The sequence below is a fragment of the Vibrio sp. R15-SG3-ISO1A genome, from assembly GCF_059833955.1.
In genome coordinates this window covers 230687-287992 of sequence record NZ_JCBDGH010000030.1, presented here as the reverse complement: position 1 = coordinate 287992, position 57306 = coordinate 230687, and the positions used below count along the sequence as shown (strand labels likewise).

Below are 57306 nucleotides of genomic sequence, written 5' to 3'. Positions count from 1 at the left end.
GATGGTTCACTTCTGTCTAGGGCGATGTCTCGCTGATTATGCGTAATATCGCGTCACCGATAGAGTCACTCATAAGTTGAGTCGCCGCTTTGATAACAACCTATATGAAATGATACTTAATGAGTAGTCCGAGGAGTCAACTTTTGACAAGAAAACTGTGTAACAAGGGAAACAAAAATAGGCCTCGCTATGAGGCCTATTGAGATGTGAATGTCGATGTTCGACTGAGCACGCCGTTTATGCGGCGTATTTTGCCACTTCATGCGGATACACGCGCATGCCGCTGGTGGTGTTTTCGTAAACGGACAGGTCTTGTAAGTAAGACCACGCGTGACGGTCGGTTTTCGTTTGCGCCGCCAGGCGTTCGATGACGAGGTCGATGTCGCGACCTGCGTAGTCTCTATCGTGAACGAATAGATTTTTAATCACTGATAACATACCCAACTCCCTCGTTGTAGTTAAATTACATGGTTGTATGTAAATAACATAGTTCATTGTTTAAATGTGATCAACAACTAATTTTTAATGTCACGGAAGATTCATTTTATGTAATTTAATTTCACTTTAGTGGTGCGTGCTTGGGTGCATGCGCACCAGTTTGGGGAGCTAAAGCATGAGATACAAAGCCTACTAAGGCTAACTATGATGAATAGCACCGCAATTGAAGGCGCACATTGCTCGATAGGCGCGTTAATTGTGAGAAATCCTCGGCTTTATTCATTCTTTTTCTGTCCAGACAGGCAAGTATTGACTAGATTTATACGAGCGTGATTGCGTACATAAAGCGAATAATGAATGCAGAAAACAACAAAAAATCAGTGGCTATGGGTAGGGATCAGTGTGGTTTTCGTCGCACTGTTTATGTGGTTGGGCGCCAAAGGTAAGGATGACCAGCAAGGTGAATTGAATAGGATGAGGATTGCCGTCTCGACGACGCCACTCTCCACTCCCTTTATTGTGGCAAACGCGTTGGGGCTGTATGACAAACAGGGCTTATACGTTGAAATGATCCCATGCACCGGTGGGGTCGAGTGCGCGAAGTTACTGATGCAAGGCGAGGTCGATTTGGCGACCGCATCGGAATCGGTGGCCATGTTTAACGCTTTTGATCACCCTGAACTGGCACTGCTGGCCACCTTCGTCGAGTCAGACAATGACGTAAAACTGGTCTCACTCAGTTCGTCGGACATTCGTCAAGTGAGTCAGCTGCAAGGTAAACGCATTGGCGTGATTCAAGGCAGTGCGAGCGAGTTCTATTTGGATGCGGTCTTGCTGTCCCATGAGGCGAGCCATCTCGATATCAACAAGGTGTTTGTAGCATCTTCAGAGATTGTCACCGCGCTACTTGAAGGGCAGGTGGATGCCATTTCGGCTTGGGAGCCCATGATCTACCAGATTCACCAAGCAACCGGCGGTGAAATTAATCATCTCGGTTTAACCGGACTGTATCAATTGAGCTTTAATCTACTTTCTACTCAACCCTATTTGGCTCAAGCTAATGATGCACCTATGCAACTGATTCAATCGCTCGATCAGGCGATAGAGTGGATTCACCTCAACCCAGAGAACGCGCAGAAGCTAGCGGCGGAGTTTCTTGCGCTGCCGGCGGAACAAATCACGTGGTCGTGGGATGACTATGTGTTCAGATTGTCCCTAGGCAACGCTCTGCTGTCCAACCTGCAGATCCAGGCGCGTTGGGCGAAGCAAAATGGTTTGGTTGACAATGATATGCCAGATTTTCGTCAACTGCTCTACACCGAGCCGTTTGAGCAATGGTCGGAGCTGCGAGATTAATTATGCTGAAGTCGTTAACCAAGAAACTCTCGTTATTGTTTGGGACCACACTCGTACTGACCGTGTTGATTGTGGTGCTATTGCTAAACATTAACGCCCAGCAGCGTCAAACAAAAATCGAATTGGATCAGGTGGTCGAACTGCAACTGTCGGTGGATATGCTGAGAAGTCAGTTGTGGTTGTTCATGCAGTTTTATGATGAGCAGAGTTTGCATCACGTCATCAGCGCTCACTCAGACCTCGCGGCGCAGCTTAGCACTTTTGAAAACCGTGATCACCGGTTGGACAATATGCAAAGAATGAGTGACGGCCTTTCCGCTGTGATTGCGCAAGAGAGTCGGATCTATTCGGCGCAAGATTCGGCCTTACCGTTGGCGAGTGATTTGAGCAGTCGTGAGCTGTTTCAATCTCGCTACAGCATGATTGTACAAACCATGACTGAGGAGCTTGCGTATGTGCATCGCCAAGTTTTGGATAAGAGCGCCCGTGAACTCAAAGCCTTGATGTGGTTTGCCGCCGGGTGGATGATCATCGGCTCGGTTGTGGTGTGTTTGATCAGTTTGCACATATTCCTTCGCTATCGCATTGGGGCAACGGAAATCAAAAGGGCGATTGTGGCGGTATCCAAAGGGGAGTTGGACTCCAAGGTATCGCTGAAAAAAATGGATTCAGAATTTGAAACCATAGCGACCTTTTTCAATCGCATGACCAGCAACCTCAAAGAGACCACGGTGACCAAGCAAGAGTTACAACGTGAAGTGGAACGTCAAACTTTGCAGTTAAAAGAGAAACAGAAGCAGCTGACGTTCTTATCTGAGCATGACACGTTAACCAACCTAAAAAATCGCCGTGCCTTCAATGCCAAACTGGACGATGCCTTGCAACGAGCGCGTTTGCAGCACCACAAGCTCGCGTTGCTGTTTATTGATTTGGACAAATTCAAGCAGATCAATGACACCTTGGGTCATGACGCAGGCGACTGTATTTTGGTGACGGTGGCGCATCGATTGAGCCATTCGTTCCGTGACAGTGATTTTGTCGGCAGGCTGGGTGGCGATGAATTTGTCGTCTGTCTCGATTTACTCGATGATTTCTCCTGTCTCGACGCTCTTATTGATGAGCTGATGCATCACCTCAATCAACCTATTGTGTTCGAGGGCGAAGCGGTGAGATTAGACGTGAGTATCGGGGTGAGTTGTTTCCCAGACCATGCGCAAGACAGAACCAGTTTGATGCGTTTGGCGGACTTGGCGATGTACCAAGCGAAAGGCCACAGAGGCCCAACATGGCAACTGGCCTCCCACCACTTATCGATTCAGCCTATCGCTAAATAATGTTGATCGAGCAAGATGTGACCAATGGCGTGATCGTCTGTTATCGGTCATTCACCATTCAATGCGCGTCCCATCATAAGCGAGAAACTCACCGCTGAGCTGCTCATCGGCCTGTGACACTATCGCCAGCAATTGACGCGCGACACGCTCAGGGGAAAACAGTTTTTCTTCGGGGACATTGGATTGAAATGGCTTTGACAGTGCCGTGTCGGTTGTCCCAGGATGCAGCGCGAATACGCAACTGCTCGGCTTAATCCGTGACCACTCAATACTCAAGGTTTTGATGGTCATATTGAGCGCCGCCTTTGAGGCGCGGTAGCTATACCAGCCACCCAAACGGTTGTCACTGATACTGCCGACCCGAGCCGATAAGCTCGCAAATTTAGGCTGTTTGCTCTTCATCAGCAGCGGTTGCAAGTGTTTAGCGAGCAACACTGTCGCCAGTGCGTTGGTTTGCATTGAGCGAAGGAAAAACGCGCTGTCGAGCTGCGCAAGTCGCTTTTCTGGTTGATGCGTGTCGTCATGCAACAGGCCCACCGTATTGATGACCCAATCGAGTTGGCTCATGGTTTGGCTTAAGTTCTCAATCTGCGCCTCATCACACACATCCACCAAAAACCAGTTGAGCTTGGGATGCGAAAGCAACGGTTGACGTTGGCGAAACGTCGCATAAACGGTGTCGATAGTGTCATCTTCAATAAGCTGCTTGACCATAGCAAGGCCAATACCGCCAGAGCCACCCACGATTAAAACCTTCATCCTCTGCTTTACTCCTCTCAATGACGCTTGTGCCTGTTTAATCATAAGGCTTTGTACGGGTCAAAGCGGCACAGCGCTCACCGAGTTGCGTTCCACCTCTTTCAAAACACGGCGGGATGGGTTGGTACGCCCTAAATGCACTGAATTGGTGAACGCTGTGTAAACTTCCTTTAACACTTATGATGTGATCATTATCACGGACGATCTCGACATTTTTGCCAAACAACTTCATCTTATGCCCGTTTGATTCTGAGAATATTTTGAATCTAAAGGATAGGAAGCCGGATTATGGACAACGAACATAGCTTGCGAGAAAACTTACTCGCCCTCATTTTAGGTAGTGCCCTGGTCTCACTTGGGGTGATCTTCTTTAACAAGGTGGGGCTGCTCACGGGTGGCACCGCGGGATTGGCGATTTTCCTCACTAAAGTGAGTGATTTCAGTTTTGGTCAGGTGTTTTTCGCTCTCAACTTACCCTTCTATATTTTGTCGGTCACTCGTATGGGCTGGCGTTTTACCATCAACACGTTTATTGCGGTGACCATAGTGTCGTTTGCGGTCGACCATCTTCATCACTTGATTGAGATTGCCCGTATTGAACCCGTGTATGCGGCGTTACTGGGTGGTGGATTAATCGGCGTCGGTATGCTGGTGATATTCCGTCACAAAATGAGCTTAGGTGGCTTTAACATCTTGGCGCTGTTTCTTCAGGAACGCTTTGGTATTCGTGCCGGTAAAGTGCAAATGGGTCTCGACTGTACCATCGTGATTTTGTCGCTGTTTATCGTCGATATCCATCTGATTCTATTGTCGGTACTGGGCGCGATTGCGACTAACCTTATCTTGGCCATGAACCATAAACCGGGTCGGTATCAGCCGAAACCCACGGCGGCTTAATCTGACGTTAATGTTTCGAGTTTGTCACAGATGAAAAGGGCAGAGCCAAGGTGGTATTGACCACTGAGCTCTGCCTTTTTGTTCTCTGGCCTGTACTTTAGTCGCGTTCGAGCAACTGAGTCAGTGACTGGATGTGTGTGATGCCTTCAGGTACCGCATCGTTGTTTGGGTTGTACAAAACCGTATTGAGCCCAGCTTGCTGGGCAGGATAGATGTCTTTTTCCAGTGAATCTCCAACCATGATCAGATGGCTTGGCTCAACCTCCAGCGATTGTGCGATGGCGTCGTAAAACGCCACACTGGTTTTTTCTAACCCTAGGTTCGCCTTGCAGTAGTAGCCATTAAGATAGTTGTCTAACCCGACTCGCTGGAAGGCTTGTTCAATGTCTCTTTCTGAGGAGTGCTGAGCGCTGGTGGCCACGTAAACCGCATGCTCTTTTGCGAGTGCTTGTAACGTCTGCTCGGCGCCTTCTACCGTTTCGACTTTTTCCCATGTACTCATTTTCCCGCTTTGGTCGGGAAAATCGACCATTAAGGTATCTCCCCAATCAAAGAGATAGATTGGTTGCGTCATTGCCCGCTCTCCCATATTTGTTCGTTGGCACCCTCGGTGAATGGGAAGGTGTTGATTGGTCATTATTTTCAATCTATTACGAGAAATCCAGCGCTAATTGAAAATGGTTAACTATTGCTAATCGAAACGATAAAAAACTGGATTAGGCACCGGATAAAAATGCCCTTACAGTCGCCGCATAACCTAAGGTAGGTTAGTGAAAAATCCAGTTAATTGAGGTGGTTTAAATGTACGCAATCGGTGATGTGGTAGTAGCGACAAAAGGTAAGGACTTCGGCCCAATGACCGTTTACGGTTTAAGCAGTGGCGGTTTTTACGTGCACGTTAAAGCGGACGGATTGATGTTGACTTACCCAGCTAAAGATCTACAAATCGCTCAATCATCTAAAGCAGCGTAATTGCTCGGATGAGAGAATTCTAAGATAAGGCCAGAGCATGTTCTCTGGCCTTATTTTTTGTTAGATTTCCTCGTGTTTATGCACCAAGCCAAAATCCGCTAGGATGGCGTAGGCAGCCGGGATCATAAACAGCACCAGGAGTGTCGAGGCGAAGATACCGAACACAATCGAGATGACCAGCGGCTGGATAACCTGCGCTTGCAAACTGGTTTCCGTCAAGAGCGGAAGTAAGCCGGCGGCGGTGGTCATCGAGGTGAGAAAGACGGCGCGAAAACGCTCGCGACTCGCTTTGACCACGGAGTCGTGCACGCTGTCCCCTTCATCGACATGGTGGCGGATATACTGCACCAGTAAGATGGAATCGTTCACCACGATCCCCGCCAGCGATACAAAGCCCATCATACTCGGCATACTCAATGGGTGGCCAAGCAGCACGTGGCCCCACACCACACCGATAAACGCCAGTGGAATCGCCAGCATGACCACAAACGGCTCAAGATAGCTGCGGAACTGATAGCTTAAGATGGCGAACACGCCAAACAGCCCGAGCAAAAATCCTTTACCCATTGAGGCGCCGGTTTCCGCGGCGTCTTTCGCTTCGCCTTCAAAATCAAATCTCAGCCCCGGGTATTTAGCGACCAGTCTTGGCGCTTCTTGCTGCTGAAACTGACGAATGATGGCGGTGGAGTTGGCTTTGGTGTTGTCAGTATCACCAAACACACTGACGGTTCTTAGCCCATCAATACGTTGAATGCGCACGTAATTGCGTTGGAAATCCAAGGTTGCAATACTGGCAAGTGGGATCTGGCTGCCGTCTGCAAGAATGATAGGGAAGTTGGCCAACTGGCCAAGATCGCCAGCCTGCGTTTTGTCCAGCCTCACCTCGATAGAAATGTTCTCCACACCGACTTGAATTTCATCCGCCGTTTGACCAAAGAACGCCGCGCGGAGTTGCGAAGCGATCAGTTGCCCGTTCACCCCATAGCTCTCGGCGCCTGGGCGAAGCTTCACCAGCACCTCTTCTTTGCCCATGCGCATGTCATCTAAGACGCCATGTACGCCATCAAATTCATTGAGGTATTGTTGAATCTCGATGGAGGCGGCTTTGAGCTCTTCCAATGAATCGTGTTTGGCGCGAATTTCAATCGCGCGGCCACCCGGTCCCATTGTCGGCTGCTTAAATACCAAAGAAATGGGGTCGGCGAGCTCACCGACATCATCACGCCACGCAGCAATGAAGTCATCAATAAGGGTGTTGCGACTTTCCGCGCCAAGCAGATCGAGTCTCACCGTCGCAATGTGTGGGCCAGACTCATTGGCATCCGCGTTGGTATTAAACTGGCTAGTGATGTGCTCAACAAGCGGTCTGCCTTGCTCAAACTCCTGACTCCAGGTTTCATCGAGTTTGCGCGCTGAAGCAACAATGTGATCCACCACCTGTTCAGTTTGGCGCAGCGAAGAGCCCGGCGGTAAAATCACACGTGCCTCGGCGATATCACCATCCAGTTCAGGAAAGGGTTGGAACTTCAAAATGCCACTCACCAGTGTTGAGGCAGAGATCAACAGCATCGCCACCACCGCGCCTAAAAACGCGTAACGGTAGGCCACCACTTTGTCGACGGCGTTGACCAACGTGGTGTTGCGAAAATGCTCAAATCGATCGAGCAGTCGCTTCTTCCAACGATTGGGCGCTTTTTCGACTTTCTGCTTATGCAATGAGTGCGACAGGTGATTCGGCAAAATCAAAAACGCTTCCACCAAGCTGAGCGTTAAGACCAAAATCAGCACTTGCGGCACCGCTTTGAGCACTGCGCCCATCTCTCCTTGCAGGAACAGCAAGCTACCAAAGATACACACCGTAGTTAAGAAGGAGGAGATCACCCCAGGGAGCACTTTTTTGACGCCTTTGATCACCGCGTCATCGATCTCTTCGCCTCGATCTAAGTGGGCGGCAATAGACTCAGCGATAACGATGGCATCATCCATCATGATACCGATGGCCATCAATAAGCCGACCAAGGACATGATATTAATGGATAGCCCAAGTTGTGCCATCAAGAACAGGCCACCTAAAAAGGCCACCGGTAAGCCCGCGGCTACCCAAAATGAGTAGCGTAAGCTAAAGAAAAGCCACATGGTGGCAAACACCAACACGATCCCTTGCCAACCGTTGCGTACCATCATGGTTAGGCGGTCCCACAACACCGATGAGAGGTCATTGGTCATTTCAAGGGTGACGCCATCGGGCGCGTGCGCTTGTTGGTCGGTCACGAACGCAGCCACGCGCTCTTTAATGCGCAGTGCGTCGTCTTCTTTGTTTTTGCTCACTTTGAGCAGGGCGGATGGGTGACCATCAAACAGCACTTTTTGCTCATCGAGCTCAAAGCGATCGGTGATTTTAGCCACGTCTCGCAAGCGAATCAGAGAACCATTCGGCCCAGAGCCAACCACAATCGTTTCAAGTGCCTCTGGTGTGACGCGTCGCTCATCAAAGCGAATGAGAAAGTTTTTGTCAGGCGTTTCCACGTTGCCACTGGGCAGTTTGACGTTCTGCTTGCCGATTTGCGTCGCGATATCGCCAACACTCAGACCCAGTTGGCGAATGGCACTGGTGTCGAGTTCCACTCGGTATTGGTGATCAGAAAACCCGGCCACATCGACCAGCGACACACCATAGTCAAGTTTCAACGTTCGCTTAAGCTGTTCGGCGTAGGCTTTTAACTCTGGCCATGTAGTGTCTGCGGTGATAGCCACATCAACCACAGGCTCGTTCCAATCCAACTCTTGAACGATAGGGGATTCGATCTCCTGCGGAAAATCGTTGATGGCGTTGATTTGAGTTTGCACATCCACCAACATGCGGCCAATATCGGCTTTCTCGTCGAGTTTGAGCACTAAACGCGCTGAGCCTTCGACCGCCTCACAGCGTGTTTCAACGATATTGGCCAGACCATCCACCGCGTCTTCCATGCGCACACAAATGCTCTCTTCGACCTCTTGTGGCGACGCGCCGGGGTAGACGACGCCGGCCATGATATATGGCGGATCAAACTCAGGGAATGTCTCACGTTTGATGGTGGTGAGAGATGTCACGCCGAGCAGTAGCAAGGTGAGCATCAATAAGTTGGCCGCCGTTGGGTGCTTGGCGAAAAAACGAATCATGATTTCGGCTCCTGTGGCGAACGCGCATCTTTGAGCAGCATCCCTTCAATCGCAGGGAGGAGATCATTGAGAATCAGCGCTTGTCCTTGCTCCAAATCCCCCTCGATCACCACTTGGTTATCGCGGCGATAAAGTACTTCAACCGGCACCATGCGCAATTTGCTTTCTTTATCGAGCAGATAAATGGTATTGCCATGGAGGGCGCGTTCAGGGATAACCCAACTCGGGTTGGCTTGGCCTTCGACTTCAGCGCGCACAAACATGCCATTAACCAGTGGCGGCGTAGCGCCCGGCGCAAGTGCGCGATAGTCTTGCTCGATTTCGAGGATGACGCCCGCCGTCGCTTGATTAGGATCGACCGTTTCACTGATGCGCGCCACACGCGCAGGCCACGAGGCTTTTAGGTTTCCGCTGCTTAGCTGCACGTTAGCTTTAATATCCGTCATATTGGGTTGCGGAATGCCGGATTCGTCGCGGCCAAATTCACCTAGGCTTGCTGCGATAGTCAGCATGTCATGAATCGAGAGCTGCGCTTCCACTTCCATCACTTGTATGCCATGAGCGACCACCATGGTTTGCTGTAGATTGACCACTTGGTCTTGCTCGATATCAACGCTGGCGATGCGTAAGTCGTAAGGCAAGCGAATGATGGTTTTCTCGAGAGAACGCTTGGCCTCATCCACTTTGGAGGTCGCCACTTTCACTTGCGCCTCTGCAACGCGTTTTTCGTCAGGCATCAAGCCGATTTGGTTCTCGATGTCGAGCACCAGTTTACGTTGCGATAAGGTGCTTTGCTGCTGCTGGTCAACGTCGGATTGAGAGTTCAGCCCTTTTTGACGCAGGTTTTGTTGGCGCGCGAGTTCTTTGTTGGCAATGTCGAGTCGATTTGACTCAATCACTAACGTCTGTTTGAGGTTGGCTTCTTCTTGGTTGAGCTTAGCTAAAGAGGTGTGAGCAGAATTGAGATCAGCTTGGGCTTGAACCAATTTGAGTTCGTAGTCGAGCGGGTCAATACGCAGAATTTCCGTCCCCGCAGGTAGGACTTGTCCTTTTTCAAGATCCGGGTGTCGATAGACAATTTTCCCCGTAACTTCCGCGATGGCTTTCCACTCGACTTTCGGTGCAACCTTGCCAAAACCAATCGCCAGTGGCGCCATCGCTTTGAGTTCCAGTGTTTGGGTATCGACCAGTCTGGCACGCTCACCCGCGGGCTTTACGGGCAGTTGCGGCTTGGTCATGATCGCAAGGGCGAGGATAAGGATCCCGACCCCAAGCGCAGGGAAAAACAGCAGTTTCTTATTAATTTTCATCGTGTTCGCCTTGGGCTTGTAAAAAGCCATGTTTAAGAACGTCAATATTGTGTTCAAGCAATCGGTTTAAAAAAGATTCGCTCAGTTCAATGCCATGAATCGAGAGAAGAGAAGCGGGTGCGATAAACGGAAACACCATCAAGCTGATAAAGGAGACTCGACACAGCAGGGGATCCATACTCGGGCGAATAATGCCGTTGGCGGCCAGCTTCTCAAAAATCATTGACTGCATAGGCCGGCCCACGTCATCAAAGACTTTCTGCATGAGTTTTCGCTGGGTTTGCGACTCAGGCATATTCATCACTTGCCAAATGAGCTTGGGAAAGTGCGGCGTTTTGTGCATCTCTTGATAGTAAGTGCGCATAATGTCGATAAAACTTTGCTGAGAACCGACACTAAACATCTGTTGCAACTGATGTTTCATCGGCTCGAGTGTTTCTCTCAGCATGGTCTCAAACAGCCCCTCTTTGCTGCCGAAGTAGTAGCGAATCATCGCGGCGTTGACCCCCGCTTTTTGCGCAACCAAACGTGTCGAGACCTTGTCATACGGCATCGCCATGAACAGTTCGCGCGCATGGAGGATGAGCGCGTCTCGGGCATCAATGTTTTGCGTCGGTCGACCTGCGCGGCGTGGTCTCTCTTGCACGGGCTTCTCCAATCAACAATTAAACAATTGGATAATTATAGGGGGCAAACTGGCGCTTCGACATGAGAAAAATTATTCACCTGTTAATCAAGTGGATAATTATTGCGATGCTTCACAAAATTCGACGTCTCGAAAAAAAGATGAAAAAAAACCGTGCAGTGGGCAAACCGCACGGATCAAAGTATGAAATGAGATAGTTTGGAATGTTTGCCACACGTAGAGAGTGTTATTAAACGCCATTTAAAGCGATATTTTCAAAGTCATTACCCCAATAGTAATCACCATAAAAATACCGAAAGAATGGTGTCTCATTAACACCGTTTTTCGTCAATTAAACTCTTGATTCATCGGTGTGACCAACGGTGTCTAAAGTAACATTATTGTTATCTATAATTAAATGTTAAAAACGAAATTATACATTACAAATATGAAAGTGACGTGCCACATAATTACCCTTTCTGTTAACAATATGATGCCTAATTTAATTGTATGATTATCGATGGATGCTGAACAATATCAGAAACTTAGGTGAGCATAGGCTTGACAAGAAATCCACTGCGGAAATTCACGTGCTAAAGAGTACGAATGTGTGATCAATCACAGGTTATTAACCATTAATATTGTATGGTTAATAAAGGTGTAATGTCGCAAAGAATGGAGTGCGGTGTGATTGAGATAATCATTGATGGAGCTTATCGAATTGTCGAGACGGACAAAACGTTACTTGAGGTCGCGAGCGTCTGCGGCGTTGAGATCCCATCTTTGTGTGGTTTGAACCGTTCAAACGACAAAATCCCATGCGATTTGTGTGTGGTCGAAGTGGAAAGTGGCGGCATGAAACGTGCCTGTGAATTGAAGGTCTACTCTGGGCTCAATGTGGTGACGCAGTCTCCTGCGCTTTCAGAGCATCGCCGCCGGGCCTTAAATCGTATCATGGAAGATCACTACGCCGATTGTGAAGCGCCGTGTCAGACCGCGTGTCCCGCTGGGGTCGATATTCAGAGCTATCTCTACCATATTGCGCAAAATGATCATCAAAAAGCGGTCGAAGTGATTAAAAAAACGCTGCCGATGCCATTGTCGATTGGCCGCGTTTGTCCTGCATTTTGTGAAAGTGAGTGTCGCCGCTCGCTCGTCGATGAGCCGATCGCGATTCGCCAGCTCAAACGCCACGCAGCCGACGCTGATCAGCGTGCCTATCAGGCCTATGTACCGGAGAAAAAAGCCGACAAGCCACAACGTGTCGCGATTGTTGGCAGTGGGCCGGGCGGATTGACAGCGGGCTACTACCTATCGAATGAAGGCTATCAAGTGGACGTGTTCGAGGCAATGCCACAAGCCGGGGGCTGGCTGCGTTATGGCATTCCTGAGTATCGCTTACCCAAATCGATTCTTGATCAAGAAATAGATCTGCTGTGTCGCAACGGCATGACGATTCATACCAACAGCAAGTTAGGTGAGGCGAACACGCTCAGTGCGCTGAGTGAAGAGTATGACGCCGTTTGTCTTGCGGTTGGCGCGTCCAAAGCGGTCGAAATGCACTACCCGGGAAGCACGCTTGAGGGTTGCTATCTTGGAGTGGATTACCTCAAGGATTATGTCACCGAGCAGCGCTTTACCACCGGGAAAAAAGTGGCGGTGATCGGTGGGGGCAACACCGCAATAGATTGTGCGCGCACTGCGGTGCGAGCTGGCGCTGATACTACACTGATTTATCGTCGTACCCGCGATGAAATGCCTGCCGAAGATTATGAAATCGTGGAAGCGGAACACGAAGGGGTCAAGTTCCACTTTTTAACTAACCCAGTGGAAAACCATGCGGACGAGCAAGGGCGCGTGCATCAAGTCACCTTTGAGCGCATGGCGCTGGGGACACCCGATGCTTCAGGTCGCCGTCGTCCAGAGCCGACCGGCGAGTATTTCACACAAGCGTTTGATACCGTGATTGCGGCCGTGTCACAAACCCCAGATCTGGATTTCATGCGTCATGAAACACTGGATATTCCTATCACCCGATGGAATACCGCTGATGTGGATGAGACTACTATGCATCACGGTAGTGGTAACTTGTTCAGTATCGGTGATTTTCGCCGAGGCCCAGCCACTGCCATTGAAGCGGTAGCGGATGGACGAATTGCCGCGCAAGCCATCGATCGCTTTTTCAATGGCACCATGGCATCACTGCCTGTTAAACCGTTTAATGCGCGCAAAGAGCCGTCGTTAAACAAAGTCGACCCTGCTCAGTTTAAGCAGTTAGAGCAGGTGAAGCGGATGATCATGCCTGAGCTCAGCGCCGAGCAGCGTGAATGCTCGTTTGACGAAGTCGAGCTAGGCTTTGATAACGAGCAAGCCATAGCGGAAGCTGCGCGCTGCCTAGAATGTGGCTGCCAAGCCAACACCGATTGTGCGCTGCGTGACTACGCCACCACTTATCAGGCCGAGCAACACCACCCGCAATCGGTGAAGGTTCAATCCGCAGCCGATTGGCAAGCGGTGCGCGATGAGCGGCATAAATTCTGCGTCGATAGCAGCTCAGAGTTTATTGTTTTTGATGCCAACCGTTGCATCAGTTGCGGGCAATGCATACAAGCGTGTCGTGAGCAATCCGTTCATGGCGTTTTGAGCTTTATGATTGACGAAAAAGGCCACCCGAAACTTCGCCCCGATTTACGACCTAACTTTGGCCCCAATGGCACCTTAATGGGCGATTCCACCTGCGTACAGTGCGGTGCGTGCACGCAAGCGTGTCCGACTGGGGCGATGGTGGATAAGCGCAATAAAGCGCAAGGCCGGGATATTGAGTTGAAACAGGTGGATACCATATGCACCTACTGCGGCGTTGGCTGTAAGCTGACGCTGCATGTGGATGAAGCACGCAATCGTATCATGGCGGTGACAGGCGGAGCCTCTCCGGTTAATGAAGGTATGTTGTGCGTCAAAGGTCGCTTTGGTTTTGATTTTATTGGCAGTGACGAGCGCCTCACCACTCCGTTGATCCGTAAAGATGGTTGGTTGCAACCGGCGTCTTGGTCTGAAGCGATTACGCTGATTGCGAACAAGTTTTCTGCCATCAAACGCGACTTTGGTTCGGATGCGCTGGCCGGTTTCTCTTCAGCGAAAACCACCAACGAAGATAACTACGCGTTTCAGAAATTCATCCGTCGCGAGCTGGGTACCAACAACGTCGATCATTGTGCGCGTTTGTGCCACGCATCCACAGTCACTGGGCTTGAAGCGGCGCTTGGCAGTGGCGCGATGACCAATGATATTCCGAGCATTCAGCATTCTGACATCATCTTTATCATAGGATCCGATACCTCATCTGCGCACCCGATCATCGCTTCGCACATCAAACAAGCGGTGCGTCACCATGGCGCGCGCTTGATTGTCGCCGACCCAAAACGCATCGCCATGGCCGATCACGCTGAGCTCTATCTTGCGCATCGTCCGGGGACCGATGTAATGCTGATTAATGGCGTAATGCAGCAAATCATCAAACACGGTTGGTATGACCGCGACTACATCGAAGAGCGCGTAGACGGTTTTGATACCATGATGCAAGAGGTGATGTCGCCCTCATACGCGTTAGACAACGTGGAGCTGGTCACCGGTGTGAAGGCGGACGATATTTTCGCTATGGCGCGCATGATAGGCACGGCGAAACGCACCGCTGTGTATTACTCAATGGGCATCACTCAGCACACTACCGGTCATGATAACGTTCGTTCCATCGCCAATTTGCAACTCTTGTGCGGCAACATCGGTATTGAAGGCGGCGGTATTAACCCTCTGCGCGGTCAATCCAATGTGCAAGGTGCGTGTGATATGGGCGCGCTGCCCAATAACTACCCGGGCTACCAAAAGGTTTATAACCCCTTGGTGCGAGATAAATTTGCCCTCGCTTGGGATGCGCCCAATCTATCGCTTACGCCCGGATTGACCTTAACAGAAATCATCGATGGCGCGTGCGATCGCAGCGTACGCGGCTTGTATGTGATGGGTGAAAATCCGGTACTGAGCGATCCGGATCAAGCCCACGTGATTGAAGGGCTTGAGAGTCTGGATTTTTTGGTGGTGCAAGACATCTTCCTTACCGAAACCGCGCAGTACGCTGATGTGGTCTTGCCGTCGTGTAGCTTTGCTGAGAAGGCGGGCCACTTTACCAACACTGAGCGCCGAGTGCAGCGCATTACTCCTGCGGTAGCGCCGCCGGGCGAGGCGAAAGAAGATTGGTGGATCATTCAGGAAATCGCCAATGCGATGGGCGGGGAGTGGCGTTATCGTCAGGTCTCGGATATCACCAATGAAATAGCACGAGTCACGCCACAATATGGTGGTTTAAAGTGGGCCAACATCCCGCCTAATGGCGTGCAGTGGCCGAGCAATAAGAATAACCCTGAAGGGACGCGTATCATGCATCAGACGCAGTTTTCGCGTGGCAAAGGGCAAATGGAGGCGATTCCTTTTCGCTATGCCGCAGAGCTACCGGATGAGGAGTTCCCATTGGTGCTGACTACCGGCCGCGTGCTGGAGCAATTTCACACCGGTACCATGACGAGAAAAACCCAAGGGTTGGATAATCTTGCCGGGCCAAGAGCAATGATCAGTGTGCAGGATGCCGAGCGCTTAGGCATTGGCAATGGGCAACGACTGAAAGTCTCCACCAGGCGAGGTGAGATTGAGATCGACGCTTTTGTCACCAAGCGTATGCAGCCTGGGGTAGTGTTTATTCCGTTCCATTTTGTGGAGTCACCGGTCAACCGTTTGACCACCACGGCCAAAGATCCGCACGCTAAGATCCCGGAATTTAAGGTCGCAGCCGTACGCGTGGAGCCGCTTTAGACAATCACGTGGTGTACTTTAGCCGATCTTAACGGCTTAGCCTTGGGCTAAGCCGTTAAAAACTCGGTGAAAACGTCAATCATCGACCATACTTACTCTAATTTGTTACGCGCGATTGGGCTTTGTCTCAAGTGGCGCTAACGTTGAGGGAGAGGTGGAGTGAAGCGTTGGATTCTTTGGGCAATTGTCTATTTCCCAGCCTTGTGCTGGGCAGGGTTATCACTGAAAGAGTCCCTCTGGTGGGTAGAAAATATCGTCGCGTTTCCAGCGCTGTTTATGTTTGGCTATGTACTGCTTGCCCTTGTGTTGGGGCTGGCACGCTGTTATGGTCAAACGCTCGTCTGCCTTGTCCTTGCCGGCGCGTTTGCCTTGATGACACCCAAAGGCAGCCAAGCACTCGTCGCTGATTGCGATACCCCCGTCACCGTCTTGCAATACAATCTCTACTACGAAAACCCAGATATCCATCAGTTCATCAATTACTTATTAGCGCAGCCGGCGGATTTGATTGTTATGCAGGAAGTGGCGCCTGAGATTGGTGAGCAGCTTAAATTGCTCGATGACCGCTATCCGTTTTTCTATGGCGGCCAAGAGGGCATCGGTTATCCGTCGAGCCAAATGATTCTCAGCACTACTCCGTTAACGGACGCCTCTGTGTTTCACACGCCGGATCAGCAGAGCGTGATTCGTGCGGTATGGCATCCACCAAAACAAGATCCCATCACTTTAATGGTGGCGCATCCACCTTCTCCGCGCAGCAAAGAACTCTGGCATCGTCGCAACGCGTTAATTCGAACCATTGAGTCGTTGAATGAGCAATACCCTGATGATGAAGTGCTGATCGTCGGAGACTTTAACCTATCCTCCATCAGCCGACGTTTTGCGCAGCTGTTCCCCACCTTTCAGACCGCGCCGGTGGCCAGTTGGCCTAATTGGGGCGCACAAGTAGCAACGCCTGCATCAACCATGATTGCCATTGATCACCTTTGGCTACAATCGGCGAATGCTGGGCGGCGTTTGTGCCACAGAGAAAGTCTCTCGACACCCAACGGTTCCGATCACAAGTTGGTTCTCACCAAAATTGGCTATTGAGCAAAAAAAACCAAGGCAGTTTTTGCCTTGGTTATGAGCTGAATGGGTTATTCAGTAGAGGAGGTCGAGGGCAATTAAGGTTTCAGTGCGAGCACTTTATCAATGTCTGCCGCGCTGTGGCGTTCAGGCACTTGCTCCCACTCTTCACCCCATGCACGGTTAACGATGCGGCCACGCTGCACCGCTTCTCGCGCTTCAATCTCTTTCGCCCAGCGTTTGACGTGTTGATAACTGTCGACGTCTAAGAACTCTGCGGCATTGTAGGCGTGACCTAACACCAGATTGCCATACCACGGCCAGGTGGCGATGTCGGCGATGCTGTACTCTTCACCACCGAGGTAGGTGTGCTTCGCCAGTTCTTTGTCGAGTACATCGAGCTGACGCTTGGCTTCCATCGCAAATCGGTTGATCGGGTACTCGAATTTCTCTGGTGCATACGCATAGAAGTGACCGAAGCCGCCGCCCAGATAAGGCGCAGAGCCTTGCAGCCAAAATAGCCAGTTCATCACTTGGGTTCGCGCCGCATGATCTTTAGGTAGGAAATGACCAAACTTCTCCGCAAGGTAAAGCAGGATGTGGCCAGATTCAAAGACGTTGATGGGCGTTTCACCAGAACGGTCCACTAAGGCCGGGATTTTTGAGTTTGGGTTGATTTCGACAAAGCCAGAACCAAACTGATCACCGTCACCAATTTTGATCAAGTAAGCGTCGTACTCCGCCTCTTTCACACCGAGTGCAAGCAGTTCTTCGAGTAAGATGGTGACCTTTTGTCCGTTTGGCGTCGCCAGAGAATGCAGTTGTAGCGGATGCTCGCCAACGGGTAGGGCTTTTTCGTGGCGCGCGCCTGAGTCTGGTCGGTTGATGCTGGCCCATTGTCCGCCGTTGCCTTCTTCCATTGTCCAAACTTTAGGTGGTACGTATTGGTTAGTCATTCTAATTCCTTATCCAACGTTGCTTTTTGCCCTAACATCATAGGGCATACTTTACACGTTGGGGTGGCAAGAGAGAATTAAAAGGCTCTTGGAGCAGTTTGATAGAACCTTGAGTTATGACACAGAGTGCTTTGGCATATCGGCGGATGCGTTAGGCGAGATAATCAGTAATAGGGACGACGATACTCGTCAGAGGCAGGGCACTATCTTGAGCACATTTCAGCCTTCTTATTTGCAAGCGATCGGTGCTGCGCTTTCAAACAGGATCACAAAATCCGATCATTTTACACAGCAGATAGGAAATTCAATGGAGCAAAAAGAGGGAACTGCTACAGTGAAACTGCGGTCAAATCGAACAACTGTTTGACCACAGTTAGCTAGGGAGTCATACCATGGATGAGATGATTAGAAAGGCGCGCCAAAAGCGTCGTAAACACCAGCAGCAAGTTAAACCATTGAACTTGCAACAGAAAAAGTACAGTGAACTGATTTTGGTCGATTTCGATGAACCCTCGGCGTCGCATATTAACCGCCGCGCCGAGAGCAAAATCTATTCATAGTGCCTAGGTGTTAGGCCACCATTGTTTCCGTTTTCAGGCGCGCCAGCGCATCCGATAACGAAGACTCGACGTAGTGGCCTAATGCCAATACTTCCTCACAAGGCGCGACCAAATCAGGGATCTGAAACGTCGTCATATTGGCAGCCATGGAGCTGCGCACACCATTGTTCGAATCCTCAAACGCCACACATTGCGCGGCCTCAACGCCGAGCCTTTGAGCGGCGAGTAAATAAATCTCTGGGTCAGGTTTGCCTTGGGTCACTTCACAGCCGCACGTTAGAGAATCAAAGTATTGATCCAATCCCGCCAGTTTTAATTTCACCGTGGCAACCTCTCGTTGTGATGAGGTGGCAACAGCGGTTGGGATCTTGTTCGCCTTTAACCACTTCAGCAGATCAAGCACGCCTTCTTTGACCGGAATGGCTTGATGATTAACGATGGCTTTGTAGTTTTTACGCCATTCTGCATCGAGCTTATCGAGATCGTCGTGGTACACCTTACGAAATGTCTTATCAATGCTGACCGCGTTTTGGCCAATGATGGAGAGGTAGACATCGGGGTAGAACGGAAGGTTAACGTTGGCGCAGGCTTGTTCAAACACCTGCATACAGAGGCGCTCGGTATCGAGTAATAGGCCATCCATATCAAAAATTGCGGCTTGGAAATTCATAGTAGGGCGTTCATTGTGTGACGTTGAAAGCGGTCATTCTGACATAGATGAACGGCTCCGTCCAAGTGGCATAAATTGAATATTTGCTTGCGATAAGCTTCGGTCAGAAGTGTGACAAAAAGGGCGATTTAGCCCTTTTTTGCCATCCATAACTTGGTTAATCTACTTTGTCGAAACGAACGCGGAATTGTAAAGGATTAACGATGAAACTCTCTGCCATGATTGCAACCCTTGTCTTACTTCTCGCCGGTTGTTCCAACACCTGGGAAGGAGTGAAAGAAGACTCCTCCAAAGTATGGAAGGACACCAAAGAAGCGATTCACGAAGCGACAGAATAACCAAAGAAAACGCCGCCCTTTTAGTGACTAAAAAGGGCGGCGTTTTGATATCTAACGGTGCTAACGCCTACGGTTTAACCATATTGCGCTTCTAACTGCTCCGCTTTATTGAACTTGTCGTGAGTCGCAAGTTGCTTGGCGTAGGTAGCGATATGAGGGTAGCGCTCCAGTAGTCCGAACTTGGTTAAGATTTCCACGATGAAAGACATCATGATATCCGCACCGGTGAGGGTGTCGGCGACCAAGTAACGTTTACCTTCTAAACGTTGATTGACGTAACTCATCACCTTATCTAACTCAAGATCGGCGTAGCCGGCAAGGAAGTTGGTCTGCGCGCCATCTTTGGCGACAAACATCTTCAGTAGCAAGGGCAGCGCCGCTGAGCTTTCAGCGAAATGCAGCCATTGCAGGTAATCGACATAGTCATCGCTATCTGCTTTAGGTGCGAGATGTGGCCCGTAACGTTGGATTAGGTACTCTGTAATGGCCCCAGATTCAGCGATCACCACTCCTTTGTCTTCAATGACGGGCGATTTACCCAAAGGGTGAACACTTTTGAGTTCAGGTGGCGCGAGAAACGTGACGTTATCACGTTGATAAGGCGCGATTTTATACTCAAGATTCAGCTCTTCTAGTAGCCAAATGATGCGCTTAGAGCGCGATTGGTTTAGGTGGTGCAGCGTAATCATGACGACTCCTTATACCGGCTCGTTGGTTTTAACGACCAGCTTACCGAAGTTTTTCCCTTCGAGCAGGCCAATAAAGGCATCAGGCGCGTTGTCTAGCCCTTCCACCATGTGCTCTTTGTAGTGAATCTTACCTTCTGCCAGCCAACGATTCATATCTTGAGCGAACTCACCATAACGGTGACCGTAGTCATCAAAAATGATGAAGCCTTGCATCTTGATGCGTTTAACGAGCAATTGCCCCATCAACATTGACAGGCGATCTGGCCCTTGTGGCAAAGAGGTCGCGTTGTACTGTGAGATAAGGCCACACAATGGTACGCGCGCGCCAGTGTTGAGCAATGGCATAACAGCGTCAAACACTTTACCGCCAACGTTTTCAAAGTAGATATCAATGCCTTTTGAACAATGCGTGGCGAGTTGATCAGCGAAGTCGTCCGCTTTATGGTCGATGCACGCATCAAAGCCAAGCTGCTCTACCGCATAACGGCATTTTTCTTCTCCGCCGGCTACACCGACAACGTAACAACCTTTCAATTTACCGATTTGGCCAACCATAGAACCGACCGCGCCAGTGGCGGCAGCCACGACCAGCGTGTCGCCTTCTTTGGGGGCTCCAATATCAAGTAGGCCCATGTAAGCGGTAAAGCCAGGCATGCCCATTACGCCGAGCGCATAGGAAGGGTGCGCCGGGTTTTGGCCCATGTTGATTAGGCCTTCGCCATTTGACAGTGCGTAATCTTGCCATCCGCTGTAGGCCAGCACCCAATCACCGTTTTTAAACTGATCGTGGCGAGATTCGATGACCTGACACACGGTACCTGCGACCATGGTGTCACCGATAGCAACCGGGTCTGCGTAGGATTTTGCATCACTCATCCGCCCGCGCATGTACGGGTCAAGGGAGAGATAAACACTGCGCAACAGGACTTCGCCCTCTGCTGGGCTTGGAATGTCCGTTGTCTCTAGACGAAAATTATCCGCAGTGGGGGCGCCATTGGGGCGAGATGCAAGCACTACGCGTCGGTTAATGGAATCTGACATGATGTTCTCCTGTGTAGACATGACATAAAGTACGTCTTAGTTATGTTATTAGACCAGTCGTCTAGTTGTGTGGCCAAAAAATCCCGCTACCAGCATAGTCGATAACGGGGGAGCAAAGTGTGATGAGCCAGCGCTACTTGACGGCTGGAACACCTAGCAAGGCTTTGGAGCTAAGTAAACACAGCTCAAGATGGGTTTCATCTTGAACAAGTTTGTTGAGCAAACTCGCACCTAACCATTGTTGATATAACTGTGTGGCCGTGGCATGTGCGTTGACTACCTGGACCGAGCCATCGTCAATGCCCACTTCAATACAGCGAGCAAGGCTTTCTATCACCATTTCTGCGCCTTTGGCGAGCGATTGACGCATCGGCTCGGATAAATCGGCGACTTCAGCACTCAACTTGACCACAAGACAGCGGTTCGCATTGCAGGTGCCTGAATCTTTCTCCAGCCAGCGAGAGAAATAGTGAACGAGTCGTTCAAAACCGTTCAGATCGGTCTGAGTCAATATCGCGTTGCTGCGCGCCATGTACTCACGAATGTATTCGCTAATTAGCGCCTCGCCAAACTGCTCTTTCGATTTGAAATAGTGATAAAAAGAGCCTTTCGGCACTTGGGCGGTGCTCAGCAGTTCAGACAACCCCACGGCGGTAAAGCCCTTATTGACCACCAACTGATAACCAATATTGAGAATGTGCTGACGAGTATCTTGTGTTTTTGCGTTCATGGCCGCTACTATAGTGTAAAAATAGACCAGTCGTCTAGTGCGTCAATCAATGAGCTGCTCTTGCAGTGGGACAAGGAACAGTATGGACATCAGTGTTCGCTCATACACCAAACAAAAACGCGGTCATTGGCACACTTATCATCAATTGGTTCTGCCGCTAAGCGGAGCGATTGATATTGAGCTTGAAGACTATCGTGGAAAGGTTTCGCCGGGAGAGTGTGTGGTGGTGAAGAAAACACTTGAGCACATCTTCCGAGCCGATGAAGCCGCCCGTTTTTTAGTCGTGGATAGCGACACGTTGCCAGAGCCCTTACTGACTGCCAAGATGCCGGTGTTCTCAATCTCGACACCACTTCAGCACTACATTGAGTTTCTCGCAGCGCAACTGGAGCAGTCTGTTGATACGCCTTTGGAAAGTCAAGCATTTGAACTGTTTACATCGCTGCTAGCACGACAAGAAATGCAGCGCAGTGGTGATGCCCGAATTCAGAGGGTAAAAGCGCACATCAGTGCTCATATCGATGCGCCGATGGGCATTGAATCTCTCAGTCGAATCGCCTGTTTGAGTGCGACACAATTTAAATCGCAATTCAAAAAGCACACCGGACAAACCGTTCACGCGTATATTACGGCAGAGCGTATGTCACGAGCTCATGCACTATTGACTCACACCGACTTAAGTATTGCTCGAATTGCAGAGCAGTGTGGTTATCAAGACGCGTCGGCATTCTCGCGGCGATTTCAGGTGCACTTTTCACTGTCACCGAAGCAAGTACGTCATCTCTAACAGCGCCATAATCATCAGAATAACCGAATAAACCGTCCTTTCTGCACATTGGATATCTTAGGCTTGCCGTAAGCTAAATGGAGTATTTCTGGCTTGGATTAGGCAATGTCTGCTCACGTTTCTTCTTCACAATGGCAATCTATTGGTGCCATCCTATTCGCTTCCTTACTTTGGGGAACCACTGGCAGCGCTGCGGCGCTCGCTCCGACCATTCACCCGTTAGCGATCGGTGCCTTTGCGATGGGATTGGGGGGATTACTTTTGGCGTTTATCGCTGTTCCCGCACTCATAAAAGACCTGGCAATTTTGCGCCAACATGTTCGTACGCTGATTTTGGGCGCGTTGGCTTTAACCTTGTACCCGCTGGCGTTTTATACCTCGATGCGGTGGTCAGGTGTTGCGATAGGGACGGTGGTTTCTATTGCCACTGCGCCACTGTTTACCGTCTGTTTTGAGCGTCTTTTTGGCACGGTTAAAGCGCTATCGACACAATGGCTAATCAGTTTCGCTTTTGGGGCGATTGGGGTCATGCTGTTAACCCTAACCAAAGGTGATGGCGTGAACACCTTGGACAATGGGCGTTTTACATTCGGTGTTGTGTTGGGGTTAGTGGCAGCGGCGAGTTATGCCGGTTATTCACTGGCAGCAAAGCAGCTTATTACTTTAGGTGTACGATCCCAAAGTGCGATGGGGGCGATTTTCGGCCTTGGTGCATGTTTGTTGCTGCCTACACTATTTTGGACGGGAAGTGCCCTATTTGCATCAGCAATCAACAGCGCTGTCTCTCTATATATGGCTGTGATCCCGATGTTTGTCGGCTACCTGCTGTTTGGTTTTGGATTGCGCAGGGTCGAAGTGCGCACGGCGACACTACTAACTCTGTTTGAGCCTTTGGTGGCAGCACTGCTGGCAGTGATATTTCTAGGTGAGAGGCTCAGCATTCAAGGCTGGGTTGGACTGGGGTTGATCAGTGCGTGCCTACTGATTCAGACACGCACTGGGCGAGTGAAAAAGGCTATGCCACTCGCTCAAAACGAATCATAAACAGTTGATCCAGATCGGGGTAGATGTCACGAATCAAGGTTTTCAGCTCAGGCAACGGGAGGTGCTCTTGCTCTGCGTGAAATTCGTTGATGTCGTCGTAGCGCAGTGGCTCCACAGAAAGAATGCGAATGGTGCAAACGCTCTGCTGCGTCTCGAGTGTCAACACCTCGACTTCAGTGCCAGGCACATAATGGGACTCAGCTTCATCTCGAATCGTGATGGTCTTTTTCCCTTGTGCCACCAGTGGTGTCAAGAATTCGAAAAACGTCATCTTAGTCGGATGACTGATGTCAGGGTGACTCATGACTCTTCCTTAGGTTGACGTTTATGTTTCGGCACATAGTTGAGGATCGAAATCGGCACCGGCTTGCGCGGCTCAAAGCCTTCCACTTCACGGCGTTCAATCAAGTGGCCTAAGCGGCTCTCAATCATGCACAGGTTCTTAAAGTTGTCTTTAGAGACAAACGAGATCGCCTCACCTTGGGCATCGGCGCGACCGGTTCGTCCTATGCGATGGACGTACTCATCGGCAGGGAAAGGCAGGTCGTAGTTAATCACCCGTGTCAGCCCTTCAATATCGATCCCGCGTGCGCCCACGCCAGTGGCGATCATGTAACGGATTTTACCGGCTTTGAAATCCGCTAATAGCTGTTTTCTTATCGCTTGACTACGACCACTATGAAACGCTTCAGCGTCAATGCCACGTTTGGCCAACTGATCGGCGAGTTTAGCCGCGCCATGTTTGGTCTCAATAAAAATCAGCGCTTGGTCCCAGTCGTTCTCTTTGATGAGATGGCTCAACAGGGCCGATTTTTTATCTTTATCAACGGTAATCAGCCACTGCTCAATGTTCTTTTTCGATGCCTGATTGGCGGCAATACTGATTTCATACGGATCGTGAACCGCCGTCTTGGCAAGCTCTCGGACCTTGTTGGATAGGGTCGCTGAAAACAAGAGATGCTGAATATCGGTTGGCAGTCGGTCGAGAATTTTGTTCAGATCGTCAATAAAACCCATGTCTAACATGCGATCCGCTTCATCCAGCACCAACACTTCGACCTCTTCAAAATAGGCGGCGCGCTGGCCGTATAAATCGAGTAGGCGCCCCGGTGTTGCCACCACAATGTCAACGCCTTCGATCAACGTCTGCTTTTGCGCTTTATCATCCACACCACCAAACAGGGCGACAGAGGTGAGCGGCATGTGGCGACTGTAGTGGCGGATTTTTTCATCAATCTGCTCGGCCAACTCGCGGGTTGGCGCCAGAATTAACGCACGAAAACGTTTTTTACGCTGAGTCTCTCCTTGGGCGAGTCGCTCCAAAATTGGCCAGACAAAACTGGCGGTTTTACCTGTACCGGTCTGAGCCGCGGCGATTAAATCATCGCCACGTAAAATGACAGGGACAGCTTTGGTTTGAATTTGGGTCGGTTTACTGTAGCCCAGTTCGTCGATTGCACGAACCAACGGCTCGCTGAGGCCAAGGTGAGAAAACGCCATGATGATACTCTGTAGTTGTGGGTGGCTACCGCACAGGGCAACCTAAATGCTGAGGCGGATTGTAACATGAATCCGCCACGAGACGACCTATTCGGCCGTGTCGATGTGAGTGATAATCTCGGTGGTGACGGAGTTGGCGATAAAGCAATGTTGGTGCGCTAAGTGGTGCAATTTTTCCAGCTGTTGACGTGTGGGCCGTTTCTCACCGGAGAAGATCACACGAGGAGAGAGAATTACTTGCGTCACTGAGCTATAGCCTTGGCTGTTTTCCTCCAGTTTTCCCACCGCGTCATCGTGGTAATGGTCGACGACGAAACGCTGTTTGGCCGCAATGCCAAGAAACGTCAGCATATGACAACTGGAAATAGCGGCAATAAAGGCCTCTTCAGGATCGACGTTGGCTTCTGTCGAATAAGGTAAAGGGACAACGTGAGGTGAGGAGGACGCGTCAATCACAGCGCCGCCATCAAAATGCCATTGATGACTGCGATGATACTGATTGTCACTAAATGGTTCATCGGGTGCTCTTTGCCATTCCACCGTAGCGATATGCTTAGCCATTGGGTCTCTCATCCATGTGGGTGAATCTTGCTGTTAGGTTAACAGAGTTTCTTTGTTGAATCAGAGCGATATATATCACACCTCGTTGGTTGTGTTATGCAGCGAAACAGTAACCCGCGTAAAGTGACAGCAAATCACCGACTTTTGGCTAGGAGTCATCATGAACAAAACCGAAAAACAAAAAATGCTCGCTGGTGAGCCGTACAATGCGTGGGACGAGACACTCTACCAAGAGCGCATCCGTTGTAGAGAGCACTTACTCAAGCTCAACAACACGATTCCCAACAGCCCAGAATGGCGCGAGGCGATCGACAGCTTGCTGCCTGATGCGGGAGAGGCCTATTTAGAGCCGCCGTTTCGTTGTGATTACGGCAGTAATATTCATGTGGGTAAGAACTTCTACGCTAACTTTAACTGCGTGATTTTGGATGTGGCGCCGGTGTACATTGGCGATAACGTGTTGCTCGCTCCCAATGTTCAGCTTTACACTGCAGGCCACCCGTTGGATGTCAAAGGGCGTGTCGAAGAGGGCGTTGAGTTTGGTACCACAATTACCATTGGTGATAACGTCTGGCTAGGCGGTGGTGTGATTGTTTGCCCAGGAGTGACCATTGGTCATAACACGGTTATCGGGGCGGGCAGTGTTGTGACGAAAGATGTTCCGGCGAATGTGGTTGCCGCAGGTAACCCGTGCCGCGTGATTCGCGAGATTGAGCAGCGCTAGTTAGCCATGATCTCGAAGCGTCGGGGGAACCACGGAGAGCGTGGCGCTCTTGCCGGCGCTCATTTCTTCCGCTTGTTGGTAGAGAATGCGGCTGATGGCCTCGGCGTAAACAGGTTTCGAATAAAGATACCCTTGGCCGAGTTCACATTGCTCGCTCAGTAAGTAGCGTGCTTGCTGCGCGGTTTCGATGCCTTCAGCCACCACTTTGATATTCATCTGCTGAGCCATTGAAATCACGGCCGAGCACAATGCGCGATCATTCTCATCCTCTTCAATATCAGACACAAAGCTACGGTCGATTTTCAAACCATCGACGTTGAACTCTCTCAGATAGGCGAGCGACGCGTAACCTGTCCCAAAGTCATCCAACCATACTTCAATACCCAATTGACGGATTTTATCCAGCGTTGTTTTGGCTTTATCCATATCCAGCATCAAGGCGGTTTCCGTTACCTCGACGTGCAGATGCGAGGCGTGAAGCTGATGTTTGTCGACCAGTTCCGCTAGACGTGCGGCAATGTCTTGGTTATAAATCTGTTTGGCAGAGAGGTTGATTGCAACATGAAAATCATCCGTGTGGGGTAACTGATGCCACTTGTTCAGTGCCAGACACACTTCTTCCATAATCCACTGTCCGAGGGGTAGAATCAGCCCAGTGGATTCTGCGACGGGGATAAACTCGCTTGGCGCGATTAACCCTCTGGCTGGGTGATTCCAGCGAATCAGCGCTTCAACGCCGATGACTCGACCTGTTTGCATATTCACTTTCGGCTGGTAGTGGATTTCAAACTGAGAAAAGTCGATGATTGCCGCCCGCAACTCTCGTTCAATCACGCCGCGATTGAGTACTTGATATTCCATCTCTGCGGTGAAATGGCAGTAACGCCCTTTGCCTTGCGTTTTGGCGGCGTACATCGCGATGTCGGCGTTTTTGACCAGCTCCTCGGCACTTTGGCCGTTGGCAGGGAAGAGGGCAATACCAACACTTGCGCCAACGACCACGGATTCGTTGACCCCTTGGAGTAATATCGGTTCTTCAAACAGGTGTACCAGGCGCTGCGCGATGTCACCGGCTGCGTGTTGATCAATGTGAGGAATACAGAGTAAAAACTCGTCCCCGCCGACGCGGGCAATTAGGCTATTTTCTTTGGCGTGACGACTGAGTAGATTCGCGACAAAATCACTGTGACGTAAGTTCTCGCTGATTTTACTTGCGACGCTGCATAATAACTCATCGCCGGCTTGATGACCTAAGTTGTCATTGATGCGTTTGAATTCATCCAAGTCGAGGAAAAGAATCGCGAACGTCAGGGGCTTCACGCGGTGCTGCTCCAATAATCCCTCTAAAAAGCCCAAAAACTGGGTGCGATTGGGTAGTTTTGTCAGTGGGTCGTTGTAAGCTAAAAATTGAATGGCATCACTGCGTTCTTTGAGGTTATTGTCCATTTCATTAAAGGCTTTGGCTAGCTCACCAAGCTCATCACCACGCTCAATGTTATTCAGATTTTGATAGTGACCCCGACTGATACGCTGAGAGTGACGCACCAGTTTTGTGATGGGTTTGATTAAGGTGTTGGCCATGACAATTGAAATCACAAAACTGACGAGACACATCACCGCTGTGACCACCACAATTAAAAAGGTGCTATGCTCTGTGCTGGCTTGGTTAATTTGTTGAATGATCGCTTGGTTTTCAGCGATGTCACGCTGTATCGCGATCAATGAGTACACCATCATCACACCGCCAAGCAGCTCCTGATTGAGAATCAGTGGGCGGGCGATAATAAGTCTATTCCCTTCATGGTGCAGATACTCCATCTGTTTGCCGAGTGTCGTTTGTTCGACATTGGTATCATTCAGGGGCATGCCATAGGCATCCCCTTCACGGCTGCCTCTGTGAATGACGGTACCATTGAAATCATACACCTTGACTTCGAGCGTAGAGACGTTTTGCAGCGTCGGTTCCAAAATCCGCTCAATCCCATCCAAATCGTAAAAGTACATAGGGTTAAGCAGCGCTTCAGTGAGATAGCTCATCGTTTGTTCGGCTTGGCTTTTCGCATAGCCGATAAAACGCTGCGCCATGTGCTGTCCGTTTTCTTCTAGTACCTTGGCATTGTAATGGCTGTTGATAAGCCATTGAGAGAGTGCAAAGCTCCCTAGCGTGAGTATCACGGCGAGCATATTACCAACGACCAGTTTACTTTTGAGTTTCATCCTATTGCCCCTTGATGCTGCTTATTTAGCGGCCTAGATATTGGTTAACGAGGGCTTTCTGTTGCAGAGACCAGACGATGCTCTGTTCTATATCGTCGGTAATAGGATCAAACTTTGCTGTCTCCTTGTATTTTTTGAGTGGCAGCGCGGCGTTCGGGTCTTGGTCTGCCAAGAATAGGACTTGGCTTATCGCGTGTTTGAGAACAGGATCCATGTCAGGTCGAACGAGCATAAACGCACGCGGCACAGAGGGGCTCGTGTAGATAACGCGCAGCTGTTCTTTGATTGGTGCCGGAATTTCTTTCTCCCAGTCGATATCACTGAACGCCGCAGCGGATACGACTTTACGATGTACCCAACTCATCATATTGGACTCACCCCCCGCAGATGAGAACTCATCGGAAAAGAAGTAGCCAATTTTATCTGCAGGTGGCAGATCGCGGGGTGAAGTCACTTCATGCAGCGGATAGCCTTGTTCTATGAGCGCAGAGACAGGAAGTAGAAACGCGCTGGTGGAGTTACGATCCTCAAAGACGATTACTTTGCCCACCAAATCATCCAAGGTATGGATGTCAGAGTCTTGATGAACGAAGAAAAGTGAGGCGTAGTTGGCTACGCCGTTTTTCCAGCGCCGCGCAATCATCTCAGCATGGCTGTACTTGATAAGATCGTCCGAGGCATACACCGTCTCTGACACGATATCTACTTGGCCACTTTTGACCCAATTGGCCAGCTGAAGGTTAGTTTTGGCCACCACAACTTTGGCTTGTACAATACCATGTTGATGGAGATTCGCCGCTAAGTAATCGGCAAAGGGCTGCGCACGTTTAAAAGCTTTCTTCGGGTTGGAGCTAAGCGTGCCAAGAATAAGGGTTTGCTCGCGCGTAATCTCAGGTGATTCGCTCGCGAATACGCGAGGTAAACTCAACAGCAACGCGATGGACAAGGCGGTAACAGCAATGTGAACCCAGTGGCGTGGTGTCATAACTCTCCCCTTATTTGAAGAAGATACACGTCACTGTCTGCGCAGTGTTTTAAACAAATGAACAACTGACTTAATAAATTAAGTCTAGTGTGACTCGTAATATTGAGCAATATGAATGATAAACTGCTCATCAAGCTTGAGCGAAAGTTCACGGTTTACAATGTAAATGCTAGGCAGAAAAAGGCTTCTCATGCTGAGAAGCCAGTTCATTGAGGTTATAGCCAGTTCAATGAGTTTATAGAGTGCGGTGTGAAGGCCACAGGATGCTTAACGCTCGTCTAGCCACGTTTGCAAATCGAACGTGCGTATATTGCCTGCATCCTCAAGGTGAACCTGCGCTCTGCGAGTTGCCAAATCAAGTTGCAGCGTTGCGCGAGTGTCTAAATGAACCCATTCCATCGTAAGGCTTGAACCCTCGCCAGCCACGCTAAAACTACCATCAAACGCGGCGCTGCGATTACGCAATCGAATCAGTTCACACAAGGCGTTGACGACAGGCTTACCTCGTTCAGCGGCTAGCTGCGCTGGTGTGAGGTAAGGGCGATTGATGTCTCGACCCACTTGAGTACGATGGAGCAGGGCCATGTCGTTGTGCATCGCCAACAAACCGCCGTAGTAGACTTGAGGAACGCCGGGGCTGAAGAACTGAATGGCTCTCGCCACCAAATAATCAAAATCGCATCGCCCTAGTGCGTCATAGTAGCTGCAATTGACTTGGTAGAGATCGAGATTATTCGCCGCGCTACCTGTTGCCTGCTGACTCTCTCCTTGGCTCTTTTGATGAATCGTCTCGACGAGCCGATCGATTTGTTCGGCGTTGAGTAACCCCGGTTTGTCACCTTCAGGGCCAGCGTCGATGATACCGATGCCATCGTGCGTATCGAGCACGGTTAAACAGTTTCGTGGCGCGATCGTCAGCCACTTGACCAACGCCTCGACATTATTGCTGTAGAGGGTGTGTAGGACCAGTGGCGGCAGAGCAAAGTCGTAGACACGATTGACTTTGCTCGCCACGTCAATTTGGGTTTTATAGTGGCTATGAATTTCCGCCACGGTCTCCATGCCAAGTGCGTTGGCGCGCTTGGATAAGGCATCGATAAACGCAAAGGTATCCTCAATCATAAAGCAGGAGGTGCCCGCGCGTTTAATCGCATAGCCTGCGGCGTCAAGGCGAATGATTTTTACACCGTTATCAGCAAATAGGGTCAGTACGCGCTCAAGGTAGGCTTGACCCGCTTGCGTTTCCACATTGATGTCGATTTGGTTGTCAGTGAAAGTGGTCCAAAAGTTGACGGATTCACCGCTGGCGAGGGTTTTTGCGCTAAAACAACTGCCCGGACGAGGGCGATAGATCCGCTTAGCTTGCTCTTCACTGATGCCATCTGGAAACAGATCGCGCTCTTTAAGAAACATCGACCAATACTCAGAGGCTTCGCCTTTCTCCAGCACATCCAAAAACTCGGGTGATTGGCCAGAGGCATGGTTGACGATAAGGTCGGCCATGATTTCAACGTCTTTGCCAAGTGCGTTGAGATCGGGCCAATCGCCAAGCCTTGGGTCGATTTGAGCATGATCAATGGGATCAAATCCCGCGTCGCTACCATCAATTGGGTAATAGAACGGCAAAATATGCACGCCGCCAAAGAGGTCGCTCAACGTGTTGCTGAGTGTGTTGCGCAGCGCATGAAGACCGCCACCCGTTAGGCGGTCTGTGTAAGTGATTAACTGAACTTGGTTTTTCATCGGATTCTCTTTTTTTACACTCTCTTGTCCAAACTCTCTTGTTCAAACAGGGTGAGCGATAGACACACTACAGATGTTTCAGTGAGATACCTTGTTGGTTGAACAAGTGAATCTTATCGGGCTCGGCCGTCAGTTTAATGTGCTCGCCTTTGTGATAGTCGAGAATACCCGGCAGCTTGGCCACGATGGACTCTTCATGATTGGGCACCTGGATGTGCAGCAGCGTGACTTCACCGAGCGATTCGACAAACAGCACCGTGCCCGTCATCAGTTCTTGCCCCTCGGCGGCGACACGAAAATCTTCTGGGCGAATGCCCATTTGCAAGGTGTCGCCAACTAATGCGCTCTGCGCTGCGATCGGGACAGTAATGGTGAGGCCGCTTTCGGCTTTGATTTGAGACTCGCTGCCTGCTGCTTCAAGAGTGACGGGGCTAATGTTCATCGCAGGTGAGCCAATAAAGCGCGCAACAAACACGTTCGCTGGATTGGTGTAGAGTTCCAATGGGGTGCCGACCTGTTCAATCTTGCCTGCTGAAAGCACCACAATGCGATCGGCGAGTGTCATGGCTTCGACCTGATCGTGCGTCACGTAGATCATCGTGGTTTGCTTGAGCTCCTCTTTTAAGTTGGCGATCTCAATACGCGTTTGTACCCGCAGCGCCGCGTCGAGGTTAGAGAGTGGCTCATCAAAAAGGAAGACTTTTGGTTGGCGTACAATCGCGCGGCCAATCGCCACTCGCTGTCTTTGCCCACCGGACAGCGCTTTCGGTAAACGGTCGAGGTAAGGTTCTAGTTGCAGCATGCGCGCGGCTTCCATTACTCGTTCATGGATCGCTTCTTTTGACTCTTTCGCGATGCGCATCGCAAACGCCATGTTGTCGTAAACCGTCATATGCGGGTAGAGGGCGTAGGTTTGAAACACCATCGCAATACCGCGCATCGCCGCAGGCAAATCGTTGACTTTCGCCCCTTCAATAAACAAATCGCCAGAGGTGATCTCTTCCAACCCCGCAATCATGCGCAGCAAGGTGGATTTACCACAGCCTGATGGCCCGACAAAGACGATAAATTCGCCTTGATCAATCTCCAAATCGACACCGTGAATGACTTGGGTGTCACCGTAGGCTTTTTTTACGTTGGTCAGTGTTAATCCTGTCATTATCAATTCTCTTCAATCCTTGGCTGGTTATTTCACAGAGCCAGAAAGCAATCCGCGCACTAAGTAGCGCTGCAAGGCAAAAAATACGGTCAGTGGTACAGCAATTGAGACAAAGGCTGAGGCCGTGAGGATCTCCCAGTTACCGCCACGAGAGCCGAGTAGTTCGCGTAAGCGGGCGGTGAGCACCATGTGCTCTTCTCCTGTGCCTAAGAACACCGTCGCGACCAGTAAGTCATTCCATACCCAAAGGAATTGGAAAATGCCAAAAGAGGCAAGGGCAGGGAAGGAGAGTGGCAGTACGATGCGCATAAAGATCTCAAAGTCTGTCGCACCGTCGACCTTGGCGGACTCAATGATCTCCCTTGGTAGGCTAGAGATGTAGTTGCGCAGCAGATAAATCGCCAGTGGCAGACCAAAGCCGGTGTGGGCAAGCCAGATACCGAGATAGGTTTTCGCGCCCACGCCAAAGAAGGCGCCAATGTCGTTGTAGAGACGCAGCAAGGGGATCAGTGACATCTGCAATGGCACCACAAGCAAGCCAACGACCATAGCAATCAGCAGGTTGCGACCGGGCATCTTCATCCAAGAGAGCGCATACGCAGCGTACGCAGCGATCAAAATCGGGATGATGGTAGCGGGAATCGTCACGGTGAGTGAGTTAATGAATGAGCGTCCAATCCCCTCTGCGGTCAGTACCTCGCGGTAGTTATCTAAGCCAAACTTGGGCGGCACGACGGCGGTATAGAAAATACGTTTGCCACGTGAGCCTTTGAACGGCTCGTTTGAGACCATTTCATAGTGACCATCTTCAGTGACGGTCAATGTCCCGTCGTTCATCTCGGCCACGTCGCCGGGTTGGTAAGCGGTCGGCTCTCTTGAGGAGAAACCAAATGCTTTAATATCAACAGGCTCACCATCAAGCAGCAGTTGCCCGGCAAGCACATAATGATCGCCTCGTTGAATTTGTGAGTCGGGATCGCCGGTGCGATCGACGAGGTTTTGTTCGGATGCGGTAAGGGATGTCCACCAACCACTCAGGGCAAGCTGATCTTTATCTCTGAATGAGGAGATGAACAAGCCTGCGGTCGGCAGTGTCCAAAGAATCACGATGACGAGCACCGAAAAGTGGACAAGAAAGGTCAGCGGTGAGCGCCTAAGTTTACTCAGGCTAAACTTGGCTTGGCTCACATTGGGTGCTGTAGTTTGAGGCTGAGACATTAACGATCCTCCATTTGAGCGCTGGCTTGGCGCATGTTCCACACCATAACAGGAACAACCGCGACCATGATCACCACGGCAATCGCCGCGCCGCGGCCAAAGTCACCGCCGCCTCTAAACATCCAGTCGAACATCATGTTCGCCAGCACCTGTGTACTCCATTGACCGTTGGTCATGGCAAGGACGATATCGAACACTTTCAGCACTAAGATGGTGATGGTGGTCCAGACCACAGCAATGGTGCCCCAAATTTGTGGAATGAGTATTTTGAAGAAGATTTGCACGCCATTGGCCCCATCAAGGACCGCCGCTTCCACCGTCTCTTCGGGAATACCGCGCAGTGCGGCTGAGAGAATCACCATCGCAAAGCCGGTTTGAATCCAAATTAAGATCACCATCAAAAAGAAATTATTCCAGAAAGGAAGGGTAATCCATGCTTGCGCCGTACCGCCGAATAGCTCGACGATGGCGTTTAAAATACCGATTTGTTCTGAGCCTGGCGCACGATAGTCATAAACGAACTTCCAGATGATCGACGCACCAATAAAGGAGATGGCCATCGGCATAAAAATCAAGCTTTTGGCAATATTGCCCCAGCTGACTTTATCGGTCAGCGCCGCGATCACCAAGCCAAAGAAGGTCGAGGCAGCCGGTACGACCAATAGCCACAACAGATTGTTGAACAGGGATTCACGAAACTCAGGGTCGTTGAACAGCCAGGTGTAGTTACTCAAGCCTACAAATTCAAAGCCGTTTCGATCGTGCAGTGATAACACCACAGATTCAAAAACGGGATAAATAAGGTAGAGGCCCAAAAACGCCAACGCTGGGCCAAGAAAGAGCCAAGGGCGAATCGCTGCGGCGCGACGCAGGTTTTGCGCCATGGTCTGATTGGAAACCCGACGAGTCGGGAAGATCACGCTAAGTAACCAGTTGGTGCCGACAAAGTAGACCACACAACTGGCAACGCCTAGCGCCATGATAAATAAAGAGGAATAGAGTTGCTCCATCACGACCTCAACTTGGAACCCTTGCCGACAGAAAACGCTTAGCTGACTGTCGAGGGTTGAACATCAATACGGCAGTCTCATCAGCGGGCTACCTTGGGTAGCCCGCATGGGATGAGATGAACTATTTGAGCGCATCCCAGGTTTTTTGGATGTCGTTGGCGACATCTTGCGCCGATTTACCGCCGCTGTAGTCGACCATGCCTGTCCAGAATGCGCCTGCGCCGATTTTACCTGGCATCAAGTCAGAGCCGTCAAAGCGGAAGGTTGTGGCTTGAAGTAAGATCTCACCTTGTTTTTTCAAGGTGTCGTTGCCGTACGCATCCACGTTAGCGCCTTTATGCGGTGTTAAGAAACCAGACTGAGCCATCCAAATTTCATGCGCAATCGGCGATTGGAGGAACTCCATGAACGCGCGAGCCGCTTTGGAATCTTTGGTGATGCTCCACATGGTGCCGGCACCGAGTACCGGTTTACCTAAGTCTTTCGACTCATAAGCAGGGAAGTAGAAGAAGTCCGCATCCGCGCCCAGTTCCGTTCCTTCAGGGAAGAAGCTTGGAATGAATGACGCTTGACGGTGCATGTAACATTTGGCCGGAGAGGTAAAGAGACCTTTTGGCGAATCCCTAAAGTCAGTCGCAGCGACCGCACGCGCACCGCCATCCACGTAGGCGTCGTTGCGAACAAACCAACCGAATTCTTCAATTGCGCCGACCACTTTCGCGTCGTTGAATTTCAGCTCGTTGCTGACCCATTTGTCGTAATCTGCGGGAGATTGGGTGCGCAGCATCATGTCTTCTACCCAGTCAGTGGCTGGCCAGCCGGTTGCGCCGCCAGAACCTAGACCGACACACCAAGGTGTTTCACCATCTTTGACGATTTGATCGGTAAGCGCTTTAAGCTCTTCCATGGTTTCTGGTACTTCGTAGCCTGCATCTTCAAAGTTTTCAGGCACATACCAAACCAGTGATTTCAAATCGACTTTATAGAAGAAGCCGTAGAGCGCTTCTTTACCATCTTTGCCGGTAAATGTGCCCAGGTCGACCCAGGATGAGCCTGCCGCATAGTTATTATTAATCCAGTCGGCCATGGAAGGCTCAAGTGGCGTTAGGAAGCCTTTTGAGGCCAAATCAGCCGCAAGACCTGGCTGCGGGAAGATCGCAATGTTTGGCGCACTACCTGCTTGTACATCGATGGCGATTTGCTGCTCAAACGAGTCTGAGCCAGAGTATTTCACCACGGCGCCTGTTGCCGCTTCGAAGTAGGCGATAACGCTTTCCACCAGCTCCTTATCTTCGGTCAACCAAGGGCCGAATACGGTGACGGTTTCACCTTTTAAATCCATATTTTTGAGTGCTTCGTAGCTCTGCCAATTAAAGCGAGCGTCTTCACCCGGTGCGTACTTCAGTTCGGCGGCAAACGCGGAGGTAGCAGAAATCGCGACCGCGATTGCACCAGCAAGTAGAGAGGTTTTCATCAGTAAGACTCCATGTATTCGATACCCTTTACCTTCAATGGGTTAGGGTGGGTTCAGATACTTTGTTTCATTGTTATAATTGATGTTATTCCCTAGACTTAACCCATCAAGATTCTATAACTTCTATAAAGACCAGTAATTTCTTAATCGATTAAGCTATCAATAAACAACATAAGACGTTATTTCAAATTCGCCTGTTTTTCTGCTCAATCTTGTGCTTTTGATCAAGTTTTTCTCTGGTTTGCTGCTCACTCTATGACCGCTGTCAAACTAATCAATTTTTAGTGATTAAGTGAGTTCCTTATTTCTTCTTAATCGATTTAGAATTGTGAAATATAACCCTGATCTATCGACGCCGTTGGTGTGGTTCACTCAGGGAGTCAGTGAAGGAGTGGTAGTGCGATGAGCAGTGAAAGGCGAAAACCGACGTTGAAAACCGTGGCGGCCCATCTTGGGGTCTCGACCGCGACGGTGTCGAACGCTTTCAATCGTCCCAACCAACTCTCCCAGTCTCTGCGTGAGAAAATTTTGGCGGAGTGTGAAACGCTTGGTTACACGGGGCCAAGCATTACGGCGCGCAGTTTAAGAACGGGGAAAACAGGGGTGATTGGTGTATTGCTGGCAGACAGCCTGGCGTACAACTTTACCGATCCGGTGGCGACCGAATTTCTCGCGGGAATATCAAAAACCTTGGACGCAGCACACGTCAATATGCTGCTGCTGCCCTCCAATCACGAGAACTACCAAAATACGCAGGTGGAAACCATTCCAGATAGCTTTATCGTCTATGGTAAGCCGATGGACCCGAGCGTGATCAATTTGATTTTGCGCCAACACAAGCCGGTGGTGTCGGTGGATTTTTACCTTCCTGATATTCCTTCCGTGAACGTAGATAACTTTACTGCTTGCTATGACATCGCCAAACACGCCATCCGTAGCCCGAATGACAATGTGTTGATTCTTGGCTTGCGTCTAGAGCCGTCGACGTCTATGTCGCTGGCGAACCTGAGCTCACTGTATACCAGTGAAGAGTCCGTTTCGCGTTGCCGATTTGAAGGTTACAAAAAAGCCTTGGCAGAAAGCGGGATTGATTTGGCCTACGAGAACGTCTGGCAGATTCACGACCTTGACGAAGCCAGCCTGAAAACCATGTTGCGCGGTGCGTTGGCCAACCCGAAAAAAGTCGATGTGCTGCTCTGTATGAGTGACAAAATCGCGCTCGCCGCGCTGGATGTGGCCAATGAACTTGGTCTTTCTATGCCCGATACACTGCGCGTTGTCGGCTTTGATGGCATTCCGAAAGCGGCGCAAGCGGGCCTGACAACGATTGCTCAACCGATTATGAAAAAGGGCCAAGTGGCCGCGCAAATGGCGCTTGGACACATCCCTTACGAAACCGTCCAACTGGACACAGAGCTGGTGGTTGGCACCAGCAGTTAACTTGCTAAGGAGTCTCCCATGACGACGGGACAACTGGAAAAACGCTGGTGGCACGATGCCGTGGTGTACCAAATCTACCCAAGAAGCTTTAATGATTCTAATGGGGACGGTATTGGCGATATTCCGGGCATCATCGACAAACTGGATTACATTCAAGAGCTCGGAGCCAATGTGATTTGGCTCAGTCCTGTCTACAAGTCACCGATGGATGACAACGGATACGACATTTCAGACTATCAGCAGATCGCACCAGAATTTGGCACCATGGCGGACATGGACAGGTTGTTGGCAGAAGCGGACAAACGCGGCATCAAGATTGTGATGGATCTGGTGGTGAACCACACCTCTGATGAACATCCTTGGTTCATTGAATCGAAAAGCAGCAAGGATAACCCTAAGCGCGATTGGTACATCTGGAAAGATCCCAAACCCGATGGCAGTGAGCCCAACAACTGGGAGTCTTTCTTTAAGCCCAAAGCGTGGACACTGGATGAGAATACTGGCCAGTATTACTTGCACCTGTTTAGTAATCGCCAGCCGGATCTCAACTGGGCCAATCCAGAAGTGCGTGAAGCCGTGTATGAGATGATGCATTTTTGGCTTAAAAAGGGGCTTGGCGGGTTTCGCATGGATGTGATCAACATGATTGGTAAGCCATCTGATTTTCCCGATGCGACCATTTTTGATGCCGGTGTCGCAGGCTGGGAACATTGGTCCAATAACCTGTTGGTGCACCAGTACTTGCGTGAAATGCATGAGAAGGTACTTCAGCATTACGATGTGTTGACGGTAGGCGAAACGCCATTCACGACGACCTTAGATGGCCGCTACTATTCGCACCCTGATCGCAAAGAAATCAGCATGATTTTCCAATTTGAGCACGTCAGTATTGATCGCGAAGAGCATAACGCAGTGAAAAAGCCGTTCGATCTGGTGCAGTACAAGGAGATCATGACACGTTGGCAAGACGATTTGTACCAAAAAGGCTGGAACAGCGTCTACTGGAGTAACCATGATCAGCCGCGTACTGTCTCTCGCTACGGTTGTGATTCGCCGCAATATCGAGTCATCAGTGCGAAAATGCTCGGTACAGTGCTGCACATGATGAGCGGCACGCCCTACATCTATCAAGGCGAAGAAATTGGTATGACCAACAAGCACTTTGCCAGTATCGAGGAATTTAACGATTTGATGGCCAAGTTCCATTATCAAAAAATGATGGAGCGTGGCATGACCGAGCAAGATGCATTGGCGTTTCTCAACGACTTTTCACGCGATCATGCCCGAGTGCCTGTGCAGTGGGAAGATGCGGCCAATGCGGGATTCACCACCGGGACACCGTGGTTGCCGGTCAATGACAATTATCCAGAGATCAATGTGGCGCAAGCGGTGCTTGATCCTAACTCGATTTACCATCACTACCGAGCCCTGATTGCGCTGCGTAAAAGTGAAAAGTTTGGTGATGTGGTGGTGTATGGCCGTCACACATTGCTCGACCCGCAAGACAGTGAAGTGTACGCCTATGTGAGGCAAGATGAGCAAAGCGGCCGCGCTCTGTTGGTTGTGGCGAACTTTACTGATCAAACCTTAGAGCGCCGCTATCCGTATCAAGCCAAACAAGTGCTGATCAACAACTATCCGCAAGCGGAATTTAACCTTGATGGATTAACCTTAGCGCCGTATCAAGCAGTGGTGATGGAGATTACGGCAAGCGTTTAAGTGGGCGTTTGGCACCTTCATTCTCACCGCTATAGCGTGAGTTCATAAGCCGCATAGCATCAACGCTATGCGGCTTTTTACTTAAAACTCACACGGCGCTTCGAAGATGAGCGGCTCTTTAGTGTAAGGGTGCTCAAACTCCAATCGCTCGGCATGCAAGTGCAGGCGATCAGCTTTATGGCCGTAGAGCGCATCACCGACAATCGGGATGGCGAGGCCAAGGTGGTGGGCACAGTGGACGCGCAATTGATGGGTGCGTCCTGTTCTTGGGTAAAGCCGTAACTTGCTGCGCCCGTCGCGTTGTTCAATCAATTGCCAATGGGTTAACGCCGGTTTGCCGTGTTCAAAGCAAACCAGTTGGCGTGGTCTATCTTCTGGGTCGCCTCGTAGCGGCAGCGAAATCTCCCCTTCATTGCCAGGCACTTGGCCATCGATTAGCGCGATGTAGCGTTTTTGTACTTGGCGAGAGATAAACTGTTTCTGCAGGCTTTTGTTCGCACGGCGCGTGAGAGCGAACACCAAAAGTCCAGAGGTCGCCATATCTAATCGATGAATAACAAACGGCCCTTCACACTCAGGGTAGCGCTCAGTCAAACGCGTGTAGGCGGAATCTGTGATGGTTTTTCCTGGCACTGAAAGTAGGCCTGAAGGCTTATTGACCACCACCATGGCGTCATCTTCATAGATAATGTCGAGGGGCAGGTTTTCGGCCCAGTTTTGCTCAAGTGGATTGTCATCCACCTCTAGCCCTTGCAGCATGTGGCCGAGAATCGGTTGACACTTACTATTGCACGATGGATAAAAATGACGATGCTGGCGAATTTCCGATTTGGGTGACACTCCCCACCAAAACTCCGCCATAGCCAGTGGCGTATAACCATGCTGATACGCGTAGTGGAGCAATTTCGGCGCTGCGCATTCGCCTGCGCCAGCAGCGGGCGTCGGGGTGGTGGTTGGGGCGAAAATCGCATTGAGTGAGCGCGATTCACCGCGCGCATTGAGAAACTGATAGTGGTCAAACAACTTGTGTTGCAGTTGGTTTGAGAGCGTTTTGCGCTTTTGTTTTAACGCATTCAACTGCGCTTGTTGTTCGTCAATGCGTCGCTGTAATGCTGTCGCTTTCTCTTCCCACTCCAGTTTTAGATACTTGAGGCGGTTTTTATCCGCAACACTCTGTTTTGCTAATTCATCGAGGCGCGCTTGTTGCTCGGCGCTGTGTGGCTCGCTTTGTAGGGTTTGACGCTCTGCTTTACGCTCAGCACGGCGCGAGATCATGGTTTGTCTCAGAGCGTGCTCCTCTTTGGCGAACGTTTGATTGAGCGTGGTGAGCGCCTCGATGAGCGGTGTCAGATCGTGGTTTTGCTGCCAAGCGGTGACTTGCGCATTAATGTCGGTGATTTGCGCTAATTCTCGGCGGAAAAAGCTCTCTTCCGCGAGCATATCAAAGACGGGCGGGACAAAACCGGGCAGAAGGTTTTGGTCAGCAATTTTGCCTGAAAAAGCAGAAAAGAAACCAATCTCACCTTGCGGTGAGCGTACTAACAGCACACCAAACATTTTTCCACTAGAGTGTTGCACGGCCGCAGAGTCACTCTTCAGAGCGCCGTTTGGCGAAACACCAAAGTCATGCTGCCACTGGGTTTGGCTCATCAAGTGTTGCTGCAACTGCGCAGCTGCTGCCACGCACAGCGGATGCGGCTGGTAGTAGAAGGGGAACGTGAACTTCTCAGGTAGTGTGCGGGTATCTATCGCTGGTTCAAAGCGAGTAAACAGCGAGTCCGGTTGGTGCATGGCTGGCATTCATTCTTGATTCAATCTGGCGCCGATTGTACCGAATTAGCGTTTGAATGCCAGCGAGAGCGTGTTACGCGTCAATCAAAGCGAGGTGCTTAGCGTGAAACTCGAGATGATCATCAATAAAGCTCGAGATGAAGAAGTAGCTGTGGTCATAGCCACTTTGCATGCGCAGTTCCAAATGGCTGTCATGGGCTTTTGCCGCGGCAAACAGCATCTCTGGTTTGAGTTGATCGTTTAAAAAGTTGTCCGCATCACCTTGGTCGACAAGGATAGGCAAAGGTGATGGCCCAGATTTCAATAGCTCACACGCATCGTATGGCTTCCATGTTTCGACATCTGAACCGAGATACGCCTGAAACGCTTTTTGTCCCCAGGGGACATGAATCGGATGACAAATCGGACTAAAAGCGGAAATCGACTGGTACAGATGCGGATTTTTCAGGCCAATCGTCAACGCGCCGTGTCCGCCCATGCTGTGGCCAGAGATGGAGCGCAGCGAGGAGATGGGAAAGTGCGATTCAATCAGGGTCGGTAACTCTTCGGTGATGTAGCTGTACATCTGATAGTGCTTTTTCCACGGTGGCTGTGTGGCGTTGAGGTAGAATCCGGCGCCTTTCCCTAGGTCGTACTCTGGGTCATCGGCGACCTCGTCACCTCTTGGGCTGGTATCGGGTGCGATGATTGCTAGGCCAAGTTCGGCCGCTTTTTTGAACGCACCAGCTTTTTGCATGAAGTTTTCGTCAGTACAGGTGAGGCCAGATAGCCAATACAAAGCGGGGACAGGCGAGGTGGCACTGGCATTGGGCGGCAAAAACAGCGCAAAACGCATGGTGCAGTTTAGCACCTCAGAGTCATGGCTATATTGCTTGTGCCAGCCTTGTGCCACTTTGGCTTGCGATAGGTTAGTTAAGGTCATCGTATGCTCCTAACGTTGGCTGCCGCCACAGTGTGACGGCAGACGAATGATGAGTGTGCGGGCGGGTTATTTATCCATGTGGATGACAGAGCGAATGCTCTTACCTTCATGCATCAGATCAAACGCGTGGTTGACCTCATCAAGGCCCATGGTGTGCGTGATGAACTCTTGCAAGCCAAATTCACCCGCTAGGTAGCGCTCAACAATGTCGGGAAGCTCAGAGCGGCCTTTAACGCCACCAAAGGCACTGCCGCGCCATACACGACCTGTCACCAATTGGAATGGACGGGTTGAGATCTCTTGGCCTGCACCGGCCACACCAATGATCACTGACTCCCCCCAACCTTTGTGGCAACACTCGAGTGCAGAGCGCATCACATTGACGTTACCAATGCACTCAAAAGAGAAGTCGACACCGCCATCCGTCATTTCGACGATCACTTCCTGAATGGGGCGATCAAAGGATTGTGGATTGATGACATCCGTCGCACCCAGTTGCTTGGCCAAATCAAATTTGCTCTCGTTGATGTCGATACCAATGATACGACCCGCGCCCGCCATGCGTGCACCGATGATTGCCGAAAGACCAATACCACCGAGGCCAAAAATCGCGACGGTATCGCCTTTTTGTACTTTCGCCGTATTTAAAACCGCGCCCATACCTGTGGTGACGCCACAGCCGAGCAAGCACACCTCTTCAAGCGGCGCTTCTTTGTTGACTTTCGCCAGTGAAATCTCTGGAAGCACAGTGTATTCAGAGAAGGTTGAGCAGCCCATGTAGTGGAAAATAGGCTGGCCATCTTTGTAAAAGCGCGTGGTGCCATCAGGCATCAAACCTTTGCCTTGTGTTTCACGTACCGCTTGGCACAAGTTGGTTTTACCCGAGGTACAGAACTTACACTCACCACATTCTGCGGTGTAGAGTGGAATGACGTGATCGCCGACGGAAACACTCGTTACGCCTTCGCCAACCATTTCGACAATGCCGCCGCCTTCATGACCGAGAATCGCGGGGAATACCCCCTCTGGATCGTCACCTGAGAGCGTGTAAGCATCGGTGTGGCATACGCCCGTCGCCACGATACGCACCAACACTTCGCCTTTTTTCGGCAGTTGGACATCTACTTCTTCCATTTTCAGTGGCTCGCCAGCCGCCCAAGCCACAGCGGCTTTAGACTTAATGAATTCCTGACCGGGTTTAATATCAAGTGCCATCGGGTATTCCTCTTTTTTAGCAGTGGGCAGACGCTCTAAGCCTAGCAACAATAGCGAAAGCTGCAGCGTCCTATTTCATTACTACCTTATACTGTTTCGCTTTTGTTGATAATGAGGTGGATTTGCAAATTATTTTTACGTATATGTAATAATTGGCGAGTTTAAATGAGGAGAGAGTCATGGCGAATTGGGAAGGGGTGAACGAGTTTGTCGCAGTGGGTCATCATCAATCGTTTACTGTCGCGGCCAAAAAATTGAATACCTCTGTGGCGCAAGTCAGCCGTAAGGTCGCTGCGCTTGAAGAGCGGCTAGCGGTTAAACTGCTTAACCGCACTACGCGTAAAGTCTCGCTCACCGAAGCGGGGCAATTGTACTTTCAACGCTGCAAGCATCTGGTCGAAGGGCTTGAGTTGGCAGAGCTCTCTGTGACGCAAATGCAATCGAGCCCCAAAGGTATGGTGAAAATCACTGCGCCAGTGGCTTATGGTGAGTCGCATGTCGCGCCGATCCTCAATGAATTTTTGGAGCACTATCCGCAAGTAGATCTGGACTTAAATCTCACCAATCAAACGTTGGATTTGATTGAATCAGGTGTTGATATCGCCGTGCGCCTTGGCCGCTTACAAGACTCCAGTTTGATTGCCAAGCGGCTGTCATCTCGGCAAATTCATGTTTGTGCCTCGCCGGCTTATTTGGCGCGTTATGGCGAGCCACATACCTTGTCTGAACTGGTGAATCACAGTTGCTTGGTTGGGTCACTGGATCATTGGCGGTTTGTCGAAGGGGCGCGAGAGCGAGCGATTAAAGTCTCGGGTCGCGTACGCTGTAACTCTGGTTTTGCGCTGCGCAGCGCGGCAAAGCGCGGCCTTGGTTTGATTCAACTGCCCGACTACTACGTCAAACAGGATTTAGAATCGGGCCAATTGGTCGAAGTGCTCACCGATTACCGCGTTGACCGAGAAGGCATTTGGGCGCTGTATCCCCACAATCGAAATTTGTCGCCCAAGGTTCGCCTTGTGATTGATTTTCTGGCAGAGAGGCTCGCACAGCGCGAGCCGGTTAGTGAGTAACTAGGCGAGGCTATCGGCGTCTTGCTTTTTAATTTGCTTGTGGCCATCTTCTGAGACACCTTGCTTCCAATAACTGCTGATGTAGATGAAGTCGCGGTCCACCTCTTTCTCATTTCTAAAATACTGGCGCAGTTGGCGCATCGAATCAAACTCGCAGGCACACCAAATGGACGCTTGACCTGCTAACCAAGGTTGCGCTTTGACATGTTCTGCCAAAGGCTTGCCTTCGGTGACCCAAAGTACCTCAAAGTGACTGGGTATCGTTAAGGCTTGTTTATCTTGCTCGGATTGAACCTGAATCACCGCATAACCGCGTGCGTCTTCAGGCAGTTGTTTGATTTTGGCGGACAGAGCAGGGAGCGCAGTCATATCGGCGACCATAAAAAACCAGTCGGCATCTGTGTTAATGGGCGCAATGGTGCCAGGGCCGGCAATTGAGATGGTATCGCCCACCTGAGCGGACATCGCCCAACGCGCCGCAAAGCCGCAACTTAAGTCGCGAGTTTCGTGACGAACAAAATCCACCTCAAGAGTGCGTGCGGCCGCGTCAAAGTGACGAATGGTGTAGGTACGCATGATGGGGCGCTGACCTTCTTGTTGTGAAGTGAGATCGGTGCCACCTTCTGCGTTAAACAGTAGTTTAATGTAACCGCCATCGCAGTCATGGGGAAAGTCACTTAAGGCGTGACCGTGTAATACGATGCGCTGCATATTGGGCGTGATGGTCTCTGTTGATACAACAGTAAGCAGTTTTGGTGAAGGCTTCTTCATAATGAGGACTCTTACAATCAGGTTGAGCTCGACAGTTGTTGTCGATAATTATTCTTTTTCGCATTTAAGATTAACAGCTCAACCTCGTTAATGTCAGTCTCTTTAACTAAATTTACATTCGAAAGATGTAAATTAGCCAAAAGCACATCCGAACCAACAGCGTTGAGATGAATCACAGCATCGGTAGGGTAGATGCGATCAACAGCAGTGCCATCGTGATGTTAAACACGCGCACGCGAGTGGTATTGGTTAACCAACGTTGCATCTCTTTGCCTGCCAATACCCAGAAGGAGCAAGAGGGGAAATTCACGAGCATAAATGCGCTGGAGATCACCAACAGTTCCCATACACCTCCTCCATTACTATAGAGGGTGACCGCTGTCAGTGCCATTGACCAACCTTTGGGATTGACCCACTGAAACCCGGCGGCATTGAGAAAAGTCAGCGGTTTATACGCCTCTTGACTGGAGACTTGTCCGCTCAATGCAATTTTTACCGCGAGGTAACCAAGGTAGAGTAAGCTGAGCCACTTTAACCCTTGATGAAGCGCTGGATAGGTGATGAAAACTTGCGTCAACCCGAGCCCAACTAGTAGCACCATAAACGCAAAGCCGAACACCACACCTGCGATATGCGGCAGGGTTCTTAGATAGCCGACGTTGGCGCCACTGGTCATTAACATGACGTTGTTGGGCCCCGGGGTAAAGGTAGAAACGAACGCGAACAGAGTCAGCGCAGTCACTTGATCCAGTAACATGATGCAATCCTTAATCGAGAAATGAATCCTTATCGTATGTTGTCGTGCGAGCAATTGTGTGTTTTTATTTGTGTAAATTCGCCACCAAAAGACATGAATTATCAAGATGGATAAATACGACGACAGAATATTGCGTGAGTTAAAGAATGACGGAAGAATATCCAATGTAGAGCTATCTGAGCGAATTGGGCTCTCAGCCTCAGCAACCTTGCGACGTGTGCAAGAGTTGGAAAAAAGAGGGGTGATCAAAGGGTATCGCGCGGTGCTCGATAATGGGCAGTTGGGTGTTGGCTTTGTCGCCTACGTGTCGATTGGGCTAGCCAGTCATCGCAAGCAAGCCCAGTTGGAATTTGAAGATCATGTCAGGTTTGTTGATGAAGTGGTGGAGTGCCACAACATCACAGGATCGAACGAATATCTGCTTAGAGTCGAGGCGAAAGATCTGCCCAGTTACAAACAATTTCACGCGGATGTACTGGGTGAGTGCCGACAAGTCAATTCCATATCCACCATGGTGGTGATGGACTCTCCTAAAGATGAACGATAGTGGCTATTTTTCAGCCTAAATCTACATTTTTCTATTTAACATTAATTAATTGACTGATTTTAAATAAGGTTTTGTCATCATCATTACATAGAACTGCCACCAAAGTGTCATCAACGAGCCATGAAACCTTCATAGAGTCTGACTAACTTAGTCGCCATTGAATTGGTTTGAGCAATGAAGCTCTTTGATTAAAAAAGGTAAGTAAGATGAATAAAGCAGTTCTAGCATCAGCAGTGTTGGCGGTTCTCACCTCTGGTTCCGCATTGGCGGCAACAGTTTACAAAGCTGACGGTACTGAATTCAAAGTGGGTGGTCGTGTTGAGTTTCGTGGTGATTTCATTGGTAACGAGGACGGTGAAGAGATTCCAGGTACTATGGAAGATTCTTCACGTGCTCGCCTTAATCTTAAAGGCAAAAGTGAAATTCAAGACGGTATGACGGCGTTTGCTGTCTATGAAGCAGAACAAAAAGTAGATTCTGACTTCAAAAATCGCTACATGTACGCTGGTGTCGACTTTGATGGGCAAGCTTTCTCCGTTGGTAAGCAAGACATGGCATCAGTCATCGTATCTGATATGACCGATATCACTGAGTTTTCTGGCGTACAACAAGCGATTGATGCGTCTAGTGATAAAGCGAGCAGTGTGATCGCCTACCGTGGTGGCTTTGATTCACTACAACTTGAAGTTACCTACCAAGCGAACAGCGAAAAAGACGCAGACGGCTACAGCCTAGCAGGTTTGTATTCTGCACCTATGGGCCTAGACATCGGTTTAGCGTACTCGGCGGCGGAAAGCGGCAATTTAGATGATTCGCAAGTGCTTGTTGGTTTGGGTTACACCCTGGATAACCTGTACTTAGCGGGCACCTACTCAAAAGGTGACAACGAAACTGAGGAAGGTGCTGGCTCTGAATTCACGGCCTACGAACTCGCGGCGCAATACAAGTTTACCAAGCAATTCTCTGCGGCGGTTCTGTACACTTATCAAGAGAACGAAGCGTCTGATGGTACAAAAGCCGACGAGACCGATGGCGTAGAAATTGCTGGTTACTACAAATTTAACAGCAACTTCCGCACTTACGTTTCTTACTTCATCAATGGCATCAGCGAAGAGAAAATCGGTGGCCTGGTTACCGCGGGTGAAGATACACTTCGTCTAGGCGCGCGTTACGATTTCTAATCACAAAACAACGTCAGTTTTGTCTACCCATTTGGTCAAGCTTCGTGCTTGGCCATTTTTTTGCCTGAAATTTGAGCGGAAAACGCCGTCTTTTTAGAATATCCGTGGCTCAGGGTGTGAGTGGATAAGGTGAAATAACCTAGATGAGTGCGCTGGTAATGAGCGAGTGATAAAAGCAAACGTTTAGTTGGTCATTGGTAACCATCTGATTGTTAAAAAGAAATTAAGAGAAGATTTGAAAGGTAGGGAATTTAGGTATGCAACTTAACCGAACTGTATCACAAAAAATCTAACAATATCAGTCTTGCAGGAAACAAATCACAACCTATAATGCTGAAAACCGGAGCGTCTGCCAACGCTCCGGTTTTTTTGTGTCCGAAACTCAGTCACGCTTCTGCCAAAGCGTACCGAAAACGCACCGACACTCCGATTTGAAGAGAAAGGAATGGTAATCCATGCGTATCGAACAAGAACTTAAGTTAGGCTTTAAAGATGTCCTGTTTCGCCCGAAACGTTCTACCCTAAAAAGTCGTTCTCAAGTAAATTTAACCCGCGATTTTACATTCAAGCATAGTGGCCGTCAATGGTCTGGCGTGCCTGTGATCGCTGCCAATATGGACTCTGTCGGCAGCTTTGAAATGGCAACCGCACTTGCTGAGCACGGCGTGATGACGGCAATGCACAAGCACTACTCTGTTGAGCAGTGGGCTGAGTTTGTCGCCAATGCCACACCAGAAACGCTCAATAAAGTGTTTGTTTCAACGGGTACTTCACAGCGTGATTTCGAAAAGACGCAGCAAATTCTCGCCCTCAGCGATGACTTGGAATTTATCTGTATTGACATCGCAAATGGCTACTCTGAGCATTTGGTGGAGTTTGTCCAGCAAGTGCGCCAAGCATTCCCAACGAAGACCATCTCTGCGGGTAACGTCGTTACAGGCGACATGTGTGAAGAGTTGATTCTAGCCGGTGCCGACATCGTCAAAGTGGGTATTGGCCCGGGTTCGGTGTGTACTACTCGTGTGAAAACGGGGGTGGGTTACCCGCAGCTTTCCGCCATCATCGAATGTGCGGATGCAGCGCACGGCCTTGGCGGCATGATCATCGGTGACGGTGGCTGTTCTTGTGCAGGTGACGTAGCCAAAGCGTTCGGCGGCGGTGCTGATTTTGTCATGCTCGGCGGTATGCTCGCGGGTCATGAAGAATCTGGTGGTGAGTTGGTAGAAAAAGACGGCAAAACCTTCATGAAGTTCTACGGCATGTCTTCTCAGTCTGCCATGGATAAGCACTCAGGCGGCGTTGCGCAGTACCGCGCAGCGGAAGGAAAAACCGTACTTCTACCATTCCGCGGCAGTGTTCACGGCACCATCTCTGACATCCTCGGCGGTGTCCGATCGACGTGTACCTACGTAGGCGCAGCAAAGCTTAAAGAGCTAACGAAGCGCACGACGTTTATTCGTGTACAAGAGCAAGAGAATAACGTATTCGGCAAAGAGTGATTTAAGCACTTTGAAATAGATTGTAAAAACAACCCTATATTGATTTTACGAAAGCATACGTTGAGATAGAGACAACCATACCTTCAAACGTTTTATAAAGTGTACAACACTTAACGATGTTTGCTACAGGTATGGTTTTTTATTCTGAGCAATGCATTATTAGACATTTCTCAGAATATCCATTTCCCAGTTTATCGGCCGCACATTACCACAAGTATCATTTTCGAAGACCCATCTTTCCGGCTTGAGTTTTTATCTAGGGTGCGCTGCCATTCTCGACGCGCATTTTGTTCGCCTTCTGGCTATTGCCAGTTAAAAGCGTAAGATAAGACATTTCAACGTTATCTCTCCTGCTAAAAAGTTTGAAACCGATGTTCAAATCAAAAACCACGACTTTGTTGATGATTAGCGTGCTGCTGCTTTCTATCAATTTACGCGCACCGTTCACCAGCTTAGCTCCGCTCATTTCGCAAATTATGGACTCGTTACAGATTTCAGCGGTCAGTATGGGTGTGATTACGTCAACGCCGCTGATCATGTTTGCGTTGGCGTCTCCTTGGTGCCCCAAGCTTGGCAGCAAACTGGGTTTAGAGAAGTCGATTTGTTTTGCGTTAGTTTTGATCGCGGTTGGGGTAGTATCCCGCTCTTTTGGGCACTTTTACTGGTTATTCATTGGAACAACGCTTATCGGCCTTGGCATTGCAATCGGCAATGTGTTGGCTCCGGCAATCATCAAGGCGTCATTTCCCGGCCGAATTGCGACAGTGACTGCACTGTATGGTATATCGATGGGTATTGGCTCGACACTGAGCGCTTCAGTCATGGTACCTGTCACCAACGTTATTGATGACATCTCTATCGGTTGGCGAGTCGCATTGGCGGGGAATTTGATTTTTCCTGTGCTCGCTTTGGCTTTTTGGTTGCCAAGGTTAGCGGAAAGCAAAACTCGCAGCACTGCGAGTAGCAAAGATTACTACCCATTAAACAAGCTTGTGCGCCAGCCTATTGCTTGGTACTTCACGTTTGCGCTTGGCTTGAACTCTTTTATTTTTTACACGTTTGCAGGCTGGCTGCCAAAAATTCTCGCGGCTTTGGGCTATAGCGAGTTAGAAGCGGGGTATGTGTATGGCTTTTTGCAGTTTTCGACTATGGTTCCGGGGTTGCTGCTGATTCCTATCATGGCTAGAAGCAAAAGTATTGCGCCTTTATTTGTCGGTGCTGCGCTTTTAAACGGGGTAGGTGTGACTGGTCTAATGCTATTTCCTCAGTGGGCGATCTTCTGGGTTGGTGTGTTTGGTTTAGGCAACTGTTCTACCTTTATTCTCGCTTTGTCGATTTTGGGGCAGATATCCGGGAACTCAGCACAAGCGGCTACGTTGTCAGGGATGGCCCAATCAATAGGTTATGCTCTCGCGGCTGTTGGCCCCGCCATAGTTGGTATGATTTACTCTCAGACTCAAACCTGGTCATTGTCACTCACCATTATCGCTTTCGCGGCCTTTTTATGTGCACTATTTGCCCTTCTAACGACCCGAAAAGGATGTTTGGTTGTGGATTAGGCCGAGCGTTTATTTAACGGCTGAAACCGCCTGTAGATGTCTCTGAAGATCGCAATCAATAATACGATGGCGCTTAACCAAACGAGGCTCTCTGGGATAAGCTGACTGCTGCTGTCGAGTTGCGCTTGGATGTCGATAGTGAGTGTATCCACTAACGCGTTTGTCATATATCCAAACACCATTGCCACGCCCACAACACCGATCAGGTAGCTCACTAGAACGCGCTTGCCTAGCTGGTGATAAACCACACCCAATGTCGCCATGTTGGTGGCGGGGCCTGCAAGTAAAAAGACAAGCACGGCGCCAGGGGAGACACCCGCAAGCATAAAGCCTGCTGCGAGAGGTGTTGAGGCTGACGCGCAGATATACATAGGGACGCCAATCAGAGCCATAACCAGCATCGCCCAAGGGCCGCGGCTAAGTTCACCGAGAGATTCAGGAGGAATAAAAGTCACGACTAACGCGGACATTGTTAGCCCTATAATTAACCAGATAGAGAGATCGGAAATCAAGTCGGTAAAGGCAAATCGCTGACCTTGCCATAACCGTGTTGTCCATGAGGTAGGGCTGCTCTCCACTGGCTTACTGCTACAGCAGCTTGATGAGCAATGGTTGTTACTTGGCTGAGAGGGTGTCGCGGGTTCCGTTTCTTTGTCTGTCACTAGCACGAGTATCGCTGCGACTAAAGCAGAACTCATTGCGGCAATAGGGCGGATAGTGGCCATAAATGGCCCAAGTAACGCGTATGAGATGGAGATGGAGTCAACGCCCGTTTCTGGTGTCGAGATCAAAAAAGCGACCGTCGAGCTTTTGGAGGCGCCAGCGCGTCGAAGGCCCAAAGCCGCGGGGATCACGCCGCATGAGCACAGAGGCAATGGCGCGCCTAATACTGTCGCTTTTACCGCAGGCCACAAGCCGGAACCTCTGAATAGCAGCCCCAATTTGTCTGTGTTTATCAAGCTTTTTAGGATGCCCGCGACGATGAGGCCGACAACAATCCAAAAGGCGGAGTCGAGCCATAAATCAAGCAACGTCATGAAAAAGGTATCAATTCGGCTCATGCTATTTCTCCTCGGGCTTTGTATGCGCAAGCGCTGTGAGTATGGTGCAGTGTGTTGCAGCATGGGCGCCGCCACAGCAACGCTGATTGATCACTTGGAGCGCATCGTGCATGTGTTGCAGGCGCTGTATCTTTTGTTCAATATCGTCCAGCTTAGCTTCCGTAATACTCTTTACCTCTTGGCAGGTATGTTGCTCAGGCTTGATATGGATGGAGAGCAGCTCTTGGATGTCCTCTAGTGTGAACCCCAACTCTTTTGCGTGCAGAATAAACGAGAGCTTGGCGACGCAGTCACTATCGTATTGACGATAGCCGTTGGCGGCACGTTGTGGGTTTAGTAGCCCTTGCTGCTCATAAAATCGTATTGCTTCAATGGTGATGTTCAGTTGTTTGGCCAACTGACCGCGGGTTAACCGTTCCATGTTGATAAGCCATGTTGAAGAAATCATGGCGTGATTATAAACCCTGTAGTTGGCTACAGGGTCAAGAGGTTTATTCTAGGATGAGAAAAAGGCGAGAAGAGGCCACCAGCGCTACCACTGGCAGCGACTCGTTATGCTTTGAGGCTAGAGATACTAACCAAGACGTCTTCAAGTTGTTGCCAAGGCAATAACTGGCTGTCGATGACTTCTAGGCGGCTTTCAAATCCGTCCAAACTGACTTGATTGACGGAAACCACGCCATTGCTGACGTTAAACGCGAAGCTACCATTGTTGGTATTCAACACGCCTTTGACGCGCTCTGCGGTGAGATCTGACAGCACTGAAAAGAGGTCATCAAAATTAAAGGTGACTTCAGCACCGAAAATCCAGCCGCAGCTGTAGTAACCTTGGCCTTGGTTTTCTTTGCGAGTCATCACTTGATCGGGGGCAAGGGCGAATTGAGGCTCTTGCTCGGCATGTTCATGGTGATGAGCGTCCATTGGCGCGCTCGACGGTGCTTTATTGCGGCGCTGGCTATCGAGTAACTCAATAGGGAAGCGACCTTGTTTCACCAACTGACTGTAGATTTTTGGTGGTGTCTGAACCGTGACCCAATCGTTGAAGGCATCCACATCACTGACCTGACATTGATCAACCTTGTTGCCAATAATGATGTCGGAAATGGCCAGTTGATCAATAAAGTTCTGGTTACTGGTGTATTTATCCTTAGAGAGATTGCGCGGATCGACCAGCCCGATGGTTGCTTTCAAATCGATATAGTCAGCGAACTGCGCAGAGGTGAGGGTAGCCAGTACTTTATGTGCGTGGCCTAGGCCCGTAGGCTCGACAATCAGCCTATCTGGTTGGGTACGCAACAGTGCCGTGACCGCCACTGACATCGGCACGCCAGCGGCACAGCACATGCAGCCGCCGGGTACTTCTTTGATAAGTGCGCCCTGGTCTGTGAGTAGTGCGCCATCAATCCCTATCTCGCCAAATTCATTGACCAATACCGCCCAATGCTCGTTTGCCGGTTTCTCTTTGAGCAGATTCAAAATGGCGGTGGTTTTTCCTGTACCCAAAAAACCGGTAATAATATTCGTGGGAACTCTCATCGATACTCTCCTAAACGCCTTAGCGTTTGTTTTTCAGGTAACGCTTACGACGCTCTTCTTTCTTCTTCGCTTTTTCTTCTGCTTTGCGGGCCGCTTCGATTTCGACTTCGATCAACTCTTGAGTGATCATCTCTGGGCGCTCCAGAGTCAATTGACCCAGTGTTCCGCCGCGCAGCTCATGCAAAAGGATTTCTGAGCATTTGTGCAGATCCACGCGCCCACCTGTGCGCAATGCGCCGCGGCGTCGACCGATCTCTTCCATCAGCTCAATATCGGTTTCTGGTAACTCTTCAATTTGGTAACGCTCTTTTAAGCGCTCTGGGTACGCTTTGGCTAAGTACTCAACGGTGTAGAATGCGACTTCATCGTATTCCATTGCCGTGTCTTTCACAGCGCCCGTTGCGGCGAGTCGGAACCCACTGTGCGGGTTTTCAACTTTTGGCCACAAAATTCCCGGCGTGTCAGACAGTACGATGCCATTTTGCAAGTTGATGCGTTGTTGGCGTCGAGTGACGGCAGGCTGGTTGCCGGTTTGCGCAATAACACGACCAGCCAGTGTGTTAATGATGGTCGATTTACCGACGTTGGGAATGCCCATGATCATGGTGCGAACGTTTTTGCCGATCTCTTCACGATGCGGCGCCAGCTTACGACAAAGCTCGAGGATTTTATGTACTTCTTGGGGATTTTGTGTGGTGATGGCCATCGCCTTCACGTTGTGCTCTTTCTCAAAGTGCTCGATCCACAATTGAGTGAGCTCAGGATCGGCAAGATCGCGCTTGTTGAGCACTTTAACCACAGGTTTCTCTCCGCGTAGTTGAGAGATCATCGGGTTCTCGCTGCTAAACGGGATACGAGCATCGAGCACCTCAATAATGACATCCACTTGCGGAATGGCTTCTTCGATCTCCTTGCGCGCTTTGTGCATGTGGCCAGGAAACCATTGAATTGTGTTGTTAACCATTTGAATACCTTGTAATTACTCTTTTGTGCTTGAGCCAGATGAGAAATGAGTCACCCCATTAATCTTAACTTTGCCGCTGATACCGCGGGCTAGCGATGTGTCTGCTTGCTCAATACACACTTATCTATTGGCGCGATGTTACCACTTTATTCTTCTTAGCGTTATGGCTAGCGAGCTGTTCACCTCGAAAAGCCCTAAATTCTGGTCAGTCATTGCTCATCTGAACGTTTGTCAGGCGTTCGATATTCTTATTTCTGATAGTAAGGCCAAGTTACTGAAAGAGATACCTTTCACAACAAAACATTTACGTCTAACTTAGGATGAAAGCGAGTTCATATTTTCGGCGCGGTTTCGTGTCATTGAAAAGGATGCACATTATGAGACAACAGACGTTATGTCGTTCATTGCTGTTGATGGTGGCGTTAAGTGCTACATCAGCTCAAGGGCTAGCAAAAGATGGAATGGAGCCTTTGGGTGGCCAGCCACCACCGGGAAGTCGTCAATCGGTTGAAGATTTCGACTACCAGATGAAGTATCAGCGAGCGTTTGAAGCAGTATTGTGGGGCATGCCTGCCGTTGCTATCTATCGTTTCCGAGCGGCAGCGATGGATGATCTGGGGATGAAAGACAACGACATCATTACCTATTCGCAAACGGCTAAGCCCAACCTAGAAGCGATCACTGCAAACAGCAGTACCCCATACATTGCTGCTTACACCGATCTGCGCAACGGGCCCGCAGTGTTGGAAGTGCCGGAGGCAGGTGAAGCAGGCAGTTTATACGGGCAAGTTGTGGACGCTTGGCAGTTTACCATCGCGGATGTGGGGCCATCTGGCCTCGATAAAGGAAAAGCGAGCAAGTACCTTTTTACGCCTCCTGGTTATGAGGGCGAAATCCCGAAAGAGTACATTCATGTCGCCTCGCCGAACTACCGTATCGCGTTGGCTTTTCGCTCTATTGTAGCGCCTGGAAAGACGCAACAAGACGCTTTTAATTACGCACAAAAACTGCGCTTATACTATCTGTCTGAGAAAGATGCGCCACCAAAACAGCGCTTTGTTGATCCCGTCGATGATCGCTATGCCACCATACCGTTCTTCGATGAACGTCACTTTGAGGACATTTACCATATCGCCACTGTTGAGCCAACAAGAGACATTGACAAGCATATGCTTGGGTTGCTCGCCACGTTAGGCATTGAAAAGGGCAAACCGTATGACCCAGATCCCGTCACACAAAAGGCAATGAGAAACGCGGCGATTGATGCTTGGTATTACTTACAGGGTAAGTTTGACCAGTTACCCCAAGAAAAACGTTTGTGGCCAAATCGTCATTACTTTCCCTTACTCTTAGCGGACGACAATAATCGCTTTACGTATGAGTACGAAGATAAGATCGATATTGATGCCAGAGCAATGCAGTACCTTTGGTGTACCTACGTACCCAAAGAGTTAACAGACAATCCGGCGACTCAGTATGCGGTGGCATTAGGGGATAGCAAAGGCAATCTGATGCAAGCAGGAAAAACGTATCGCGTTGACGTTCCAGCTCAGATGCCAGTGAAGCAGTTTTGGGCATTGACCGTCTATGATCACGCGACGTTTGGCTTTATTTACACCGATTCTGATAGAACGACATTGTCTAGCTATGATCTAGCCACTCTGAAAAAGAATGCAGATGGTACTATCCCACTTTATGTCGGCCCTAGTGCACCGAAAGGATTTGAGAGCAACTGGATTCCTACGGCGGGTAAACGTCCTATGCCGACATTCCGATTCTACGGACCTACTGATGAGTTCAACAATCGCACTTTCGTTATGCCGGATTTTGAAATGGTTAACTAATTAGAGGCGATATGAAATGAAAAAGTCGCGGCCTATGCCGTGACTTTTTGATCTTGAGTGCTCACTTAGGGAAGGTCAACACGTTGGCGGAGGTAGGAGAGCTCTGAAGTGGTTAACTATCGAGTACCGCGAGTGCGCGCGCGTTAGCTGAGCGATCAAAATGGACTTGAATTTTTGTGCCCAAGCGTTCGAAGACCACTTGGTCGAAGTCGGTGTTGATAATCTTGAAACCGTTCATGGCAAATAGACTTGTCACTTGGGTACGCTGTTTGAGTTCCAGTGCTGAAGCGAAGAGTTTTTCCATAGGTAAGCCCTCATTATGTCGTCATTTTAGTCATCCTAGCGCGTGCGAATCAGCGACTCAAATGACGAAAAAATAGCAATTTGACATAGTTTGCTGTCTATTTATCGATCAATGGTGACAATAAATATGACTGAAGGCTTTTAGATGAATTTCATATACATTGACGCGGTTTTTGTGAACTCAGTGCAAGTTGTTTAATAGTGTGTGGATTTATTTACGTCGTGAATGACAAGCTTGGTTACAACTTTTTTGTTCGATAGGTCGATTTTTTATCTTACCGCTAAGGTGGTGAGCTTTTTAGGCCAACGGCAGTGCGCTAAGGCAGCGGCGACATAAGCAAAGATTACGAGAAGTATCGTCATTGAGCGTCGATTTGTCTCGTTCTTCGAGCGAAAAGCACCAACATGTTGATTTTCCTAGGCTAATGTCACACTGAGTAGGGCTAGCACACTGAGGACACGTGTGTGTACTCTGTTGCCCGCTGATTGAGTCCATGATGTGATCACGTTGTTCATCAGAGTGCTGAGACCACTGAACTATTTCGTCCATAGTACGGTGACAACCGCTACAGATTCCGCCATTGTTTTTACATGCTGCAATGCAGGGTGTTTTCATAAATCGCTAGGTGTAAGAAGATAGGTGCGCAGAGGATAACACGTTCGAATCGCGCGTAAAAATGACTTGTTTTTGATAATGGTTCTCATTAATATTTAAGCCAAATCATAATAAAGAGTCACTTATGTTGTCTTTGTTTGCTGCTCTACTTTTCTCACTCGCGCTCGGGTTAAAATTGCACTTACCGCAATGGTTTATTATCGGCTATTTGGTGGTTATCGCTTTAGTTGAGCAATGGGCACCGGGCAGCGCCTTGTTGGTACTGATTGGCCTGTTTGTATGCTCACCCGTACTCATTCATCAAAAAGGTCGTTGGATCCC

General features: G+C 49.8%; 52 protein-coding genes (1 of these 52 running past the window's edge). 20 read left to right on the top strand and 32 right to left on the bottom strand.

Annotated elements, in window-relative coordinates; all coding sequences use genetic code 11:
- Positions 1-237 precede the first annotated feature (237 nt).
- Positions 238-438: a hypothetical protein gene (locus tag AC6R0L_RS04555; RefSeq protein WP_334551694.1), complete on the bottom strand. Its 201-nt coding sequence runs from the start codon at positions 436-438 to the stop codon at positions 238-240.
- A gap of 357 nt (positions 439-795) precedes the next feature.
- Here AC6R0L_RS04555 and AC6R0L_RS04550 point away from each other — a divergent pair, with 357 nt between their 5' ends.
- Positions 796-1794 carry an ABC transporter substrate-binding protein gene (locus tag AC6R0L_RS04550; protein ID WP_500628385.1) on the top strand — a complete coding sequence of 333 codons (999 nt, stop codon included), beginning with the start codon at positions 796-798 and terminating at the stop codon, positions 1792-1794.
- 2 nt (positions 1795-1796) lie between these two features.
- Positions 1797-3128 (top strand): diguanylate cyclase domain-containing protein, encoded by a 1332-nt coding sequence (locus AC6R0L_RS04545; RefSeq protein ID WP_500628384.1) that lies wholly within the window; start codon positions 1797-1799, stop codon positions 3126-3128.
- A gap of 51 nt (positions 3129-3179) precedes the next feature.
- Here AC6R0L_RS04545 and AC6R0L_RS04540 read toward each other — a convergent pair whose 3' ends face one another.
- Positions 3180-3887, bottom strand: a complete 708-nt coding sequence (locus tag AC6R0L_RS04540) for an SDR family oxidoreductase (protein WP_487901569.1) — start codon at positions 3885-3887, stop codon at positions 3180-3182.
- Between the two features lie 288 nt (positions 3888-4175).
- Here AC6R0L_RS04540 and AC6R0L_RS04535 point away from each other — a divergent pair, with 288 nt between their 5' ends.
- Entirely contained in the window at positions 4176-4784 is a 609-nt protein-coding gene (locus tag AC6R0L_RS04535; RefSeq protein ID WP_334551698.1) for a DUF6198 family protein, read from the top strand.
- 97 nt (positions 4785-4881) lie between these two features.
- Here AC6R0L_RS04535 and AC6R0L_RS04530 read toward each other — a convergent pair whose 3' ends face one another.
- Entirely contained in the window at positions 4882-5358 is a 477-nt protein-coding gene (locus AC6R0L_RS04530; RefSeq protein WP_487901568.1) for an HAD family hydrolase, read from the bottom strand.
- Positions 5359-5585: 227 nt separating this feature from the next.
- Between AC6R0L_RS04530 and AC6R0L_RS04525 the strand changes: the two genes are divergently transcribed.
- Positions 5586-5756, top strand: a complete 171-nt coding sequence (locus AC6R0L_RS04525) for a hypothetical protein (RefSeq protein ID WP_334551700.1) — start codon at positions 5586-5588, stop codon at positions 5754-5756.
- 60 nt (positions 5757-5816) lie between these two features.
- On the opposite strand, the gene AC6R0L_RS04520 is transcribed toward AC6R0L_RS04525, so the two are convergent.
- From AC6R0L_RS04520 to AC6R0L_RS04510, 3 genes are read right to left on the bottom strand one after another with little or no spacing between them, the layout of a single operon-like run.
- Positions 5817-8918: an efflux RND transporter permease subunit gene (locus tag AC6R0L_RS04520; protein WP_500628383.1), complete on the bottom strand. Its 3102-nt coding sequence runs from the start codon at positions 8916-8918 to the stop codon at positions 5817-5819.
- Positions 8915-10228, bottom strand: a complete 1314-nt coding sequence (locus tag AC6R0L_RS04515; protein WP_500628382.1) for an efflux RND transporter periplasmic adaptor subunit — start codon at positions 10226-10228, stop codon at positions 8915-8917. Before AC6R0L_RS04515 ends, AC6R0L_RS04520 begins: the two co-directional genes overlap by 4 nt.
- Entirely contained in the window at positions 10218-10874 is a 657-nt protein-coding gene (locus AC6R0L_RS04510) for a TetR/AcrR family transcriptional regulator (RefSeq protein WP_500628381.1), read from the bottom strand. Before AC6R0L_RS04510 ends, AC6R0L_RS04515 begins: the two co-directional genes overlap by 11 nt.
- A 666-nt stretch (positions 10875-11540) precedes the next feature.
- Here AC6R0L_RS04510 and fdhF point away from each other — a divergent pair.
- Positions 11541-15716, top strand: a complete 4176-nt coding sequence (gene fdhF, locus AC6R0L_RS04505) for a formate dehydrogenase subunit alpha (RefSeq protein ID WP_500628380.1) — start codon at positions 11541-11543, stop codon at positions 15714-15716.
- A gap of 159 nt (positions 15717-15875) precedes the next feature.
- Entirely contained in the window at positions 15876-16808 is a 933-nt protein-coding gene (locus AC6R0L_RS04500) for an endonuclease/exonuclease/phosphatase family protein (protein WP_500628379.1), read from the top strand.
- 74 nt (positions 16809-16882) lie between these two features.
- Here AC6R0L_RS04500 and yghU read toward each other — a convergent pair whose 3' ends face one another.
- Positions 16883-17740 carry a glutathione-dependent disulfide-bond oxidoreductase gene (gene yghU, locus AC6R0L_RS04495; RefSeq protein WP_500628378.1) on the bottom strand — a complete coding sequence of 286 codons (858 nt, stop codon included), beginning with the start codon at positions 17738-17740 and terminating at the stop codon, positions 16883-16885.
- 392 nt (positions 17741-18132) lie between these two features.
- Here yghU and AC6R0L_RS04490 point away from each other — a divergent pair, with 392 nt between their 5' ends.
- Positions 18133-18300 (top strand): hypothetical protein, encoded by a 168-nt coding sequence (locus tag AC6R0L_RS04490; RefSeq protein ID WP_500625695.1) that lies wholly within the window; start codon positions 18133-18135, stop codon positions 18298-18300.
- Positions 18301-18310: 10 nt separating this feature from the next.
- Here AC6R0L_RS04490 and AC6R0L_RS04485 read toward each other — a convergent pair whose 3' ends face one another.
- Entirely contained in the window at positions 18311-18970 is a 660-nt protein-coding gene (locus tag AC6R0L_RS04485) for an HAD family hydrolase (protein WP_487901560.1), read from the bottom strand.
- A gap of 203 nt (positions 18971-19173) precedes the next feature.
- Between AC6R0L_RS04485 and AC6R0L_RS04480 the strand changes: the two genes are divergently transcribed.
- Positions 19174-19308, top strand: a complete 135-nt coding sequence (locus AC6R0L_RS04480) for an entericidin EcnAB (RefSeq protein ID WP_334551715.1) — start codon at positions 19174-19176, stop codon at positions 19306-19308.
- A 74-nt stretch (positions 19309-19382) separates the two neighbouring features.
- On the opposite strand, the gene AC6R0L_RS04475 is transcribed toward AC6R0L_RS04480, so the two are convergent.
- The 3 genes from AC6R0L_RS04475 to AC6R0L_RS04465 all read right to left on the bottom strand — a co-directional run bounded on the left by AC6R0L_RS04475 (position 19383) and on the right by AC6R0L_RS04465 (position 21768).
- Positions 19383-19997, bottom strand: a complete 615-nt coding sequence (locus AC6R0L_RS04475; RefSeq protein WP_500628377.1) for a glutathione S-transferase family protein — start codon at positions 19995-19997, stop codon at positions 19383-19385.
- A 9-nt stretch (positions 19998-20006) separates the two neighbouring features.
- The gene (gene curA / locus AC6R0L_RS04470) at positions 20007-21038 is read right to left on the bottom strand and encodes an NADPH-dependent curcumin/dihydrocurcumin reductase (RefSeq protein WP_500628376.1); all 1032 of its coding nucleotides are present in this window, start codon (positions 21036-21038) and stop codon (positions 20007-20009) included.
- A gap of 133 nt (positions 21039-21171) precedes the next feature.
- On the bottom strand, positions 21172-21768 hold the full coding sequence (locus AC6R0L_RS04465) for a TetR/AcrR family transcriptional regulator (protein ID WP_500628375.1): 597 nt from the start codon (positions 21766-21768) through the stop codon (positions 21172-21174).
- A gap of 82 nt (positions 21769-21850) precedes the next feature.
- Here AC6R0L_RS04465 and AC6R0L_RS04460 point away from each other — a divergent pair, with 82 nt between their 5' ends.
- A complete protein-coding gene (locus AC6R0L_RS04460) occupies positions 21851-22555 on the top strand; it encodes a helix-turn-helix domain-containing protein (RefSeq protein WP_487901555.1) in 705 nt (234 codons plus the stop codon).
- Between the two features lie 105 nt (positions 22556-22660).
- Positions 22661-23599: a DMT family transporter gene (locus AC6R0L_RS04455; protein ID WP_500628374.1), complete on the top strand. Its 939-nt coding sequence runs from the start codon at positions 22661-22663 to the stop codon at positions 23597-23599.
- Here AC6R0L_RS04455 and yqfB read toward each other — a convergent pair.
- The 3 genes from yqfB to AC6R0L_RS04440 all read right to left on the bottom strand — a co-directional run bounded on the left by yqfB (position 23571) and on the right by AC6R0L_RS04440 (position 25660).
- On the bottom strand, positions 23571-23903 hold the full coding sequence (gene yqfB, locus AC6R0L_RS04450; protein ID WP_487901553.1) for a N(4)-acetylcytidine aminohydrolase: 333 nt from the start codon (positions 23901-23903) through the stop codon (positions 23571-23573). The genes AC6R0L_RS04455 and yqfB overlap by 29 nt on opposite strands.
- Complete coding sequence (locus tag AC6R0L_RS04445; RefSeq protein WP_500628373.1) at positions 23900-25099, bottom strand: DEAD/DEAH box helicase; 1200 nt, start codon at positions 25097-25099, stop codon at positions 23900-23902. Before AC6R0L_RS04445 ends, yqfB begins: the two co-directional genes overlap by 4 nt.
- 87 nt (positions 25100-25186) lie before the next feature.
- The gene (locus AC6R0L_RS04440) at positions 25187-25660 is read right to left on the bottom strand and encodes an OsmC family protein (RefSeq protein WP_500628372.1); all 474 of its coding nucleotides are present in this window, start codon (positions 25658-25660) and stop codon (positions 25187-25189) included.
- A 160-nt stretch (positions 25661-25820) separates the two neighbouring features.
- Between AC6R0L_RS04440 and AC6R0L_RS04435 the strand changes: the two genes are divergently transcribed.
- Positions 25821-26384 (top strand): sugar O-acetyltransferase, encoded by a 564-nt coding sequence (locus AC6R0L_RS04435; RefSeq protein WP_500628371.1) that lies wholly within the window; start codon positions 25821-25823, stop codon positions 26382-26384.
- Here AC6R0L_RS04435 and AC6R0L_RS04430 read toward each other — a convergent pair whose 3' ends face one another.
- The 7 genes from AC6R0L_RS04430 to AC6R0L_RS04400 form a co-directional block, all read right to left on the bottom strand.
- Positions 26385-28601, bottom strand: a complete 2217-nt coding sequence (locus tag AC6R0L_RS04430) for a putative bifunctional diguanylate cyclase/phosphodiesterase (RefSeq protein WP_500628370.1) — start codon at positions 28599-28601, stop codon at positions 26385-26387.
- A 25-nt stretch (positions 28602-28626) separates the two neighbouring features.
- Positions 28627-29586 (bottom strand): phosphate/phosphite/phosphonate ABC transporter substrate-binding protein, encoded by a 960-nt coding sequence (locus AC6R0L_RS04425; protein ID WP_500628369.1) that lies wholly within the window; start codon positions 29584-29586, stop codon positions 28627-28629.
- A 267-nt stretch (positions 29587-29853) separates the two neighbouring features.
- Positions 29854-31329 carry a sucrose phosphorylase gene (gtfA, locus tag AC6R0L_RS04420; protein WP_500628368.1) on the bottom strand — a complete coding sequence of 492 codons (1476 nt, stop codon included), beginning with the start codon at positions 31327-31329 and terminating at the stop codon, positions 29854-29856.
- A 67-nt stretch (positions 31330-31396) separates the two neighbouring features.
- Positions 31397-32488, bottom strand: a complete 1092-nt coding sequence (locus tag AC6R0L_RS04415; protein ID WP_500628367.1) for an ABC transporter ATP-binding protein — start codon at positions 32486-32488, stop codon at positions 31397-31399.
- 27 nt (positions 32489-32515) lie between these two features.
- Positions 32516-33706 (bottom strand): carbohydrate ABC transporter permease, encoded by a 1191-nt coding sequence (locus tag AC6R0L_RS04410; protein ID WP_500628366.1) that lies wholly within the window; start codon positions 33704-33706, stop codon positions 32516-32518.
- Complete coding sequence (locus AC6R0L_RS04405) at positions 33706-34716, bottom strand: carbohydrate ABC transporter permease (protein WP_500628365.1); 1011 nt, start codon at positions 34714-34716, stop codon at positions 33706-33708. The genes AC6R0L_RS04410 and AC6R0L_RS04405 overlap by 1 nt, the downstream gene beginning before the upstream one ends.
- A 121-nt stretch (positions 34717-34837) precedes the next feature.
- Positions 34838-36190, bottom strand: a complete 1353-nt coding sequence (locus AC6R0L_RS04400) for an ABC transporter substrate-binding protein (RefSeq protein WP_500628364.1) — start codon at positions 36188-36190, stop codon at positions 34838-34840.
- Positions 36191-36592: 402 nt separating this feature from the next.
- Between AC6R0L_RS04400 and AC6R0L_RS04395 the strand changes: the two genes are divergently transcribed.
- Positions 36593-37630: a LacI family DNA-binding transcriptional regulator gene (locus tag AC6R0L_RS04395; protein ID WP_500628363.1), complete on the top strand. Its 1038-nt coding sequence runs from the start codon at positions 36593-36595 to the stop codon at positions 37628-37630.
- 18 nt (positions 37631-37648) lie between these two features.
- Positions 37649-39349, top strand: coding sequence for a glycoside hydrolase family 13 protein (locus tag AC6R0L_RS04390; RefSeq protein ID WP_500628362.1), 1701 nt, complete (start codon positions 37649-37651; stop codon positions 39347-39349).
- A gap of 81 nt (positions 39350-39430) precedes the next feature.
- On the opposite strand, the gene AC6R0L_RS04385 is transcribed toward AC6R0L_RS04390, so the two are convergent.
- The 3 genes from AC6R0L_RS04385 to AC6R0L_RS04375 form a co-directional block, all read right to left on the bottom strand.
- Entirely contained in the window at positions 39431-41140 is a 1710-nt protein-coding gene (locus AC6R0L_RS04385; RefSeq protein ID WP_500628361.1) for an RluA family pseudouridine synthase, read from the bottom strand.
- A gap of 73 nt (positions 41141-41213) precedes the next feature.
- The gene (gene fghA / locus AC6R0L_RS04380) at positions 41214-42062 is read right to left on the bottom strand and encodes an S-formylglutathione hydrolase (RefSeq protein WP_334551735.1); all 849 of its coding nucleotides are present in this window, start codon (positions 42060-42062) and stop codon (positions 41214-41216) included.
- A gap of 66 nt (positions 42063-42128) precedes the next feature.
- Positions 42129-43277 (bottom strand): S-(hydroxymethyl)glutathione dehydrogenase/class III alcohol dehydrogenase, encoded by a 1149-nt coding sequence (locus AC6R0L_RS04375; RefSeq protein ID WP_500625378.1) that lies wholly within the window; start codon positions 43275-43277, stop codon positions 42129-42131.
- 179 nt (positions 43278-43456) lie between these two features.
- Between AC6R0L_RS04375 and AC6R0L_RS04370 the strand changes: the two genes are divergently transcribed.
- A complete protein-coding gene (locus AC6R0L_RS04370; RefSeq protein WP_500628360.1) occupies positions 43457-44347 on the top strand; it encodes a LysR family transcriptional regulator in 891 nt (296 codons plus the stop codon).
- Here AC6R0L_RS04370 and AC6R0L_RS04365 read toward each other — a convergent pair whose 3' ends face one another.
- Both AC6R0L_RS04365 and AC6R0L_RS04360 read right to left on the bottom strand, forming a co-directional pair.
- Positions 44348-45118 carry a siderophore-interacting protein gene (locus AC6R0L_RS04365; protein ID WP_500628359.1) on the bottom strand — a complete coding sequence of 257 codons (771 nt, stop codon included), beginning with the start codon at positions 45116-45118 and terminating at the stop codon, positions 44348-44350. It lies immediately after the preceding gene.
- 172 nt (positions 45119-45290) lie between these two features.
- Entirely contained in the window at positions 45291-45875 is a 585-nt protein-coding gene (locus AC6R0L_RS04360; RefSeq protein ID WP_500628358.1) for a LysE family translocator, read from the bottom strand.
- Between the two features lie 106 nt (positions 45876-45981).
- Here AC6R0L_RS04360 and AC6R0L_RS04355 point away from each other — a divergent pair, with 106 nt between their 5' ends.
- The 4 genes from AC6R0L_RS04355 (at position 45982) to AC6R0L_RS04340 (ending at position 50661) form a co-directional block, all read left to right on the top strand.
- Positions 45982-46422 (top strand): Lrp/AsnC family transcriptional regulator, encoded by a 441-nt coding sequence (locus AC6R0L_RS04355; protein WP_500628357.1) that lies wholly within the window; start codon positions 45982-45984, stop codon positions 46420-46422.
- 206 nt (positions 46423-46628) lie between these two features.
- Positions 46629-47603, top strand: a complete 975-nt coding sequence (locus tag AC6R0L_RS04350; protein ID WP_500628356.1) for a porin — start codon at positions 46629-46631, stop codon at positions 47601-47603.
- A 455-nt stretch (positions 47604-48058) separates the two neighbouring features.
- Positions 48059-49102, top strand: coding sequence for a GMP reductase (locus AC6R0L_RS04345; RefSeq protein WP_334551741.1), 1044 nt, complete (start codon positions 48059-48061; stop codon positions 49100-49102).
- 371 nt (positions 49103-49473) lie between these two features.
- Entirely contained in the window at positions 49474-50661 is a 1188-nt protein-coding gene (locus AC6R0L_RS04340) for an MFS transporter (RefSeq protein WP_500628355.1), read from the top strand.
- Here AC6R0L_RS04340 and AC6R0L_RS04335 read toward each other — a convergent pair.
- From AC6R0L_RS04335 to ylqF, 4 genes are all read right to left on the bottom strand, one after another.
- Positions 50658-51722 (bottom strand): SO_0444 family Cu/Zn efflux transporter, encoded by a 1065-nt coding sequence (locus tag AC6R0L_RS04335; RefSeq protein WP_500628354.1) that lies wholly within the window; start codon positions 51720-51722, stop codon positions 50658-50660. The two genes, AC6R0L_RS04340 and AC6R0L_RS04335, sit on opposite strands and share 4 nt — an antisense overlap.
- A gap of 1 nt (position 51723) precedes the next feature.
- Positions 51724-52143 carry a Zn(2+)-responsive transcriptional regulator gene (gene zntR, locus AC6R0L_RS04330; protein WP_500628353.1) on the bottom strand — a complete coding sequence of 140 codons (420 nt, stop codon included), beginning with the start codon at positions 52141-52143 and terminating at the stop codon, positions 51724-51726.
- Positions 52144-52274: 131 nt separating this feature from the next.
- A complete protein-coding gene (locus AC6R0L_RS04325; RefSeq protein WP_500628352.1) occupies positions 52275-53258 on the bottom strand; it encodes a CobW family GTP-binding protein in 984 nt (327 codons plus the stop codon).
- Positions 53259-53277: 19 nt separating this feature from the next.
- Complete coding sequence (gene ylqF, locus AC6R0L_RS04320; protein WP_487903378.1) at positions 53278-54222, bottom strand: ribosome biogenesis GTPase YlqF; 945 nt, start codon at positions 54220-54222, stop codon at positions 53278-53280.
- 377 nt (positions 54223-54599) lie between these two features.
- Between ylqF and AC6R0L_RS04315 the strand changes: the two genes are divergently transcribed.
- Entirely contained in the window at positions 54600-56066 is a 1467-nt protein-coding gene (locus AC6R0L_RS04315) for a DUF1254 domain-containing protein (protein WP_500628351.1), read from the top strand.
- A 112-nt stretch (positions 56067-56178) separates the two neighbouring features.
- Here AC6R0L_RS04315 and AC6R0L_RS04310 read toward each other — a convergent pair whose 3' ends face one another.
- Positions 56179-56370 (bottom strand): hypothetical protein, encoded by a 192-nt coding sequence (locus tag AC6R0L_RS04310; protein WP_500628350.1) that lies wholly within the window; start codon positions 56368-56370, stop codon positions 56179-56181.
- A 297-nt stretch (positions 56371-56667) separates the two neighbouring features.
- Positions 56668-56985, bottom strand: coding sequence for a DUF1289 domain-containing protein (locus tag AC6R0L_RS04305; protein ID WP_500625240.1), 318 nt, complete (start codon positions 56983-56985; stop codon positions 56668-56670).
- Positions 56986-57109: 124 nt separating this feature from the next.
- On the opposite strand from AC6R0L_RS04305, the gene AC6R0L_RS04300 reads away from it, so the two are divergent.
- Positions 57110-57306, top strand: the 5' portion of a protein-coding gene (locus AC6R0L_RS04300; protein WP_500625241.1) for a hypothetical protein. Its footprint extends 61 nt past the window's final position; 197 of the gene's 258 nt are visible here — the first part of the coding sequence; it begins with the start codon at positions 57110-57112; its stop codon lies off the right edge, out of view.

What these genes read in the sequence shown, in the direction of transcription:
- gtfA (WP_500628368.1), bottom strand. Translation starts at nt 31,329, where the DNA reads ATGAAAAACCAAGTTCAGTTAATCACTTACACAGACCGCCTAACGGGT.
- AC6R0L_RS04390 (WP_500628362.1), top strand. Translation starts at nt 37,649, where the DNA reads ATGACGACGGGACAACTGGAAAAACGCTGGTGGCACGATGCCGTGGTG.
- AC6R0L_RS04435 (WP_500628371.1), top strand. Translation starts at nt 25,821, where the DNA reads ATGAACAAAACCGAAAAACAAAAAATGCTCGCTGGTGAGCCGTACAAT.
- AC6R0L_RS04525 (WP_334551700.1), top strand. Translation starts at nt 5,586, where the DNA reads ATGTACGCAATCGGTGATGTGGTAGTAGCGACAAAAGGTAAGGACTTC.
- AC6R0L_RS04315 (WP_500628351.1), top strand. Translation starts at nt 54,600, where the DNA reads ATGAGACAACAGACGTTATGTCGTTCATTGCTGTTGATGGTGGCGTTA.
- AC6R0L_RS04400 (WP_500628364.1), bottom strand. Translation starts at nt 36,190, where the DNA reads ATGAAAACCTCTCTACTTGCTGGTGCAATCGCGGTCGCGATTTCTGCT.
- AC6R0L_RS04520 (WP_500628383.1), bottom strand. Translation starts at nt 8,918, where the DNA reads ATGATTCGTTTTTTCGCCAAGCACCCAACGGCGGCCAACTTATTGATG.
- AC6R0L_RS04445 (WP_500628373.1), bottom strand. Translation starts at nt 25,099, where the DNA reads ATGGCGTTTTCTCACCTTGGCCTCAGCGAGCCGTTGGTTCGTGCAATC.
- AC6R0L_RS04455 (WP_500628374.1), top strand. Translation starts at nt 22,661, where the DNA reads ATGTCTGCTCACGTTTCTTCTTCACAATGGCAATCTATTGGTGCCATC.
- fghA (WP_334551735.1), bottom strand. Translation starts at nt 42,062, where the DNA reads ATGACCTTAACTAACCTATCGCAAGCCAAAGTGGCACAAGGCTGGCAC.
- AC6R0L_RS04325 (WP_500628352.1), bottom strand. Translation starts at nt 53,258, where the DNA reads ATGAGAGTTCCCACGAATATTATTACCGGTTTTTTGGGTACAGGAAAA.
- AC6R0L_RS04340 (WP_500628355.1), top strand. Translation starts at nt 49,474, where the DNA reads ATGTTCAAATCAAAAACCACGACTTTGTTGATGATTAGCGTGCTGCTG.
- AC6R0L_RS04410 (WP_500628366.1), bottom strand. Translation starts at nt 33,706, where the DNA reads ATGTCTCAGCCTCAAACTACAGCACCCAATGTGAGCCAAGCCAAGTTT.
- AC6R0L_RS04405 (WP_500628365.1), bottom strand. Translation starts at nt 34,716, where the DNA reads ATGGAGCAACTCTATTCCTCTTTATTTATCATGGCGCTAGGCGTTGCC.
- AC6R0L_RS04540 (WP_487901569.1), bottom strand. Translation starts at nt 3,887, where the DNA reads ATGAAGGTTTTAATCGTGGGTGGCTCTGGCGGTATTGGCCTTGCTATG.
- AC6R0L_RS04385 (WP_500628361.1), bottom strand. Translation starts at nt 41,140, where the DNA reads ATGCACCAACCGGACTCGCTGTTTACTCGCTTTGAACCAGCGATAGAT.
- AC6R0L_RS04440 (WP_500628372.1), bottom strand. Translation starts at nt 25,660, where the DNA reads ATGGCTAAGCATATCGCTACGGTGGAATGGCAAAGAGCACCCGATGAA.
- AC6R0L_RS04425 (WP_500628369.1), bottom strand. Translation starts at nt 29,586, where the DNA reads ATGACACCACGCCACTGGGTTCACATTGCTGTTACCGCCTTGTCCATC.
- AC6R0L_RS04545 (WP_500628384.1), top strand. Translation starts at nt 1,797, where the DNA reads ATGCTGAAGTCGTTAACCAAGAAACTCTCGTTATTGTTTGGGACCACA.
- yghU (WP_500628378.1), bottom strand. Translation starts at nt 17,740, where the DNA reads ATGACTAACCAATACGTACCACCTAAAGTTTGGACAATGGAAGAAGGC.
- AC6R0L_RS04335 (WP_500628354.1), bottom strand. Translation starts at nt 51,722, where the DNA reads ATGAGCCGAATTGATACCTTTTTCATGACGTTGCTTGATTTATGGCTC.
- zntR (WP_500628353.1), bottom strand. Translation starts at nt 52,143, where the DNA reads ATGGAACGGTTAACCCGCGGTCAGTTGGCCAAACAACTGAACATCACC.
- AC6R0L_RS04485 (WP_487901560.1), bottom strand. Translation starts at nt 18,970, where the DNA reads ATGAATTTCCAAGCCGCAATTTTTGATATGGATGGCCTATTACTCGAT.
- AC6R0L_RS04350 (WP_500628356.1), top strand. Translation starts at nt 46,629, where the DNA reads ATGAATAAAGCAGTTCTAGCATCAGCAGTGTTGGCGGTTCTCACCTCT.
- AC6R0L_RS04375 (WP_500625378.1), bottom strand. Translation starts at nt 43,277, where the DNA reads ATGGCACTTGATATTAAACCCGGTCAGGAATTCATTAAGTCTAAAGCC.
- AC6R0L_RS04555 (WP_334551694.1), bottom strand. Translation starts at nt 438, where the DNA reads ATGTTATCAGTGATTAAAAATCTATTCGTTCACGATAGAGACTACGCA.
- AC6R0L_RS04310 (WP_500628350.1), bottom strand. Translation starts at nt 56,370, where the DNA reads ATGGAAAAACTCTTCGCTTCAGCACTGGAACTCAAACAGCGTACCCAA.
- AC6R0L_RS04550 (WP_500628385.1), top strand. Translation starts at nt 796, where the DNA reads ATGCAGAAAACAACAAAAAATCAGTGGCTATGGGTAGGGATCAGTGTG.
- AC6R0L_RS04490 (WP_500625695.1), top strand. Translation starts at nt 18,133, where the DNA reads ATGGATGAGATGATTAGAAAGGCGCGCCAAAAGCGTCGTAAACACCAG.
- AC6R0L_RS04515 (WP_500628382.1), bottom strand. Translation starts at nt 10,228, where the DNA reads ATGAAAATTAATAAGAAACTGCTGTTTTTCCCTGCGCTTGGGGTCGGG.
- AC6R0L_RS04360 (WP_500628358.1), bottom strand. Translation starts at nt 45,875, where the DNA reads ATGTTACTGGATCAAGTGACTGCGCTGACTCTGTTCGCGTTCGTTTCT.
- AC6R0L_RS04355 (WP_500628357.1), top strand. Translation starts at nt 45,982, where the DNA reads ATGGATAAATACGACGACAGAATATTGCGTGAGTTAAAGAATGACGGA.
- AC6R0L_RS04530 (WP_487901568.1), bottom strand. Translation starts at nt 5,358, where the DNA reads ATGACGCAACCAATCTATCTCTTTGATTGGGGAGATACCTTAATGGTC.
- AC6R0L_RS04370 (WP_500628360.1), top strand. Translation starts at nt 43,457, where the DNA reads ATGGCGAATTGGGAAGGGGTGAACGAGTTTGTCGCAGTGGGTCATCAT.
- AC6R0L_RS04535 (WP_334551698.1), top strand. Translation starts at nt 4,176, where the DNA reads ATGGACAACGAACATAGCTTGCGAGAAAACTTACTCGCCCTCATTTTA.
- AC6R0L_RS04415 (WP_500628367.1), bottom strand. Translation starts at nt 32,488, where the DNA reads ATGACAGGATTAACACTGACCAACGTAAAAAAAGCCTACGGTGACACC.
- AC6R0L_RS04395 (WP_500628363.1), top strand. Translation starts at nt 36,593, where the DNA reads ATGAGCAGTGAAAGGCGAAAACCGACGTTGAAAACCGTGGCGGCCCAT.
- AC6R0L_RS04430 (WP_500628370.1), bottom strand. Translation starts at nt 28,601, where the DNA reads ATGAAACTCAAAAGTAAACTGGTCGTTGGTAATATGCTCGCCGTGATA.
- AC6R0L_RS04345 (WP_334551741.1), top strand. Translation starts at nt 48,059, where the DNA reads ATGCGTATCGAACAAGAACTTAAGTTAGGCTTTAAAGATGTCCTGTTT.
- yqfB (WP_487901553.1), bottom strand. Translation starts at nt 23,903, where the DNA reads ATGAGTCACCCTGACATCAGTCATCCGACTAAGATGACGTTTTTCGAA.
- AC6R0L_RS04365 (WP_500628359.1), bottom strand. Translation starts at nt 45,118, where the DNA reads ATGAAGAAGCCTTCACCAAAACTGCTTACTGTTGTATCAACAGAGACC.
- curA (WP_500628376.1), bottom strand. Translation starts at nt 21,038, where the DNA reads ATGTCAGATTCCATTAACCGACGCGTAGTGCTTGCATCTCGCCCCAAT.
- AC6R0L_RS04480 (WP_334551715.1), top strand. Translation starts at nt 19,174, where the DNA reads ATGAAACTCTCTGCCATGATTGCAACCCTTGTCTTACTTCTCGCCGGT.
- AC6R0L_RS04305 (WP_500625240.1), bottom strand. Translation starts at nt 56,985, where the DNA reads ATGAAAACACCCTGCATTGCAGCATGTAAAAACAATGGCGGAATCTGT.
- AC6R0L_RS04475 (WP_500628377.1), bottom strand. Translation starts at nt 19,997, where the DNA reads ATGATTACGCTGCACCACCTAAACCAATCGCGCTCTAAGCGCATCATT.
- AC6R0L_RS04460 (WP_487901555.1), top strand. Translation starts at nt 21,851, where the DNA reads ATGGACATCAGTGTTCGCTCATACACCAAACAAAAACGCGGTCATTGG.
- AC6R0L_RS04465 (WP_500628375.1), bottom strand. Translation starts at nt 21,768, where the DNA reads ATGAACGCAAAAACACAAGATACTCGTCAGCACATTCTCAATATTGGT.
- ylqF (WP_487903378.1), bottom strand. Translation starts at nt 54,222, where the DNA reads ATGGTTAACAACACAATTCAATGGTTTCCTGGCCACATGCACAAAGCG.